A 57,671-nucleotide genomic window follows, 5' to 3' on the forward strand; every position below is an offset into this window, starting at 1 on the left:
CTTATAATCTTACGGTCACACAGAATGCCCGCTATCTCCGTTTTTACGGAAAAACACGGTCAACAAATTATGGCCATTCCTTCTACGAAATGGGCGTAAGTAAAAAATAATCTGCTGCTTTTTATTAAAGATATTAGACGGGGATGCCCAATAAGTTTACACCCTATTGTCATTCCGAACTTGATTCGGAATCTATAGAACTAGATGTGGTGTAGATGCTGAAACACATATTCGTAGCAGGTGCGTGCGAATATGGCGTAGCAGGTGCGTGCGAATGTGGCGTAGCGTTCAGTATGAGTCATTGCCGTGCTCGACACGGCAATCTCATGTATTGTAATTAAATTGATTTTCGGGTCGTGCCCGAAAATGACATTTTTTGAACTTTTTGGTCATCCCCGTCTTTTTTTTTTATTATTTATAAATAATCTACTTTTTAGAAAATTCATCTTATTTTTTTATTGAAAATTCAATGTGACAATATTCCTAGTAAAATGTTTTTGCGTTCCTGGCTTTTCATCTTACAAGGGGGAAATTATGAAAAAAAGTATTGCTGCATTTATGCGTAATGTATTTTTGCTTCTGTCCGGTGCACTTGCAGCGGGCTCTTGTTTTGTGTCCTGTTCTGAGGAAAACAGCGGTCCGTTAAAGGTAAGTGTTTCTCAGATTATTCTGACAGACATCGACGGAAACAATGAACAGACAGACGTGGAATACGGAGATTTTCTGCAGCTTCAGGCAACAGTACTTCCTGAAAATGCGACTGACAAATCTATCGTATGGTCAAGTGATAATGAAGATCTGGTTTCTGTAGACGAAACCGGAAAAGTTACTGTTGCAGATTTTTCTGAAGATGATGAACTTCCGGAAGAGACAAGTTCCGTAATTACTGCAACTGCTGCAGACGGTTCTGAAGTTTTTGCCGCAATAACCGTAAATGCTGTTGAAAAAGTAAAACATGTAGAATCCGTAAAAATTACCAGTAAGTACGGAGACTGTATTTTAAAGGATGAGGACTCTGTGCTGACAGTAACGGTTCTTCCTGAAGATGCTGACATTAAAGATTTTGATATTGTATCTTCAGACGAAAGCGTTCTTTCTGTAGTTGAAACTGAAACAGATGGAAAAACTGTTTATAGTGTTCTTGGAAAAGGAAAGGGGAATGCTTCTGTAAAAGTTACTGCAAGGGACCGCTTCAGAAGTGAACATAAAGCTGCTGAGTATCCGTTTACTGTTCTCGGAGAAAAAATTGACGTTGAATCCGTAAGCTTAAAGTCAGATGATCTCGTGGTTTCTGAAGAATCAGAAGAGGGGACTGTTAATGTAGTTTTCACAGAATCGGCTGCAGCTCTTACCCTTGTAAAGGTTCCGTCTGATGCAACTCTTGCCCGGGAAAACGGAACAGTTTATTCAATTGTTTCTGGTGAAGACCTTGCTTCCATCGATGAAGACGGTGTTGTAACTTTCGGAGAAAATGCAGGAGAGGTAACGGTAAAAGTTGTTGCTTCTGATCGTTCAGATAATTCTGTAGAAGCTCTTTATACCTTTACCGTAAGAAAACCTGTTGAAGAAATAATTCTTTCAGCTCCAGAAAGCGCTTCCTTTGATGAAGATGTTCTTCTCCTTGCAAGAGATGATGATCCGGAAACAGAAAGTGATGAAAGTAAAATCCTGCTGTCAGCTTTAGTTAATCCGGAAGATGCAACTGTAAAAAATATCATCTGGACTTCTTCTGATGAAGAAACTGCTGAAGTTGCTTCTGACGGTACTGTAACTGCAAAAAAGGCTGGTGAAGTCGTAATTACTGCAAATGCTACTGACGGAAGTAAAGTAACTGCTGCTCAGAATATTAAGATATTTATTCCTGTAACAGCTGTCAGTGTCAGTGCTGATAAAACCGAAAGTGATGTAAATACAGTCATTACTCTTACTTCTGCCGTTGAACCTTTTGATGCTGATCCAAAAGTATTGTGGGAAGTTGTTTCAGGTCCTGCAGAAATTGACCAGAACGGTAAAGTACAGCTTGGTGATGTATCAGGTGATGTAATCGTAAAGATTACTTCTGTTTACAATGAAGCAAAGACTGCACAGATAACTCTCCGTGCCATGCCTGATAAAACTGAACTTAAAGCAGAAATCGAAGAAGCAGAAAAAATCATAAAGAGATCTGTTTACTCGAATGAAGCAAAAACTGTCTTCAGAGCAGCAATTGATACTTCTATTGAAGAAGTTGAAGACAAATATGACAGTGAGGCCGATGTTGAGAATGCCCGTTCAGCTCTTGCTGCTGCAAAAAAAGAAATCGTAGAAAACGGAATTGAAAAGTGGGATGTTTCCGTTGCAAAAGGTTTTGAAGGCGGAGACCAGAGTGAAGTAAGAATTTTCTGGAGTGATGACAACTGGGCATTGACTCCTGAAAGTATTGTTGCTGAAGGAACAAACAAGTATACAAGTTTTGTAATTACAACAGGTGAGGTTTCCGTAACTGCAGGCAACTGGTGGCCGTCACAGCCTTCTGTAAACGGAAAGACTTTGATTACACAGCCTGCTTTTGACAGGGATACATCCCTTACAGTCGGCACTCATGTCCTTACATTCACTCTTGCAAAGGGTGAGGATGATTACTTTGTAACCGTTCCATTCACTCTTGCTGTTGATGAACCGGATGCTGCCGCAGAAACAGGTGAAATTGAAATAGCTCTTATCGATCCGCGCATTAAAGCCCGTGCTCAGGTACAGAAGATTATTGATGCAGCTGCAGTTGTTGCAGATAATGCTAAACCGTCTAAGTATGAAGAAGGTGCAATTGATGAGTTTAAGGCTGCCATAAAAACCGCTGAAGATTCTCTTGCCCTTCTTGCAGGTGATGACGCTACACTGGAAGCAATAAAAACTGTAGGAGAAAATCTTGCTGAAGCTGAAGCAGAATTCAATGCAAAGAAAGTAATAGGACAGTGGGATGTAGAAATCCTTCGCCGTACCAATGACCAGACTACAGTTACTGTAAAATGGGTTGATGATGCATGGAAGCTTCATGCCAGCCGTGATGGAGATGTAATCAATACTTCTTTCGTTCATGAAGAAGGAACAAATGCATGTACGGCATTTGTAATTGACGAAACTGTTTCTCATGTATTCTGGCCGGATGCAGCAGCTGACTTTGTTACCGGAGATAAATATGTTTCTGTAAAACCTGCATTCCGTGAACCAGCGCTCTTTAACGCAAATCATACTCTTACATTCACAGTACTTGCAGATGACGGAAATGAATATGACGTTACAGTAACCTTTGCCTTTGCCGGTAAAAGCAATACTGATGAAAGCCAGGCTATCGTAGATGATGTTGTTATCAGAAAGGCAGATAAGACAGAAAAACTCAAGGCTAAACTTGCAAAAGAAATTTCTGCTGCTCAGACTCTTTATGAAGACTCAGATGCCGCAGATTTTGCAGATGGAGCTTACGGGGAATTTGCAGCAGCAATCGCAGATGCTTCATCTGTTTTGGAAAATGCCACGACAGAAGATGAAGTGAAGACTGCAATGGAAGTGCTTTCTGCCGCAGTTGCAGCTTTCCGCAGTTCAGAAAAAATTGACAACTGGAAGTTTGAATACCGCCAGCATGATAATGACCAGTATACCCTTATTGTTTCATGGGCAAGTGCTGAATGGGCAATTGATCTTAATTCAGTATCAAATGGTAATGCAACCTTTGTTACGGACGGAGATAAAGCAAGTCATACTTACTGGCCTGCAGATCAGAACAAGGTAGAATCAAACCGGGTAATCTTCAATCCTGCCAATAATCAGGTTGCAGGCGAAAATGCCCTTGGTGAGCATACCCTGACTTTTGATCTTAAACCTCTTGGAAGCGACACTATTTATGACGTTACACTCAGGTACAGACTTGATGCTAATAATTCCTATGTTACGATTCTTGAAAAGAGTGTAACTGCAAGAGAATAGAAAAATTGATTTAATAATATTTTTTACCATAGTGCCTGAATATCCGTAATGCTGATGCCACACCTCCAGTTTCAGTTTTGCGGTAATGTTCAGGCATTTTTTTTTTAATCAGAGATTGACAGGTTCATGATAATAATGTTACTATAAATAGAAACATAGGAGAGTATATGTCTTTTTCTGATAATGGATTTTTCGGACAGTTCGGTGGAAAGTATGTTGCTGAAGTACTCAGACGGCCGCTTGATGAACTTGAAATTGCTTTTAAGGAAGCCATGGCAGATCCTTCATTTCTTGAGGAACTGCAGCAGATTCAACGTGATTATATAGGAAGGGAAACCCCTCTTTTACATGCAGAGACGGCTTCAAAAATTTTAGGCGGTGCCCAGATTTACATAAAGCTGGAGGGACTTGCAAATACCGGAGCACATAAAATTAACAATGCCATAGGTCAGTGTCTTCTTGCAAAACGCATGGGAAAGAAACGCATTATTGCAGAGACTGGTGCCGGGCAGCATGGAGTTGCTACAGCCGCAGCCTGTGCTAAACTGGGGCTGGATTGCACGGTCTACATGGGAGAAGTTGATGTCAGGCGTCAGCAGCCTAATGTTGCGGCAATGGAACTGTACGGAGCAAAAGTTCATTCTGTTACTTCCGGCAGCAGGACATTAAAAGATGCTGTAAACGAAGCGATGCGTGATTGGGCTGCAAATCCTGATACTACCCATTATGTTCTTGGAAGCGCCCTTGGACCTGCACCGTTTCCGGATATCGTCAGGGAATTCCAGAGTGTAATCGGAAAAGAAGTTAAGAGGCAGGCGGAAGAACGGCATCTTGATGTAGAAGCACTTATTGCCTGTGTGGGCGGCGGATCCAATTCAATAGGTTTTTTCTCACCGTTTATAGATGAACCTGGTCCCCGCCTTATAGGTGTAGAAGCCGGAGGAATTGGTCCCGGTATCGGTGAAAATGCAAGCCGCATGACAGGAAATGCAAGCCGGGATGGAATTCTTCAGGGATATAAAAGCCGTTTTCTTATTGATGAAGACGGACAGGCACTTTCAACCCGTTCCATAAGTGCAGGTCTTGATTATTGCGGTATTGGTCCGCAGCTTGCTGCCCTCGGAAAATCAGGACGGGTTGAATTTACATCTGCTCTGGATAAAGAAGCACTGGAAGCTGTAAAGTTTTTTGCAAAAAATGAGGGAGTTCTTTTTGCCCTCGAAAGCGCTCATGCAGGAGCAGAAGCTATTAAGCTTGCACCAACCCTTTCTCCTGAAAAAGCAATAATTGTAAATATGAGCGGAAGGGGAGATAAGGATGTCTTTATTACCAGTCCCGTATTCAGGCCTGAAAAGTGGCTGGATTTCCTTCATGCAGAAATAGAACGGCTTGAATCAGATAAAGACATTCATGAAGCAAAAATAATGGAATAGGGGAATAAAATGGAACAGAAAATAAATCTTATGAGTCATCTTGTTGCAGGTTATCCGACTGATGAACTTGCATTTACAGCTGCAAAGGCTCTTGTTGACGGAGGTGCTGCAATTTTAGAGATACAGCTTCCGTTTTCAGATCCAAGTGCTGACGGTCCTGCAATTCAGGGTGCCTGTAATGAAGTGTTAAAGCGCGGTTACCGTACTAAGGACGGTCTGGCATTTATAAAAAGAATTCATGAAGCTTTTCCTCAGGTTTCCATATATCTCATGAGTTACGGCAGTCTGGTTTATACTCCAGGAATAAAAAATTTCTGTTCAAGAGCAGCGAGTTCCGGTGTAAACGGCATGATTATACCTGATCTTCCTTTTGATTATGATGAAGGGCTTACAGCTGCCTGTAAAGAAAACGGAATGGTGAATATTCCTGTAGCAGCGCCTTCAATGTCCCCTCAGCGTCTGGAAAAACTTGCGGGGGCCGGTTTTCCTTATGTATATGCAGCCCTGCGTACTGGAATTACAGGAACAGATACCAGAATCAGTGAAGAAACTATTTCTTTTATAGAAAAACTGCGGAAGGGTGGAAGCAGAATTTACGGAGGGTTTGGTATTTCCAGCGGAAAACAGTCTGCTGCACTTTCAGGTCATGTAGAAGCTGTTGTTGCCGGAAGTGTTTTTGTAAGGCTCATAACGGAAAATGCCTCCAGTGAAGAAGCTCTGTATCAGGCTGTAAAGAATAAAGCACTGGAACTTACTGGATGCAATAAATAAAAACAAAAGAAGGGTATAAAAAAAACTGCCTTACGGAATGTTCTTCTGTAAGGCAGTTTTTTTGTTTAGCGTGCGTATTCAATAATACGGGTTTCACGAATCATCGTAATTCTTATTCTTCCAGGATAGCGCAGGTCTGTTTCAATCTGTTTTGCAATCTGTTTTGCAAGATCTTTAACCTGATTATCAGGAATTTTTTCATTATTGACGAGAATGCGGAGTTCACGTCCGGCCTGAATGGCATAAGCCTGTTCAACACCTTCAAATTTCTTTGCCGTTTCTTCCAGATTCTCAAGTCTCTTTACGTAATTATCAACGGTTTCACGTCGTGCACCCGGGCGAGCCGCACTGATAGCATCTGCAATCTGAACGATTACGGCTTCTATCGTCTGTGCTTCAACGTCATTGTGGTGTGCTGCGATTGCATTAACAACCTTAGGATCTTCACCCATTTTGCGGGCCATTTCTGCACCGACTTCGGCATGGTTCTGGTCACTGTCGTTTTCAGCTCCCTTACCGATATCGTGAAGAAGTGCTGCCCTTTTTGCAAGTTCCCTGTTTGCACCTACTTCAGCAGCAAGGAGGCTGGCCAGTTCTGCAACTTCCTTTGAATGGGTAAGTACGTTCTGTCCATAACTTGTCCTGAAGTAAAGGCGTCCGATAGCTTTCAGACCGTCCTGGTTCATGTTGTGGATGCCAAGGTCAAAGAGGGCTTTTTCACCTTCTTCGTAAATCTTCTGCTGTATCTCTCTTGTTACCTTCTGTACGATTTCTTCGATGCGTGCAGGGTGGATGCGTCCGTCGGTAATGAGGCGTTCCAGTGCAACTCTGGCGATTTCCTTGCGTACAGGATCAAAACAGCTGATTACGACAGCTTCCGGAGTATCGTCAATTATGATGTCTACGCCTGTAAGTGTTTCAAGAGTCCTGATGTTGCGTCCTTCACGTCCGATAATGCGGCCTTTCATTTCGTCGCTTGGAAGTGAAACTGTAGTAACTGTAAGGTCTCCCGTAGTTTCAGTGGCAATACGCTGAATGGCTGTTATAAGGATCTCCTGAGCCTTTTTTTCTGCCGTAAGCTGGGCTTCCTGATCAATTTTGTTAAGAAGTGCCTGTGCATCATGGCGGGCATCATTTTCAAGGTTCTTGATGATGAGAGCCTTTGCTTCTTCTGCGGTAAGTCCTGAAATGCGTTCAAGTTCCGAGCGGAGTTTTTCTTCCTCTGCCTTCATTACTGCTTCACGCTTGTCCATTTCTGCAGCGCGCTGGGCAGCCTCACGGTCACGCTTTTCAAAATCCTGGCTTTTCTGGTCAAGAAGTTCTTCTTTTTTGTTTACACGAGCTTCAAAACGCTGTAACTCTGCACGGCGTTCCCTGTTCTCCCGTTCCTGCTGGTTTCGGTCCTGAATGAGCTGTTCTCTAGCCTGAAGGAGAATCTCTTTTTTCTGAGCTTCTGCTTCTTTTATTGCATCCTGCTTCACGCGAACAGCTTTCTGTTCAGAAGCTGTAAGCTGAAATCTGGCGTATATCCAGCGTAAAATCCATCCAAGTACAAGTCCGGCAACAGGGAGAATTACTGTCATTGCATAACGCATATTTATTCTCCTTAGTCACGTTAATTTTTAAATTCAATTAGAATGTATACTAATAGAAGAAATTGATATTGTCAAATGAAAAGAATTTCAGTATTTTGTCGGATAACGGTTTCATACAGCGTGCCGGTTTTTTAGAAATTCAGAAAAAGTGCATTAAAATTATGGACATGTCGGAAAAAAAAGAGGAGCTTGTAAACAGGTTCCTTCGGACTTTTACTCACTATTTTACTCTAAAAGATATGGTTCGGATTTTTATTTCTCTCGGTGTCCGTGCCAGACCTCAGGAAGTCCGTGAATTCCTTGAATCCAGTCCTTATGTCTTTGCTCTTGAAAAGGACATGTTCATAACGAGGGCAGGTGCCTTTACGGGACGGCTGTTCAGTATAAAGCCGACGTCAAAAGAAATTGACCGGAAGATTGTCATTATAGGGGACAGGTGCGTTCCTTTCCTTAACCGGGAAATCGCTCCCTGCGGAATAAGTTTTTTCTGCAACGGAAAGCGTCTTCAATTAAAGACAGCGGAATTTGACAGCCAGACTGTACTCCGCTTTCACAGTCTTTTCGGAGAAGAGTATGCTCCCCAGTATATAGCTGCAGATCCTGCCAACGGAGGAATTGATTTTGCTTCCATTGAAATGGAAATGCCTCAGAAACTCCGTGTAACAGGTTTTGATATTTCGCCTCTCCTGGAACAGTCAGGATTTGAAAAGGGAGACAGGCTTGTCTGCTGCGTTACGGACTGGGACAGGTGCTGCGTAAATGTTATGGTTCAGCATGAGGAAAGTCCTTTTGCTGATGACGGTGCATCAGATGACAGGATAAAGTGGTATGCAGATCTGGAAAAGTTCCTTCTTGAAAGTTTTGACAGGCACGGACCTCTGGACAGCATGGAGTCGCAGCTGGAAGCGGTGTTTTTTGAGCATACTGATGAACTGTGCGTTCTGAACTGCGGTTCCATTACTGAGTACATAGAACGTCATGCAAAGAATGTTGCCGTTGAATATTTTGGCGTAGAAACCAGACTGTGGCGTAAGGGGGAAGATGTTCCTGCCGTAGGGCCGTGGAATAAGGGAGATTTTTCTGATTCACAGAAGTTTCAGTCCCACAGAAATTCTTTCTGGTCTACTCCGGATTTTATTTTTGATCAGTACATTCTGGATATGTTTTTCAGAAGGGAAAAGGACTGCTCCCTCATAATTCCGAGAATGTATCCTTCCGATAAATACCTGAACGAAGGTTACAGGGAAGAACTGTTGTTGCTATTGGAATCCCGAAGTGCTATACTTGCCGAGGAGTACAACTGGTTTGCTGACAGGACTGCGGGAGAATTACGGCAGAAAGCGCTGGAACTTTATACCAGAGTTTCTGAACTTGTATTTAAAATAGATTCCTTTGTTACCGGGCTTGAAAAATTTCCTCAGCAGGAACTTGTCATACTTTCCCAGCTGTACAGTCATGTTACGCATCTTCTTCAGGTTATTGCAGATAATCCTGATATAGAAAATGACGTAGAAGACTACCTTCTTTCCGTTGACGGCATGAGCTGGAATTTTGAGGAAGTCCGCGGTGTTCTTGAAGAAGCTGTGGAGAGAAGCCTGCATGACGGTTTTAAGGTAATAAAAGGGGTGAAATAATTTATGGTTAGCAGTGCAGATGTCGCCATGCTTATCAGGCGCGGCGGTGTAATTAAGAATGTGGAAGGTGAGACCTTAAAAGACGTTTATGATTATGTAGCGGCCCGTGCAAAACTGCCGGAAGGCGTGACTGCTGAAGTTTTTTCCGAGGAACTGTACATGAGGGAACAGGTACTCAGTACTGCCGTAGGAAATTCAATTGCAATTCCACATCCAAGACGTACTCTTTTTAAAGATCCTGAAGATGAAAGAATCATAGTCTGCTACCTTAAGCAGCCTATGGATATGCATGCACCGGATTCATTCAGCGTGCATACTATGTTTATCGTTCTTTCCAGTTCGGCTCAGTCTCATCTGGGAGTACTTTCTTCTCTTGCAAAGATTTTCAGGAATAAAGATTTTGTACGCCTTCTGTCTATGCAGCCTGATGCTGAGCAGCTTATCAGAAAGATAAGTACTCTTGGACTTTCGTGATTTTATAAGTCAGGATATTTTATTCTTTAGGGAACCTCCGGTGAATTGATTTTACTGAGGTGCTTCTTAAAACGAAATTAAATAATTTTTCATAAGGAGATTTTTATGAACACAAAAGCTATTGAAGCAACAGCGCTTTCAATCAGAAGCCTTTCCATGGATGCCATTCAGAAGGCAAATTCCGGTCATCCGGGACTTCCTCTTGGTGCAGCAGAACTTGCAGCTGTCCTCTATGGAGAAATCATGAAGCACAATCCTGCTGACTCAAAGTGGGTTGACCGTGACCGTTTTGTACTTTCTGCAGGACATGGTTCAATGCTTTTGTACAGCATCCTTCATCTTGCCGGATATAAAATCAGCATGGATGATATTAAGAATTTCCGTCAGGTTGGTTCTATTTGTGCCGGACATCCGGAAGTTGGTCTTACAGACGGTGTAGAAGCTACTTCCGGACCACTGGGACAGGGTATTGCTCTTTCTGTAGGTATGGCAATTGCAGAATCAATGCTTGCTGCACGTTTTAATACTCCTGCACATAAGATTGTAGATCATTATACATATACTCTTGTGGGAGAAGGTTGTCTTGAGGAAGGTGTTTCTTCTGAAGCCTGCTCTCTTGCCGGTACCCTTAAACTTGGAAAACTTATCGCTTTCTATGATGAAAACAAGATTTCAATTGACGGATGTACAGACATTACGTTTACTGATGATATTGAAAAACGCTATCTTTCTTACGGATGGCAGGTTCTCCGCGGAAGTATGTACAACATTGGAGAAATCGCTGATCTTGTACGTATTGCAAAGGCAGAAGAAAACAAGCCTACTCTTATTATCCTTAAATCAGTAATCGGAAAGGGTGCTCCTAAAGAAGGTACGGCTGATGTTCACGGAGCTCCTCTTGGAGCAGAAGGCTGTGCAGAGGCTAAGAGAAATCTCGGTCTGCCGGAAAATGAACAGTTCTATGTAGTTCCTGGCGTATACGAATACTTTGAAGAAAAACGTAAGGAAGCTGCCGCTGCAGAAGCAGAATGGAAGGCTGAATTTGATGCGTGGGCAAAGGAAAATCCTGAACTTGCAAAGAAATGGGATGCTTACTGGAACGCTCAGCAGACTGCAGAAGTAGCTGCTCCTTCTTATAAGGCTGGTGATAAACTTGCAACCCGTGATGCTTCCGGAAAGAGCCTTAACTGCATGGCAGACCGCTATGAATGGCTTGTAGGTGGTTCCGCAGATCTTCAGGGACCTAACAAGACTAAACTTAAGAATGATGACGGAACATATTCCGCACAGAATCGTAAGGGACGTACTATTGAATATGGTATCCGTGAATTTGCAATGAGCCAGGTTATGAGCGGAATCAACCTTCATGGAGGACTCCGTGCTTTCGGTGCAACCTTCCTTGTATTCAGTGATTATCTTCGCGGTTCATTAAGGGTTGCTGCCCTCAGTAATATTCCGAACATCTACATCTTTACTCATGATTCTATTTATGTAGGTGAAGACGGTCCAACTCATCAGCCTACTGAAACTTATGCTGCTCTCCGCTGTATTCCAAATGTTCAGTTCCTTCGTCCTGGTGATGCAGAAGAAAGCCAGCTTGCATGGGAAATGGCTATGGAAAGCAAGGATCACCCTGTAGCAATGGCATTTACCCGCCAGGCAATTACAGTTTATGAAAAGGCTGATAAAGACTGGCGCAATACTGCACGTAAAGGTGCATATGTTGTACAGGACGGCGGTTCGTCACCGGATATTACTGTTGTTGCAACCGGATCTGAAGTTGAAATGTCCCTTAATGCAGCAAAACTTGTTCCTGGAAAATCTATCCGCGTTGTTTCTGTTATCGATAAGAATCTTTTCGAAAGTCAGAGTGAAGACTTCCAGAAGAGCATCATCGGTAATCCGAAGCGCGTTGTTGTTGCAGAAGCCGGTTCCAGAATGGGCTGGGAAGGATATGCAAAGAAAGCAGACCTGTTTACTATTGACCGTTTCGGAGAGTCTGGTCCTGCTGCAAAAGTTGCGGAAGATCTTGGCTTTACATCAGAAAAACTTGCTGAACTGCTTAAAAAATAGGCAGATTGTAAGATAAAAGAAACAGAGGCCTGTACGGAATGTGTTTTTTTCGTACAGGCCTTTTTTTTAACTGAGGTTGTCTGACATTTTTATCAGAAGCCGCATCAGTTCTGTTTTTTCAATGTCTGAGAAATCTTTCCAGCAGGCGTTCAGAAGTTCTTTAGAGACTTCCCCCGTAAAATTCCTGTATTCCATTCCTTTTTCCGTAAGGGATATAAGTTTTATCCTGCTGTCTTCAGGATCCGGTTCTGTTTTTACCAGGCCTTCCTGAATGAGTTTTTTTATAAGGCTTGTAGTCGTTGATTTAGTCCGGTTTATTTTTTCAGCCAGGGCTCCCATGGTTTGAGGCTTTCCGTCAGAGAGGATGAACAGTATGAATCCGTGGGAAGAAACAAAACTTCCCTTTAGGGACAGTCTGCTGTTTGTAAATTCTGCGCTCTGTGTATGTATGCGTGATATTAGGCTGAGAACTTGATTCGTTAAGTATTTCATAAATCAACACTATAGCATTTAAGTTATGTTGACGGCAAATAATAAAATCAGTAAATTTCCACTATGTTCAAGTTTTTTTTAGTTAAGAATTTTGTAGATGTATGGGAAAACATTTTTCATGTAATACTTCTGAACATTTTCATGATGATTGTTTTTTTTGGTCTTGCTACCCTCTGGTTTGTTCAGGGATTTTTTTCAGCCGGAGCTGTCGTATCCTTCATCATTTACTTTGTTTTTCTTGTCCTGCTGTCAGGACTGGGGTGTACGGTGCTTTTTGCAGAAGGTAAGAATGCTGCTGCAGCCGCAAGGGCAGAAGGTGTGTCCTTCAGGCGTTTTTTCAAGGCTCTTCCGGGAACTGCTATTCCGGGGCTTGAAGCCGGATTTGTATTCTCAGTAATTTTTCTTGTTGCCAGATACAGTCTTCCTTATTATGTCCGTTCTTTTGCTCAAAGCGGAAATTTCGTACTGCTTCTTCTAGCTGCTTTTGTGTTCTGGTTCCTTGTAGTGACGGTTTTAAGCGTTCAGTATCTTATTCCGGTAATGAATCTTTTAGGGAACGGATTTTTTAAGAGTCTAAAAAAATGCTACATCATATTTTTTGACAATACGCTTTTTTCCATAGGACTTACGCTTCTGAACGCAGTCAGTGTCCTTCTTTCCGTAGTAACTTTTGGTCTTGCTCCGGGATTCTGCGGAATAATTTTTAACGTTACGAATGCACTGAAAATCAGGCTTTACAAATATGACTGGCTGGAAGTAAATCCGGATCTTACGGCCAGGGAACGAAAAGATGTTCCGTGGACTGAACTGCTTGTAAAGGAAAAGGAAATGCTGGGTCCTCATCCTATAAAAAATGCACTTATGCCGTGGAAGCAGATATAGTATTCAGGCAGCGGTTTCTGTACTTTTCAATAAAGACAGTTTGTGATAATATCACACGTATTTAATTCAGGAGAATAATAAAATGGCAAACGAAAAAGATACTCACGCATGTACATTGGATAAAATCATTTCCCTCTGCAAAAGAAGGGGTTTTGTTTATCAGGCATCAGAAATTTACGGCGGACAGGCAGGAGCATGGGATTATGGTCCTCTCGGTGTAGATTTTAAGCGCAACATTCAGAACGCATGGTGGAAATATATGACACAGCTTCATGATGACGTTGTGGGACTGGATTCTGCAATTTTCCAGCATCATACTACATGGAAGGCTTCCGGTCACGTAGATCACTTTTCTGATCCTATGGTTGACTGTCTTGAATGTAATGCCCGCCACCGTGCAGACAAACTTATTGAAGACTGGTGTGCTTCTCATGATTTTAAGACTGATAAACCTGTTGATACTATGACTCATGAAGAAATGAAGTCATTTATTGACGCAAACATTAACTGTCCTACCTGTGGAAGTACAAACCGTAAGTATACTGCCGTACGTGAATTCAACCTTATGTTCAAGACATATCAGGGCCCTATAGCTGATGAATCTCATTTGATTTACCTTCGTCCTGAAACCTGTCAGGGTATTTTTACTGATTTTAAGAGCATCGTTCAGTCTAACCGCATGAAGATTCCATTCGGTGTTGCACAGGTTGGTAAGTCATTCCGTAATGAAATTATCTTTAAAAACTTTATTTTCCGTACCTGTGAATTTGAACAGATGGAAATGGAATATTTCTGTAAGCCGGGAACAGAAGATGAAACTTTTGCCCGCTGGAGGGAAGACCGCTGGAATTTCTACCTTAAGTACGGTATTGCAGAAAAGAATCTTAAGTGGCATCACCATGATAAGCTTGCTCATTATGCTAAAGATGCATATGACATTACATATAACTTCCCGATTGGTTTTGAAGAAGTAGAAGGCATTCACAGCCGTACAGACTTTGATCTTTCCCAGCATATGGAATACTCAAAGAAAGACATGAATTACATCGATCAGGAAGATGGTAACAAACGCTACATTCCTTATGTAGTAGAAACATCAGCCGGACTTAACCGTAACTTCCTCATGTTCCTTTGTGAAGCTTATGAAGAACAGAATGTCGGTACTGACGGAAAAGATGATTATCGTACAGTGCTTCATCTTGATCCTCGCCTTGCTCCTATAACTGTTGCCGTTCTTCCTCTTATGAAGAAAGACGGACTTGCAGAGAAAGCTAAGGAAATTCAGCACCTTCTTAAGGAAGATTTTGTTACAGATTATGATGTTTCAGGAACTGTAGGTAAGAGATACCGCCGTCAGGATGAAGTAGGAACTCCGTATTGCGTTACTGTTGATTATGACACGATTAACGAAAAGAATGAGGACGGATCTGTAAATCCTAATTATAATACTGTTACTGTTCGCTTCCGTGACAGCATGGAGCAGGAAAGAGTTTCTCTTGATGATCTTGTAGCTTTCATTCAGAAAGCAATCAAGAATTATAAACCTGTTCAGAGATAAAAAAAAGGATTGGGGAGTCCGGTTTTTATCGGGCTGCCTGTCCGGAATATGACTAACCTGGAGATTTGAATAATGGAATTCGTTACTCTTGGAAAGACAAATCTTTTGGTGAGCCGTACGGCCTTCGGAGCCATGAGTCTTGACTGTGATGAAATACAGTCTTCTCCTGATCCTGAAGAAATGGTCTGTGCTTTGGTGCATCAGTCTTATACGGAAGGAATTAATTTTTTTGACGTAGCGAGATCAAAGCCTCTGTGTGAGCAGCGGCTTGCCCGTGCCCTTCACGGAATTCGTGGCAATGTTTTTCTTGCAACAAAAACTTCTTCCCTTGATGCTGATGGAATCCAGAGAGATATTGATTTGAGTCTTGATGCCCTGGAGAGTGACAGAATAGATTTGTATCAGATAGAAAGTGATTCAGGTGTACCTGGTGTTGATTCTTCTGATGACGGCTATAAAAAGCTTCTGTCCCTTAAGGAGCAGGGAATTGTATCTCATATAGGGCTTGCGACAACCAGTCACCAGACTGCCTTGACAGCCGTTAAAAGCGGCTTGTACGAGACCGTGCAGTTTCCGTTTAACATTCTTACAGAAGATTCTGTTGCAGGAATAGTCAGGGAATGCGAGCGTAATGATGTGGGATGTATAGCAATGCAGCCTCTTAACGGCGGTGTTTTGAGTAACATTCCCCTTGCATTCGGTTTTCTTCATCAGTATGAAAATGTTGTTCCTGTATGGGGCGTTCATACTCAGAATGAACTTGATCAGCTGCTATACTTTAATGCTCATCCCCCTGTTGTTGATGAACAGTTTCTGTCTGAGGTAGAGAAGATCAGGAATTTTTTTAATTAAGGTTTGGTTTTTATTCAGCTCCGGTACTGTACATCTGGTATCCGGAGCTTATTTTTTCATTGCGGCAAGGAAATCTTCAGTTTCTTTTTTATTCATTGCCCGGACGATTTTAATTCCTGAGTCGCTTGTCTGAATTTTTCCTTCAGGTGAGTCATCCCCTGCAATCTGAACGACTGGATTTTTTGGATCAGTAGGATTTGTGTCTACGACCTGTGCGATTTTTCCGTTAGAAAGATATACATATGAGCCTATAGGGAATATTGAAAGTGTGACAAGCAGTGCTTTCAGAACGATAGGGTCATATGCACTGTTTTCATTTTTAAGAAGTTCAACCATGGCTGCATAAGTGTTGCGTTCGTCTTTATAGCTTCTTGGAGCCGTAATTGCTTCAAAAGAACATGCAACGGAAATGATCTTTGAGTAAAGTGAAATTTTATCACCTGTAATATGACGCGGATAACCGGATCCGTTTTCTCTTTCGTGATGTTCAAGAGCTGCAAGCTGTATACTCAGCGGAAAGTTTGCTTCTTTGAGAATGTTGTAGCTGATGATCGGATGGGTATTCATCTGAGCCTTTTCGCTGGCTGTAAGTTTATGATCCTTGAGATAATACTGAGGAGGAATTCTGATCTGTCCGATTTCATGAAGGATTGTTGCCGTTGCAAGTTCAACAAGTTTTTCTTCAGGCATGTTGAGCCTTATGGAAATTGCTGTAGCAATAACTGCTGAGCGTATGGAGTGACTGATGATCATGTTTTTTACATAACTTTCTTCACTTGGCGAAACCCTGAGTACGCTCTGCTGGTTCTGCCGTATAAATTTTACGAACTTTCCGACGGTTTCAGTAATTTCCCTTATGTTAAGTTTTTTATGAGTAGCATAGTGCATGTAAATCCAGTGAATGTAGGACATATACTGATTGTATACATTTCTTACAGCTTCTATTTTGTTTTCTTTTTCATTTTCTGCAGCAATAGTCAGTTCTGCCAGTTTTGTCTTTATTGCAGTGAGGGCAGGGTTTTCTTCTTCATCGATAAAATCTGAGGTTATGTCAGAAGTTTCCATGGAAATTTCTGAGCTGCGTTCTTTTGTTTCAGGAACAGTTTTTTCTTGAGGCTTATCATTAAAGATGGAAACATTGCCTTCCTCTACCTGTTCAACTTCAGTAAACTGCCATTCCTTTAGGGCAGCAATAAGTTCCTGAGTCATCGGACACGGCGGCATGCATACCAGAAAGAGAGAGTCAAGTTTAATTTTGGTTTTGTAATTGTAGTCAGGTTTTAATGAATCTATCTGAAGATTTTCCATACAGCACCTCACTCTTCATTATCGGCAGGAAAGCTTTTGAACTTTAATCTGAGGAGTCTTTTTAAAACAAAGAAAAGGCCTGAGGAAAACTTCCTCCAGGCCTCTTCGTATGGAGATCTGAAATACATGATGCACGGGCGTCTGGATGTCGTAATGACCGTCCGTACCGCATGGTCAGTCAATTCTCAGTGTGACTGCTATCACAGTACTCTTTTATTATCGGGATGAGTAAAAAAAACATAAGCATTTTTTTAAGGAAATGTATCTTTTTTTGTAAACTTTTTTTAACAGTCTTTAAGCTGGCTGAGATAAGCCCTGCAGGCTTTCAGAATGCATTCATAGACAATTCCGGAATATTCAAACTGTCGGATGTTTTTATCCTCTGACAGATTCGTGCACAGGCTGTCCAGCTGTTCTTTTGTCGGAAATACAAGTGCAGCTGCATTTTTTGCGGAAGATGTGAGTATTTTTCTGTCAATGCCGTCAAGTTTCATAAAAACAGAAGACAGGTTGAGCTGTTTATGCTTTTTCAGCGTTGTAACTGCATTTCTGCACAGGGAATAGCCTTCTTCTGCTGTCTGAATGAGAAAATCAAGGTTTTCTGTAAAGCTTTCAAGTACTGTATCAAAAGCCGGAGTATTGTTTTCTTTAAGCTGCCGTTTTATCGAAAGATTCTGGGCAGTTGCTTTGATGTAAAATTCTGAGCGTTTTGTTCCCAGGTCTTCAAGCTTAAGGAATTCTTCGATTGAGAAAGGGGTAATTCCGTTTATTGCAAGGCTTTCTTTAGTAAGTGAATATGTTTTCTGTCCTGAATTTTCGGCATTTTTACAGGAGGCTTCAAACCAGGAAGAAAAAATACTCATCCGTAAATCCGTGAGAATTTCTTTCTGATCGTAATTTACGGCTTTTTTAAGAGGTGCACTCATTATGTAATTTGCACTGAATGTTTCAGCCGGAGTCATTCTGTCTGAAGTTACGTGGGCTTTCTCTTCAAACTGAGAACCTTTTATATGTGTCTGCTTACCGGGAAACCCCAGATCAAGGGCAGCCATGAAGATCTGTTTAGCCCCGCAGTATCTTGCAAAATCCCAGGCAACGGTTGCAACGCTTCCGCCTGCTCCAAGCCTGCCTTTTTCTCCCAGAAGGTTTTCAAAATATTTTCCCATGGGAAAATTTGATGAACACAGTATTGTTTCTTTACAGTTGAATCTAAGCACGGAAGGGTAGACCGCACTTTCTGCAATGAGAATTGATTCAGGTGCAGAAAGAAATTCTAAATGAAGCGCGCAGATATACTGAGGATCAACCAGAACAACAAAGTCCGGCTGGATATCATTGGCCAGAAGTGCATGGAGTGCCGTGTCGACGCATACAATAATGCTTTTTTTCTTTATTTCCTTCAGGTATGGAATAAGCGTTTCAAGACTTGGACCTGCTGCAATTACAGTAAAGGGAAGGTTTCCTGCTGTCTGGTGAAATTTATTCACTCCGTCCAGGGTAAAACTGTATCTGAGGTTTTTGCAGCTGTTCTTAAGCCAGAGGGATGAAAATTTTTCCAGAGTTTTTGTGTTTACCTTTTCCCGCTCGGCAGTTTTTTTTACAGACTGAATTATTGTGGCGTACCATTCACGATTTTTCTGGATAAGATTTGGAAATGCAAATATTTTTATTTTAGAGGCCGGGTAGTTTTTAATTACTGAAGAAGCGTTTTCTGTATCTTCTGTGAGGACTATGGCAAGCTTTTTATGGGTAAAGAGTTTTTCAAGATTTCTTGATTTCAGGGCTGAAAAAAAAGTTCCCTGATCTTTTTCTACAATAATTATGTTTGCGTCAGGATGTTTTTCTGCAAATACTTCAGGAGCGTAAAGAAGTCCGCAGCCTAAAAAAAGCGCCGTTTCATGAAGGTCTTCATCAAAATCTTCCGTCAGTTTTTCTGCTTCTGAAGACGGATTGTATCTGGAGTGAAGCCACAGTCCGTTTTCACAGGCAGTTAGTTCACCGTTTTTTGCAGGAGAGAGAACTGTAGTTTCAGAAGGTTTTCTGTCCGTAATCTCATATAGTGCAGGAAATCTCTGTCTGAAAAATTCAAGATTAGTGTTCAAGATAGAGTTCAATGGTCATGTCCTTTGTTACCGGGCTTCCTGCAGGAGGATTCTGTCTTACGACCCATCCTTCCCCGTGTATTTCAAATTTGATGGTTCCTGATTTCAGCAGAGAAAGAAGGTCTCGCTTTGGTCTTCCTGTAAAATCCGGAACTGATGCTTCAACCTGTATCGGACTGGAGCCTTCTATAGTGACGTAGCCGGAATGCTCAAAGGAAGGTGCCTGGTCTCTGTCCATGCCGAGATAGTCTATTATTTCATCAGCTGCCTGTGCGATTACAGGAGCAACGATACGTCCTGCGTAGGTTTCTCCTTTTGGCTTTTCTATGACGATGTAGAGAACTATTTCAGGATTTTCTACCGGAAAAACAGCTATGCAGTTAGGAATAAAGTCCGTCGTGCTGTATTTTCCTGTTGAAAGGTCTGTCATCTGGGCTGTCCCTGTCTTTACGCCTATGGAAATGTCTTTCAGGGAGGCTTTTGTTCCCGTACCGCTTCTGGCTGTGGTTTCCATGCATTCGAGGATATATCTGGCAGTTGATTCACTTATTACCCGTTCTCCGGGAGCCGTTTCGTGGGTATAGGTGGTTGTTCCTTCTGCATCCGTTATTCTGTGGATGAAAGTAAGGGGAACCTTGATGCCTCTGTTTGCTATGACGGTAGCTGCCTGAACGACCTGGAGTGCGCTTACGGAAACTTCCTGTCCTATTGAGATGGTTGGCTTTGATCTTCCTGACCAGAGCCGGTCATTCTGATCCTTGAGTATTCCTTTTGTTTCAGACGGCAGTTCGACACCGGTTTTTTCTCCGAATCCGAACTTATGCAGGTATTTCAGGAAGGTGTCTGTATTTATTGTCTCACTCATCTGCGCCAGGGCATCGTTACAGGAGTATTTCAGGGCATCTTTTGCAGTAACATATCCGTGGCTGGAAAGGCATTTGATTGAGATTCTTTCTCCTCCTGAGGTTTTTCTTGAATAGATTCCGTCACATTTGAAACTGTCATCAGGGGTTATTGATCCGTTTTCAAGAAATGCTGCTACTGAAAATATTTTGAAAACACTGCCCGGTTCATAAACTGTTACTGCAGGTCTGTCGATTCTGTATTCCGCAGGGTATGAGGTATAGTCATTCAGGTTTGCAGAAGGAAGGCTTATGTATGACAGAATTTCTCCCGTTCTGGCGTAAGAAGCAATGAGCATTACGCTTTCGGCCTGATGTTCATTCATTGCCTGCGCTGCAATCTGTTCAAGCTTATACTGAAGGGAAGAGTCTATGGTCAGGTATACGTTCTGGGTTGAACGCAGCTTTTCTTCGTCTGTACCCTCAGTTTTTCCGTCTGTCTCTTTATTTGAGGACAGCAGTGCGTTCTGGCTGAGCTCTATTCCTGAGAGCCCGTTTCCTTCCGTTCCCATGTAGCCTATAAGCTGGCTTGCCAGTGCATTTTCAGGATAGATGCGTCCGGGAACCTTGTCCATTCTCCAGAAACTTCTGTAGTTTTTTTCTGCAAACATGTCCGTAAGGGCATTGTGTTCATCCTGTGTAATGCGTTTTTTCAGTACGGTGGAAGGACTTTCTTTAGTATTTTCTATTTTTTCAACAGCTGCCTTTTCGTCGATGTCAATTATTGCTGCTATATCTTTTACAAACTGTTCCGGTGAAGGTACGTTCTTTGAAGTTACTGAAAGCGTGTAAAATGTAGTCTGGACTGCAAGAGGCTTTCCGTTTCTGTCTACGATTGAACCGCGGGCATGGTTCTTTTCTGCGGTCCGTTCCGTAACCGGAACTTTTTTCATGAATGACAGGTGAGCGAAACTCCATATTGTGTATCCCGTAAAAAGTACGAATGCCGAAAGTACGGTAATGAAGCGCTTTTTGTGAAAAAATCCGTTTACCTGCATAAAACTCTGCCTAAAACGTTGTTTACCGGAACGAAACCGTAGTTTCTTGAGTCACTGGAAATTGCGAAGTTGTCTCCCAGTGCAAAAACTGTATTTTCCGGAACCGACGTATTGTTTTTTAGATTTTCGTATTGCTGTTTCGACAGCGGTACAGTAAGTCCGTTTACCTTTAGATTATAGCCCGAATCATAGGAATATTCCAGCGTATCACCGGCTGTGGCCACACATCTTTTTATTATCATGCGGTTATTGTACATGTAAACGATGATGTCATTCCTTTCTGGTCGTGACCAGTTGAAAAGGGTTCTGTCTGAAAACGGGATTACAAGTCCGTAGGATATTTTGTTTACTGTTATCGTTGAACCTGAATGAATCGCAGGTTCCATTGAAATTCCGGAGATTTTATAGAATTCAATTACAAAAAGCTTGAGTATTATTGCTGCTGCCAGGGTTATTATCAGTATTTTTATGATGAAGTTTAATATGATTTCTTTTTTCATAGACTGTCTTTCGGTTAATAATTCTAATATGTAAAAATATTTGTGTCGATAATGAATATATGGAAATATTTAACTGTTCGTCACAAATGTCATTTTCAAAATCTTATTCAGGAAGAAACAGAATTGCCCGTTCTTTCAGCCGTACTGCATCATTCCCTGTCAGACTGAATTTTGCAAATATAAAGGGCTCTGCTGCTGCATTCTTAAAAAAGCTCCGCATGGAAACAACTTCTGTCTGTGCGGCTGCCCTGCGTTCTGCCGGTTCTGCAGTGGTACGCTATGCTCCTTCATACTGGTGGATTCCCCTTTGTGCCGCAGCAACTGTTGCTCTTCCGGTATGCATAAGCAGTTATCTTGAAAAAAAGGCTGAGACTGCACTTCCTGTGGAATTTCTTGCTCCGGACATGGAGCGTATTGACCGTATGATGAGTGAATTTGCCGACAGTTCATATTTTGATAATGAAGGAAATATTTTTGATGCCGACGGTATTTCTTCCGTTCAGACGGCAGCCGTAAGGGATCATGTTACTTATCAGACTTATACTGTAAAAAGCGGAGAATCGGTAAGTTCCATAAGCCGTAAATTCGGACTTTCAAATATTTCTACACTCATTGCAGTAAATGGAATTACAAACGTACGTTCCCTGCGGGCAGGGCAGAAGCTTAAAGTTCCTTCATCAGACGGACTTATTCACACGGTACAGAAGGGAGAAACTCTTGCCGGTCTTTCGGTAAAATATTCAGTTACAGTGGAAGATATTCTTGATGTTAATGAACTTGAATCAGAAGTTCTCAGTGTAGGGGAAAGTCTTTTTATTCCGGGTGCAAAGCTTGACAGCGTTACTCTTCAGAGGGCAATGGGAGAACTTTTTACAAAACCTATCCGTGCATCATGGCGCCTTACATCAAGATTCGGGCTGCGTCCGGATCCTTTTACCGGGGTTAAGTCCCGCCATTCCGGAATTGATATGGCATGTCCTACCGGAACTGCGATTTATTCTGCCCTCAGCGGAAAGGTAAGCTTTACCGGTTATTCAAGCATTTACGGAAACTATGTAATCATCAATCATTACGACGGATATCAGACTCTTTACGGACATATGAGCAAGATCAGCTGTAAAAAAGGTCAGAGCGTAACACAGGACACTAAGATTGGTCTTGTAGGTAATACCGGCTATTCTACTGGTCCTCACCTGCATTTCAGTGTCTATAAAAACGGAAAGCTTATTGACCCTCTTACACTTATAAAATAAGGTGAATGTATGAAGAAGGTATTTTTTTCGGCTGCTGTTTTCATCAGTTCGCTTTTAGCTTATGGAGAGGCGTCTTTTTCAGGACTTGATCTTAATCAGAAAGACTCCCTTCTGTTTACCGTACATCAGAAGGTGCCGGGAGCAAGTGAGTATGATTCTCTTTTTACTGTAAATCTTGGTGAGGAAAAGATTTCCGGTGCTCCTGAACTGCTGACCTGCTTTCCGGAAAAAATGGAACTTCTTAATCAGAATGCCACCCTTCAGCTTAGAAACAGATACGGAACAGCCTGGTATTCTTTTGCCGATGATTCCCTTTCCTGGAAAACTGAAAGTGACCGCATTCCGGTGGAATATACGAAAATTGGTGCCGTAAGTCCAAGTCCGGATGGAAAATGGCTCTGTTATGTAAACCAGACAAAGAATGCGCAGGGACAGCTTGTGCTTGTTGAGATAATGAGCGGAAAGTCCCATATTCTTGTTGATGAAAATCCCTTCAGGTATGATAGTGTCAACGTAAAGTGGGCTCCTGACAGTAAAGCCCTCCTGTATGAAAAAAACGGAGCTGTATATTTTATAACCCCTTCTTCTGCCTTTAAGAATGTAAATCTTCCTGAAGAGTACCGTAAAATCGGGGATGGATATATTTCAAGCGTACAGTGGACGGGAAGTTCCTCCCTTTTGTATGTAAGCGGAGATATAATTTACAGTATTCGTGAAAATGAACTGTATACCAGAGGCCTGTATTCTTCCTTTGTTGGAAACGGAACTATTGCGGGGCGTCTTCCTCAGGCTTTTAATCCTGCCTCAGATGAATTTTTCTGCGATGAAGATGGAAGACAGCTTGTCGTTATTACAGGCGGAAACTTTGTAAGTTATTATTCTGTCGGATCAGCAGGCTATGATTATGTTACCAGCCGCGGAATTTACCCTCTTACGGGAATAAAAGGTTCACCTCTCGGATTTAAAGTGCTGTGGACTTCAGAGAGAAAACCCGTGCTGTGGATCGGAATGCTTTCTTTCAGTACAGGCAGGCGTACTGCAGCATTTTACTCCCTTTACGGAAAAAACGGCCGGATGGAACTTCTTCTGGATGTTCCGGAATCAACTGCTCCTGTTATATCTCCGGACGGAAAGCATGTGGCCTTTGCAGGAAACGATTCCGCTTTTGTCTATGATCTTACGGAGTGGAAGCTCTGCGGAAAAATCTCAGGCGAAAAAATCCTTTCGATTCTTTGGCTCACGAATTCGACTGTTGTAGCAGGCGGAGTGGAGACGGTTTCCCTTTATACAATGGATTATAAAACTCTTGCTTCTTCAAGTCAGGTACTGTTTCTTTCTTCTTCCGGAAGTCCTTTCTGGAATGGAACTGAAATATGTTCTGAACTGTCGTCGAAAAAAACTTATTCCTGGAACCCTGAAAAAAAATCCTGGGTTCAAAGATCTTCACCGTCAGGCCGCGCATTACCTTCTGAAAAAAATTCCCGGTACAGGGTATTCTTAGGTTCTTCCCAGAACAGGAATTTTACAAATTCCATTTATGTAAGGTCTCTGGCAGGAAAAGTCATTACCTATCCTGTTTTTGCTCAGACTGAGGTTCCCGTTAAAGAAAGGAAAATAAAAAAAGTTGCCCTTGTATTTGATGCAATGGAAAACGGTGAGGGTGTCGCAAGAATCCTCAGTGTATTAAACGAGTTTTCCATGAAGGGAACTTTTTTCTTTGACGGAGAGTTTATACGCAGGTATCCGGTAGAAACAAAACAGATTGTTGCTTCCGGAAGTGAATGTGCTTCAATTTTTTACAGTAGTGCGGATCTTTTGTCATCAAATTTTATAATCGATGCAGATTTTATAAAGCGCGGTCTTGCCCGTAATGAAGACGAATTCTTTCAGGTAACGGGAAAGGAACTTTCGCTTTTGTGGCATGCACCTTATTACAGTTCCAGCGACCTTATGAAAAAGGCGGCTGCTGAAGCCGGCTATACTTATGTAGAAGCATATTCCGGAATCAGGGACAGCGTTTCTTTTGAGGATGCAGCTGCTGATTCTAAAATAAAATATATGAGTTCGTCCCAGCTTATCGATGCCATTGCAGAAAATTTGTATGACGGAATGATTATCAGTGTCAGTGTCGGTAAGTCCAGTGGCAGCAGAAAAGATTATCTTTATGAAAATATTGATCTTCTCATTTCTGCCATACTTGATTCAGGCTGTCAGATTGTTGATGTTTCTGAACTTGTAAAATAAAGTTTATCTGGCCCGTCTCAGTGACCATACGACAATTTTGTCTGCAAGAAGGGACGGTCCGGATTTTTTTGTTGTAGTTCTGTCACATACAAGATCTACGGTTCTTAATGCCGTTCCGTCAGCATAGAAAATGATTTTTCCTAAAGACTGTCCGGCTGTAACTTCTTCAGAAACAAAATCAGGCTTTATAATCTTATACTGCATTTTTTTTCCTGTATTTTTAGGAACTGTAAAACTTAAGTTCTCTGCAGGAATAAGATTAAAAGCTTCTTCCCTGCAGCATGGATTAGAAATCGTATAGATAAAATCCTGTTCAGGTGTATAAGTTTCAAAATTGTCAAAGCCATAATTTATAAGTTTTGTACCGTCTATAGAGCGGTAATAGTTTCCTTCCAGAGTGCTGTGGCCGGGCCCCCTCATTATTACTGCAAGAAAACGCTGGCCGTTCCGTTCTGCCGTAAGAGAAAGGTTGTAGCCGCTTTCGTCAATATAGCCGGTTTTAAGTCCGTCACAGCCTTCCAGTTCATCTAAGAGTTTATTTGTGTTGCTGATTGTGTATCCGTTATAGACAAGCTGTTTTTGAGAGTGAAATTCTTTCAGGCTGAAAGGAAAGCTTTTTATGTACCACAGTGCAAAATCCGTAAATTCGTATGGTGTCGTCAGATTTTCTGCACTGTAGCCTGAACTTTCGACAAAATATGTTGTCTTGAGGTTAAGAGACTGTATGAGCTCATTCATTCTTTTTACAAAGTTTTCCATGCTTCCGGAAACGTAGTTTGCAACTGCTATTGAAGCATCGTTTCCGCTTGCAACGGCAAGTCCAGAAAGAAGGGTTTTAAGGTTGACTCTGTCGCCTTCGTTAAGTCCCATGCGTGATGCATCATACGGAAGGTTTTTACTCCAGCTTTCAGGGGGTAGGGGAACGGTATCATTCATTGAGATGTTTTTATTTTTTATTTCTTCAAAAACAACGGCCATTTCTACAAGTTTAGTCATTGATGCAGGAGGAATCACTTCATCCGGATTTTTTTCATAAATTATGTTTCCTGTTGCCGCATCTACTACAACTGCACTTGCGGAATTAATTTCAAAATTATAGCCTGTTTTGTATGGAAGCCTGTGAAGCCGTTTCTGACGTTCAGGATAAAGTCCGTCCAGTGTTTCTTCAAGAGCAGAAGTTTCTTTTTCTGTAAGTGATTTTATTTCAGGGTTAAGAATGGAAGATCTCCGTACTTCAAACATTATGCTCAGAAGTATGATTACCAGTGCCGAAGAAGATGCCGCTGCGATTACTTTTGTTTTTTTATTCATGTAAGCTCCGTTTTTAAGCTCTTGATGCCCTGTTTCTCAGAATAAGGTCTGCAATTGTTATTGCTGACATAGCTTCTATTACGGGAATGATTCTCGGACAGAGGCATACGTCGTGTCTTCCTTCTATAATTATGCTGCAGTTTTCTCCGTTTACATCTATCGTTTCCTGCTCAAGAAAAATACTTGGTACCGGTTTTACTGCGGCGCGGAAAATAATGTCATTGCCGTTGGTTACTCCTGCAAGAATTCCTCCTGCATTGTTTGTTTTAAATACAGGTCCGCTTCTCATCTGGTCGTTGTTTGTTTTTCCGTCTGAATCGGCACTTTCAAATCCTGCTCCGAATTCGATTCCCTTTACTGCACCGATTGAAAGAACAGCATGAGCAAGCATTGCATCCGCTTTATCAAATACCGGTTCTCCAAGCCCCGTTCCGGCTCCTTTTATTACGCATTCAACTATTCCGCCGCAGGAGTTTTTGTTCATCCTGTATTCTTCAACGGCTGCAAGCATTTTTTCTGCAGCTTTTTTATCAGGACACCGCATAAGGTTTCTGTCTATTTCGGTGAAGTCGGTTTCTTCAGCCAGAATTCCCGCAGCTTTTCTTGTATATGCTGTTACAGAGATTCCGTATTGAGCAAGAAACATTTTTGCAAAGGCTCCTGCTGCAACTCTTGCACAGGTTTCCCGTCCGCTTGTCCGTCCGCCGCCTCTGTAATCCCTTATTCCGTATTTTTCAAAATAGGTATAGTCGCCGTGTCCCGGTCTGAAAACATCCTTTATATTGGAATAGTCTTTTGAATGCTGGTTTTCATTTCTTATAAGGATTGCAACAGGAGTTCCGGTTGTCATGCCTTCAAATACTCCGCTGAGAATTTCTGCCCTGTCAGATTCTTTTCTTGCAGTTACGGCTGCACTTTTTGCACCAGGCTTTCTTCTGTCCATTTCTGACTGAAGGAATTCTTCATTGACTTTTATTCCGGCCGGACATCCGTCAATTATACATCCCAGCCCGGAACCGTGGCTTTCTCCGAATGTTGTTACCCTGAATGCATCTCCGAAACTGTTCCCTGCCATGATTTCCACCTTTTTTTGTTTAATTAAGTGTTATTCTATCTTTATGTTGAATGAATGTCGAGTTTCTTTATGTAAGTTTGTTTCTACATAGAGAATTCAATTGATTAAATCCCTTTAAATCACTAATATTGACTCGATTTATTTTGCAAGGAGACTGTCATGGCATTAATACATGGTGCATATACTGCAATGATAACACCGATGCTTTCAAACGGTGACGTAGACTATGAAGGTTTTAGAAAAAACGTAATATTTCAGCTGGAGCAGGGTATCGACGGACTTCTTCCTCTCGGTACGAGCGGAGAAACACCGACTCTTGATGAAGATGAAGAAGAAAAGCTTCTTGAAATCATATTTCCGGTTGTTAAAGAATATAATGCAAAAAATAATCGTGACGTAAAGATTATGGTTGGTGCAGGCAGCAACAATACAAGAGATGCCGTACGCTACTGTGAACGTGCTAAAAAGTTCGGCGCAGATTTTGCACTTGTTGTTACTCCTTATTACAACAAACCTAGTGATGAAGGTATTTTCCGTCATTTTGAGGCTGTTTCGAAAGTAGGAATTCCGATTGTAGTTTATAACATTCAGGGCCGTACCGGAAAAAATATTTCTACTGCACTTCTTCAGCGCATCGTTGAACTTCCGAATATTGCCGGTGTTAAGGAAGCCAGCGGAAACATCAGCCAGATGATGGAAGTAATTGAAAAGATAAAACTTTCAAAACCTGATTTTGCCGTTATGAGCGGAGATGACGGTCTTACTCTTCCTCTTATGGCAGCCGGTGGAGACGGAGTAATTTCTGTAGTTACAAATATGATTCCTGGCCTTATGGGTCAGCTTGTTCATGACTGTGAGAACGGAAAATTTGCAGAGGCAAGGGAACTTCATTACCGCCTGCAGCCTTTCTTCCGGGCAGCATTTGTAGACGGAAATCCTACCTGCATAAAGTATGCAATGAACGTTAAGGGACTTCCGGCAGGAAGTGTACGTCTTCCGCTTGCAGAACCTGTGGATTCAGCAAAAAAAATCATTGAAGATGCAATAAAAGCCTGCAGGCTCTAACAGCTCTGCATGTACCTGATAGGAGAAGAATTATGGAAAAAATAAGTGTTGGTGTTCTTGGTGCAACTGGTATGGTTGGTCAGCGCTATATAAAACTTCTGGAGAATCATCCGTGGTTTAAAGTAACTTATGTCGCTGCCTCACCGCGCAGTGCCGGAAAACTTTATAAGGATGTTGTATCTTCAAAATGGCTTATTGGGGAAGAAATTCCTGCTGATGTTGCAAACCTTACTATTCAGGATGCAAACGATGCAAAACTTGCTGTAGGAAAGTGTAAGTTTGTATTCTCTGCTCTTGAGATGGGCAAGGATGAAATAAAGGCTCTTGAAGAAGCTTATGCTGCAGAGGGAATCCCTGTAGTTTCAAATGCAAGTGCTAACCGCTGGACAGAAGACGTGCCTATGCTTGTTCCTGAAATTAACTATTCTCATCTTGATATTATTAAGAAGCAGCAGGAACATCACGGATGGAAAAAAGGATTTATTGCCGTAAAGCCTAACTGTTCCCTCCAGACTTACATGATGCCTCTTCATGCTCTTATTCAGGCTGGTTATCCTGTTAAGCGCATGATCGTAACTACTCTTCAGGCAACAAGTGGAGCCGGATATCCTGGAGTTCCTTCTTTTGACATGATTGATAATATCGTTCCGTTTATCGGCGGCGAGGAAGAAAAGACAGAAAAAGAATGTCTTAAGATTCTTGGTAAAGTTGATGGAGACAAAATTGCAAATGCAGCTCTTCCTCTTGTAAGCTCAACCTGTACCCGTGTTCCTGTAATTGACGGACATACAGCCTGCGTTTCTCTTGAATTTGATCTTCCGGAAGATAAAAAACCTTCTCTTGAAGAAATTGAAAAAATCTGGACTTCATATAAATCTGTGCCGCAGGAACTTGAACTTCCTAGTGCTCCTGTACATCCGATTGTTGTACGTCATGAAGAAAATCGTCCTCAGCCTAGGCGTGACCGCGAAACAGAAAAAGGCATGGCATGTGTAATCGGCCGTCTGCGCAAATGTGCTGTATTTGACGTTAAGTTTGTTGCACTGAGCCATAATACAAAGCGTGGTGCTGCAATGGGCGGTATTCTTAATGCGGAACTTCTTAAATCAAAGGGCTTTTTTGACAATCTCTAGGTTGCAGAATTGAACTTGAATAAAAAGTAAATTAGGAGTATAAAGAGATTATGATTAAATTGAACCTTCTACTATCCCTAGATTCTCACTGTGATTGCTCAGGCACTAGGTTTTAGTATTGTTCAATATCATATTTGATTTGTAAACAAAGGGACCTGTTGCTTAGGCGGCAGGTCTTTTTTTATTGTAAAAGGGAGTGTAATGATATGAGCGGAATGAATCCAAACGGAAAATACGGTTCTTTTGTTGATCTTGATTTTACAGAAAGAACATGGCCTTCAAAGAGAATAACAAAAGCCCCTCTCTGGTGTTCTGTTGACCTCAGGGACGGTAATCAGGCTCTTGTAAATCCAATGGGAATTGATACAAAGCTTGCATTCTTTGATCTTCTGGTAAAAATCGGTTTTAAGGAAATTGAAGTAGGATTTCCTGCTGCCAGTGATACTGAATATGATTTCTGCCGCCGCCTCATAGAAGAAAATCACATACCTGACGATGTAACGATTCAGGTTTTATGTCAGGCAAGGGAAAAACTTGTTAAAAAGACAGTGGAAGCTCTTAAGGGCTGTAAGCAGGCAATTTTTCATATTTATAATTCAACATCTCCTGCTCAGCGTAAGTATACCTTCGGAAAATCAAAGGAAGAAATTAAGCAGATTGCAGTAGAAGGGGTCCGCTGTATAAAAAGCTGTCTTTCTGAAGAAGACCGTAAAAAGATTCGCATTGAGTATTCTCCGGAAAGTTTTTCAATGACTGAAATTGACTATGCAATTGAAGTTTGCGAGGCTGTAAAGGCAGAGTGGGATCTTCTTCCCGGTGAAAAAATAATCATGAATCTTCCTACAACCGTTGAGTGCTATACTCCGAATGTTTATGCAGACAGAATTGAATATTTTGCAAAGCATATTTCAGACCGTGAGAATGTAATTATTTCAACCCACTGTCATAATGACAGGGGAACCGGTGTTGCTTCAGCAGAACTTGCCCTTCTTGCAGGCGCTGACAGAACTGAAGGCTGTCTTTTCGGAAACGGAGAACGTACCGGAAACCTTGATATAGTTAATGTTGCCCTTAATATGTTTTCTGAGGGAATTGATCCTGAACTTGATTTTACAAATCTTCCTGAAATTGCAGAACTGTATAACCGCTTTACCGGAATGGAAATTAATCCGAGAAGCCCGTGGGCGGGAGAACTTGTATTTACGGCATTCAGCGGTTCTCATCAGGATGCCATCAGAAAAGGAATGGCTGCCAGAACAAAGATGGATAAAAATGCTCTTTGGGATGTTCCTTACCTTCTTATTGATCCTCATGATATCGGACGTCAGTATGAAGGAATAATCCGTATCAACAGTCAGAGCGGAAAGGGTGGAGCTGCCTATATTCTTGAAGAAAAATATGGACTTATTCTTCCTAAGGCCATGCATCCTGCTTTGGGAGACATTATCAAGACTGCTGCTGATAAAGCTCAGCGTGAACTTCAGACAGAAGAAATTTACAATCTCTTCGTTAAACAGTGGCTTGATGCAAAGGGAAATCTCTCTATTGTAGACCTTTCTGAAACTCATCTCGAAGGAAGCGGAACTTCCGGAGAAACTACCATGTGCCGCGGCGTAGTAACCTGGAAGGGAGAAAAGTTTACTATCGGTGAAAAAGGAAACGGACCTCTTGATGCCTTTTCTTCAGCATTAAAGTCAACTCCTGCTCCAGCCTTCAGTATTACTGCATTCCATGAACACAGTGTCGGAACCGGAAACGATACCAGTGCCGTTGCTTATGTTCAGATTACCTGTGAAGACGGACAGCAGTATTGGGGTGCCGGAAAATCCACCAGTGTCGGAAGGGCTGGTATTGATGCTGTTGTAAGCGCCCTTAACCAGATAAGATAAGTTTTATAACAGAAAATTATCCAGGCAGAGGCTTTGCAGAATGTAACCCTGATTGTCATCCGGTGTTTGTTTTATTGACTATTGCAAGGGCAATAAACACGCAGTTTTGGGGGCTGTGTTCTGACTTAAAGATTGTACTTATCAATCAGCCCCTTTTTTCTGCATCCTCCTCTCCTTTTGACCTCCGCAGCATCCGTTGGATATGCGGGGGTTTTTCTTTTTAAATCCCCGTACTTTTAAAAAAAATAAAATATTTTATAAAAAAAATCAAAAATCCTATTGACCATTTTTATGTTAATGTATATATTATCCTCACGTTCAACGAACGGATGGGCTATTAGCTCAGGTGGTAGAGCACCGCCCTTTTAAGGCGGCTGTCTGCAGTTCGAGTCTGCAATAGCTCACATTAAGCATCGGAAGTAATTCCGGTGCTTTTTTTTTACCCCGGATAGTACTGTCTTTTAATATTCAGCCGGCATTGTTCTTTATGTTAAAAGCAGTTATAATCCCAGGAGAAATTAAGATTAACTGTTATATATGAGGTTTTTATGGAAAAAGAAGTAAGGGTTCGCTATGCTCCGTCTCCAACCGGGCTTCAGCATATCGGCGGCGTAAGAACTGCGCTTTTTAATTATCTTTATGCACGTTCACAGGGTGGAAAATTTATTCTCCGTCTTGAAGATACAGACCGTACCCGTTATGACGAGAAGTATGTACAGAACCTGTATGATACTATGGCATGGCTTGGAATTGACTGGGATGAAGGCGGTTCAAAAGGGGGTGAATATGGCCCTTATGTTCAGAGTGAGCGTTTTGAGCTTTACAAGGAATATGCACAGAAACTTGTAGAGAAGGGTGAGGCCTATTACTGTTTCTGTGACGCAGAACGTCTCGAAAGAATCAGAAAAATACAGACAGAAAACAAGCTTCCACCTGGATATGACCGCAACTGCCGTCATCTTACTCCTGAGGAAATCAAGGCTAATCTTGATGCAGGAAAACCTTACGTAATAAGACTTAAGGTTCCTCTTGAGGGAGAAACAAAATTTACTGATCATCTTCTTGGTGACATCGTCTGGAAAAATGAAGATATTTCTCCAGATCCTGTTCTGCTTAAGTCAGACGGATTTCCTACATATCATCTTGCAAATATTGTAGATGACCATATGATGAAAATTACTCATGTAATGCGTGCTCAGGAATGGATTCCTTCAACACCTCTTCATGTTCAGATGTACCGTTCATTTGGCTGGGAACATCCGGAATTCTGCCATCTTCCGATGGTAAACGGTTCTGACGGTAAGAAGCTTTCAAAACGTCACGGATCAACATCCCTTAATGAATTCCGCGCAAGAGGCTATCTTCCACAGGCAATCGTTAATTATGTAGCTCTTCTCGGCTGTTCTTATGATGATGGTGTTGATATGTATACTCTTGAAGAGCTTGGAAAGAAGTTTAAGCTTGAACATCTTAATAAGGCTCCTGCAGTTTTTGATTACAAAAAGCTTGAGTGGTATAACGGTCAGTATATCCGTGCACTTACTGATGAAGAACTTTATAAGTGGACACTGCCTTTTATTACCGGAACAGGAGACGCATGTCTTGAAATTAATCCTGAAAATCCTCAGCCGAAACCAAAAGTTGGTCCGGAATATTCTGGAGTAGCTATGGGAGATGATGGAGAACCGGTTTGTGTAGATTCTTCAATGAATATGTCATCGGCAGATGTAAAGGCTGCATTGATGAAGCTTATGCCTCTCATTAAAGAACGCCTTCATTTCCTTACGGATGCTGCAGAAATGGTTCACTTCCTTTTTACAGAACCGGCAGTTCCTCCTAAGGCTGACATCATTCCTAAAAAGATTGATGAGGCAAAGACAAAAGAAGTTCTTGAAAATGCAATTGAATTCGTAAAACAGCTTCCTTCTCTTGATCATGAAGCCAGCGAAGCTCTCGCAAAAAGCTATGCGGAAAAACTTGGAATAAAGCTGGGAGATTTCATGATGCCTATACGCATGGCTGTAACAGGAAGTCGTGTTTCTCCACCTCTTATGGGATCGATTCTTATACTTGGTGTTGAGAAATCTGTAGAAAGAATCCGCAGGACTCTTGCAGAGTTTTAATTGAACTGAACTGGAAAAATGGCCGTTGTTTCCTGCATGGAAAGGGCGGTCTTTTTTTGCTTTTTAGAAAAATACATTGAGGTGCATGCCATTATGAGTGACAACGATGTAAATTCCACAATTAAAGAAATCTGCTCGCTGCTTGCCGAAATTAAGGATGAAACACTTATCTTTGATTTTTTCGGCTGTCTGTTTACTAAGGCAGAACTTAAAGATTTTTCGAACCGCTGGAATCTTGTAAAGGAACTTGATGCCGGAACTACTCAGCGCGAAATTGCAAAAAAATTCAGTATGTCATTGTGCAATATTACCAGAGGTTCCCGTGAAATGAAAAAGGAAGACTCTGCTTTTACGAAAGTTCTTTCTATCCTGAAAAACCGGGAAAAGGCTGATCAGTAAACATATATTTCTTTTTTTATAGTCATTGCGGGAATTTGAGTTTGTTTTATGATGACTGTATCTGATTGAATATGAATATCCGGTAGAGTATCCTTCTGTTTCTGGATGCTTTACCGGATATTTTTTTTATTGAGGGGGTAGTACAAACCCTCAAAACGGCGAAGTCAAGGCTTTAAGCGTTAGCGTGCCTTGACTCGACGTATTTGTTTTTATTTACGATTCTTGTTTCTGTTTTGCCGGTTGCAATTTCAATATAGCGTACGAATAATGAAACTTTATTGTCTTCATTCAGGTTGTTCCATATTCTTTCTGTTAATTCATCGATGTTTCCCTTGAGTTCAACTTTTTCCGGTTCTCCGCTGAAGCTTGGAAGTGGATTTCCGTTCTGCATGTATGTGTGAATGTAACGGCCTGTTCCTGCGGCAGGGTTTTCGTAGGCAAAGGTAAAGCGGTTTGTTCCGTTTTCATCTCCGTCATCACTTTTCAAAATTGAAAGGGTAATATCGTATTTTGAGTTTTCAACATGGAGTGCTGCAGAAATACGCGGGGTAAAATTAGGAGCGTCAGGTTCAAATTTCCTTGAGCGAAGGGACTGTTCAAATGTAAGTCCTTTTTTAAGTCCGTCCCATGCTGTGTCAGTCTGGTCTCCGTTGGTAACTACTGTAATTCCAGGAAGAACTTTTACAGGAGAGTAGATTATAAGGCTTGGATCTGTGAGCTTTGAAGGATCGAAGGCCTGTGTTTTTATACCGTCACCTTCTTCAACAAAAACTCTGTTTCTGCTGTTTTCGCTTCTTCCCATAATCCAGTAGGCAGCAACGGCATATTTACCGTCTTCTGATTTTCCTGCAATAATTCCTCTTCCCGGATATTCATTTTGAGAAAGAGTTGATGCAAGGTCTTTTTTTTCCATTTTGTTCTCCTTTATAAAGCTCCGGCGGCATTCATACGTTTTCAAATGTTTTTGATTGCGTCTTCCGGCAGTTTTTCCGGATTATATCATAGTTGTTGGCGTTTTTCTATTATTCGGGGTATAATAATTGTATGGCAGATACAACAGTAGTTAACGCAAGTCCCCTGGGCCAGCATCTTGAAAGGATTGCAGAAAGCCAGCAGGTTTCGTATTTGGTATTCAACAAGAAACGCATAACCCTTGTTGCAAAGATTACAATCGGCAGAGAAACGGACAATACCATTGTCATTGACAATAAACTTGCCAGCCGTCATCACTGTATGATTCAGAAAATACGTGATGCTTATTTCCTGAAAGATGAAAACTCAACAAACGGAACATTTCTGAATGGAAGACGCATTCCTCCTGATAAGTATGTACGTTTGAATCCCGGTGATAAGATTACAGTGGGATCTTCTAACCTTATAATGGGCTGATTTTTTTTGATGAATCAAAACAGTTTATTAAAAAAAATTGAGGATTATGTCTCTCTTGATAAACTTCCTGATGACCGGACTGCTATGGAAGAACTGGATGAGGCGGTTTCTGTTTTAGAAAACGAAACTGCTTTTTACCGGCCTGTAAAGCGGAACGGAAAATGCGGAGCCCTTCTGGATTTTACGAAAAATACTCTTCCTGTAATTCTTGTTCCTGATCTTCACGGACGGAAAGATTTTCTTCTTAATCTGCTGAAACTGGATGTTTCCTCATTAAAAAAAACAGGAGCCTTTGACGGTACTGCATTCAGTTCAGCCGGCTGTCGTGTGGCAGATCTTCTTGCAGAAAAAGAAATAATAGTTGTATGCGTTGGTGACGGCATTCATTCAGAAAAGCGCGGAAGAATGAGGTGGATGCAGGCTTATGAAGACTGGAAATGCAGCGCTGCGGCAGGTCCGTCGATGCAGGAAGAAATGAAAGAAAATATTGCCACCATGCGTGCCGTTATGGAACTAAAAAAAATCTTTCCTGAAAACTTTCATTTTCTTAAGGGAAATCACGAAAACATTCTTAATTCATCAGAAAACGGAAATCTTCCCTTTTACAAATATGCAAACGAAGGCCAGATGACCTGTGATTTCATACGGCAGGTGTATGGTGATGCAGTTTTATATCTGATCAGCCTTTGGGAAAAAAATCTTCCGCTGTGCTGTGCTTTTAAGGATTTTTGTGTTTCTCATGCAGAGCCCGGAAAATTCTATACCAGAAAAAAAATAATAGAAGGCAGCGGAGAAGTGGTGCATTCCTTTACCTGGACGGATAATGATGCAGCTGATGAGGGATGCGTTCAGAAACTCTTTAAGGAACTTACGGGACTTGATAAAGAAAAAGCCCTCTGGTTTGGAGGACACAGACCTGTAAGAGATAAATTTTATTTAAGGCAGAACGGTTCTTATGTTCAGTTTCATAATCCTGAAAAAATGAACGTTGCTGTTGTGGGCAGGGCTAGTGACTTTGATCCTGAAAAAAGTATAATCAGTGTGATTTAAAACTAAAGAGGTAAAAATGGCTGTTGTTCCGGAAGTGATTGGAAAATATAAGATACTGTCTGTTGTTGCAGTAGGAGGAATGGGTACTGTTTACAGGGCCCTGCATCCTTCCCTGAAGAGAACTGTAATCATAAAGAAACTTATGCTGAAAGCAGGCGGACAGTCCATCAGGGAACGGTTTAAGCGTGAGGCGCAGATTCTTCTTGATCTTTCTTCTCCTTATGTAGTCCGTATGTTTGATTATTTTACGGAAGGAAGGTCTGATTATATCGTTCTGGAGTTTGTTGACGGAATGTCTCTGGATAAACTCATCGAGAGGCAGGTTTCTCTTCCGGCAGAATTATCTCTTCTTATTTTTCTTGATGCCTGTTACGGATTGAAACATGCACATTCAAAGGGAATAATCCACAGGGATATAAAGCCAGGTAATATTCTTATTTCAAGACATGGTGAGGTAAAACTTGCTGACTTTGGAATCGCTTCGGCAGAAAAAGAAAGTGATGTTTCAGAAAATAAAATTCAGGAAAAAGCAGCAGAAAAAACTGTTTCCGATTCAAAGAAAATTTCAGACAGCATAACCCGTTCCGGTTCAACTCTCGGCACTCCGGCTTATATGAGCCCTGAACAGATTGCAGATTCAAGTAAGGTAGATCAGAGGGCTGACATTTATTCCATGGGGGTCATGCTCTATGAAATGGTTACGGGAACAAAACCTTATCCCGGTGAAATGACCAGAAAGAATATAAGCCGCATAAAAAAAGGGGAGTATGTTCCTCCAAAAAAACTTGATCCGAAGCTTCCTTCTGTTGTCTGTTCCCTCATAAAAAAAATGATGCAGCCAAGGGCTGAAAGAAGGTTTAAGAATATTGATGCAGTCATAAAAAAAATCAGGGCTTATCTTTCCCGATATGATACTCATGCACTCAGGGTTCAGCTTGCCCAGTCGGTAATTTCATCAAAAGCCCTTTCCTATGAAGTCATGAAGCCAAAGCGGCGATGGTTTTCTTTTGTATTTACATGTGTCCTTACTTTTATATTGATTGCAGCTTCCATTCGTTTTGCCTGGAACGAGGGCTATATTCATAAAACGCTTTTAAGCCGGTGGTATTCTCCTGTTACTTTAAGCCTTAAACTGCCTTCAACTGCCAGTGCTGATGCCGACCTTCAGTCCAGGGCATTCTTTTTTGTAGATGACAATGACCATATTCCGGAGGTAAAAAACACAAGACGCATCTTTACTGCAGATGAAAAATCTTCTGGCGCTGCCCTGTACTGCAGTACGAAACCAGTGTATTTGAAACCGGGAAAATACAGGGTTAAGATTGCATCTGGACCTTATGTGTGCTGGAAAAATATAAACGTCACCGGAGATGCCCTTAATGTTTCCGTGGATTTTTCCCGCGGCAATGCAGTCAGAAAGATAAACCTTCATACGTCGGCCTGTGATGTGGAGAGCGGACAGGATATTTCTTCCGGAACCCGTTTTCTGATTCTGTATGGAAATTCCTACGTTGATCTTGATACTGTTAATCCTTCTCATTTTGTCACCAGTAATGTATATAAGTTTAAGGCTGTTCATAAAGATTATGAGGATGAGTATTTCAGTCTCAGACTTGACTGGTATCAGGATGAACTTTTCATTAATGCCGGGATGAAAAAAAAGAAATGACTTCGGTTTTACTTACAAAAGAGTCTCAGGTGTCCGTCTGGAAATACTTGTCGTCAATTCTTGAGAAGGACGGGCTTTCTGTAAAGATAATGACGGATCATGAGGAATTTTATTCTTACGTAGAAGCACATCAATTCAATGAGATTGATTTTGTTCTCGTTGATATGTCTTCCGTTCAGCTTGATTCTTTTAATCCGTACAGTCTTTTTCTTGATGAAGGAATACTGATTCCTGTCGTGGTATACAATGATCCTTTTCCGCAGTGTGACCGGAGGGCATTTTACTGGGCTTTGAAAAACGAAGAATATTTTAATCCTATTTTTACGGTTTCAAAACTCGCAAAGTACAGTACAATCTGGATCCGCCTGCAGAATCTGCTGGAAAGTCCTGAAATAAATCCTTACATCAGCTGCATATGCCGTGAGAAAGAGTTTTCCCCTGAGGGAAACGTCAGCAGTTTCGAGGATTTTTTGAGGAAAAATCATTTGGGCGGTCTGAAGGAAAAACTTATCAGTTATCTTTATGACAGAAAAAACAGAAAGGCTGCAGTTTCAGAAATCTGTATGTATCTATGGAATGAAGACAGTCAGAAAACGCGAAGGCATTTGTGTACGCTGGTTCATGAACTAAGGAATTTTTTGAAAAATAAAAACGTAACTTTCCTGCAGCTCCTTCGGGTTTCAAAAGAAACTTACATGCTTTCTGTAATTTCTGCCGGATAATAAAAAAGGGGATGACCAGTAAGTTCAAAAACTGTCATTTTCGGGCTGTCAACAACTTTTTATAAGTGTCATTTTCGGGCCCGACCCGAAAATCCCTCTGCACGAGATTGCCGCATCAAGTGCGGCAATGACAGGCTGTCGAGCACGGCAATGACTCATACTTATTGGACAGCCCCCGCAGGTTAAATTTTTTATTTACCTGATGTTCGCTTTTATGAATTCAAGCTTCAGGTCTTTAAGTTTTTCCGTTATAGAAACCTTATAGATGTGAGGATTCAGGATTCTTTTGTATGAAGGATCAAGAGTTTCTATTTCCTTCATCATGACTTCACGGCTTTTTTTCAACTGTACTGAATCGTCCAGTCTTTCTTTTGTTCTCTGTCCGTCTTTAAGTCTGAGTGAAAGCATCGGTTTTACGGAAGCTGCCTTGAAGGTAAACTGTCTGTAGTCAATCATGGTGTGGTAGAAACGGTATTCTTTTTCAGGTTCGATGGTTTCATTTTCCAGCCCCAGAATGTCTGCCCTTGCCATGGAGTTTTCATCATAAAGTCTCCAGACGTTCTTTATGCCCGGATTTGTAGTTTTTGCAGGATTGTCTGAGAATTTCATTGCAGGAACCATTTCATTTTTTACTGCATCATGACGGGCTGCCAGTTTATATACACCGGTAAAGCTTGCTTCGTTGCCCCCTGTGACCATATGTGTGCCGACACCCCAGCTTGCTATTGGTGCATTTTGCTGTACGAGGGTTTCTATGATTTCTTCCGTCAGTTCATTTGAAACGGAAATAAATGCCTGCGGAAAGCCCGCCTTGTCAAGTTCCTTGCGGACCTGCTGGGTAAGGTATGAAATATCCCCGGAATCAAGTCTGACTCCGAAGTTGTATCCCTGTTCAACAAGTTTTGCACCAGCCTTTATGGCGTTCTTGATTCCGCTTTTTAAGGTGTCGTATGTATCAATAAGGAATACTGTTTTTTCAGGATAAATTTTTGCATAGGCTTCAAAAGCTTCCAGTTCACTTGGAAAACTCATTATCCATGAATGAGCCATTGTTCCCATTACCGGTATGCCGTATATTTTTCCTGCAAGGGTGTTGCTTGTTCCTGCAGCACCTCCAATGTAGGCAGCCCTGGTTGCGCTCATTGCACCGTCCGGTCCCTGAGCACGCCTGAGTCCAAATTCCATTATGCTGCCTTTTTTGCTGGCGAGCCACACTCTGGCGGTTTTTGTGGCAATAAGGCTTTGAAAATTTATATGGTTGAGTACTAAACCTTCCAGAATCTGGGCTTCAATAAGGTTAGCATGAATGCGGACAAGAGGTTCCTGAGGAAAAATAACGGAACCTTCTTCAAATGACCATAAGTCTCCTGAGAATTTAAAGTCTCTGAGGTAGTCAAGAAATCCTTCTTCAAAAATTTTCTGACTTCTAAGATAATCTATGTCTTCGTCTGAAAATCTGAATTCCGTAATTACGTCAAGAAGAGTTTCTATTCCGGCAAAAATGCTGAAGCCTCCGTTAAACGGATTTCTTCTGAAAAACATATCAAACACAACTTTATGGTTCATGTTCTGTTTCCAGTATCCCTGAGCCATAGTCAGTTCATAAAAATCTGTAAAAAGTGCGCTTGTGATTCTGTACTGCTGATTCATAAATCGTCCTTCTGCTAAAACAAAATTATATCAATTGCTTGGTCTTTTGCAATATTTGAAAGTAAACCATGCGCCTGCATAGCGTCCGATAAATCTGCTGGCTGCTGCTTTAAATTTCCACTTGAAGGCAAACATGGAGTAAAGTTTTCCCTTCCTGGATGCCTTTACTGCATGACGTACGGTTTTGACAGGATCTTTTCCGTGAAGAACTTCTTTTCTTGCACCTCTGGATGCTACATCTGCAAATTCCGTGCTTACGGGACCGGGACAGAGAGCCGTAACGCTTATTCCTCTGTGTTTCAGCTCAGCCCTTAGCGCAACACTGAAACTCAGGACGAATGCTTTTGAAGCTCCGTATACCGCAAAGTTTCCCAGAGGAAGGAATGAAGCAAGACTTGCGGTATTAATTATTCTGCTTCCTTTTTTCATATATGGAAGTGCAAATCCTGTAATTCCTGTCAGGGAAGTGCAGTTGAGTTCAATCATGTCCATTTCCCGTTCTGTGTCGGTATCTGCAAATTCTCCGTAGGTTCCGAAGCCGGCATTATTTACAAGAACTTTTATGCAGATGCCTCCTTCTTTTTCGTGAATTTTGTTTTCTTCTTCCAGCAGGGCTTTTATTTCAAAAGCTCCTTTTTTTCCGCTTATATCCAGGGCAACAGGTTTTACTTTTACGCCTGAGTGCTTAAGTTCTATTTCTTTTTTTAGAGCTTCAAGCCTGTCGTTTCTTCTTGCAACGAGCCACAGTTCATCCGGCTGTTCATCCGCAAGTTCTGCTGCGAAACAGGTCCCCATTCCGCTGGATGCACCGGTTACTATTATTATTTCTTTCATACAGGTTAAATTATAGCATTAAAACTTTTTTTATTATATATCATGCTTTTGCCGGTACTTTTTTTAATATTTAAATTTAATATGTTATCTGATAATCTACAGGACATGAGCTTTTGTTTAAGAAAAGGGATGATTGTTTTAATTGCAGCTTTTATTTTAACCGGAATCCCCTGTTATCCGGCAGATTCATTTTCAAAGGAAGAGCAGGAAGAGGCTGCCCTCAGTTATGTCAGGAATATGTCTCCTGAGGATGCTGCAAGCCAGCTGTTCCTTGTAAATATAGAAGGCAGTACTGTCTTTAATGCTGTAGAGTCATATGCAGATATATATCCGGAACTGGAGTCAGAAAAGGAAAAACTTTCTGACAGGGTTCTCGTTCCCGGGGGCTGTCTGTTTTTTTCATATAATATTGGTGAAAATGCCGTTCAGGTAATGCACTACATTGAGTCAATAAAAAAAGTTTATGATGATTCAGGATTACCTTTTCCTATTATTGCGGTAGATCAGGAAGGAGGCGTTGTAAACAGGCTGCGTTCTGTTACAAGTCCGTTACCTTCAAGCCAGAAGACTGCGTCAGTTCTTTCACCTTCGGAGGCGGAACGGCTGTATTTTTTTCAGGCGGAACAGATGAAGGCTCTCGGCTTTACAATGAATCTTTCTCCCGTGGCAGAACCGCTGGTGGAGGAGAACAGGGATTTTCTTCTTACAAGAAGTTTCGGTTCTCCTGCTAAAACAGTGGCTTATTGCATTGCACAGATAAATGCTTTTGAGGCTTCAGGAATCTGTACTGTCGTAAAGCATTTTCCTGGTAACACGAATACAGATCCTCATACAGGGCTTCCGGAAATAACAGTGCCTGAATCTGAGTTTTACAGGGTTTACCTGAAACCGTTTGAATTCATTCTTACTGTCAGTCCCGGTGCAGTTCTTATGTCACATGCCAGGGTTGCTTTTTCAGAAGTAAATGAGCCTGCAGCCTTGAGCAGCTACTGGATAAATGAAAAATTAAAAAACGAATATCTTTATGATGGTCTTGTAATAAGCGATGATATTTTTATGGCGGCTTTGAGCAGAAACGGTTTTCCTCCGGAAACTGCCGCTGTAAAAGCTGTAGAAGCCGGTACTGACATAATAATGCTCAGTGAAAAACGCTTTGCATCTGCATTGAGAGTGCTTCTGGATAAAGCTGCTTCGGATGAATCTTTCAGAAACCGTCTTGAAAAATCAGAACAGAGGGTAATCCTTTCTAAAATTCATTATGGTATTCTGGAATGTTACAGAAATGAAGATGGAAAAGTCTGCGTCCGAAATAAAAAAGATGAAATGCCTGAACGTAAAAGACTTGATGTGTTCCTTGAATCTTATGAATCGGGAATGAATTTTTATCGGAAGAATTTCTAGAGGAAAGCAGTTTATGAAACAGAAAGATTCTGAAAAAAAACTTACTGGTGCCCGGGGATTTGATGAGTATTACAAGGCTCTTTATGGAGAAAGGTGGCCTGTATTGAAAGAAGCTCTTTTCAGAGAAAATATTTATGTGGAATTATCCTGGAACAGAGAATCATATTTTATGGATCCGGGAAGCATAGTTGCCGCAATGTGCCTGCCGGTGGATGGGGCAGAGAAACTTCTTGATTTGTGTGCTGCCCCCGGCGGTAAAACTCTTGTCCTTGCAGGAATAAAAAATAAGGAATGCAGCCTCAAGTCAAATGAAAGGTCTGCTCCAAGAAAAGCCCGGCTTGATAAAGTTGTAGAGTCCGTATTGCCTGAAGAGGTTTTGCCTGCCGTTGTTACCAGTCATAGTGACGGTGCGCTCTGGTGTAAAAGAGAAAGTGAAGCCTATGATTCGATACTTCTGGATGCACCCTGTTCCAGCGAGCGTCATGTTCTTGCGGATTCAAAATATCTGAATGACTGGTCTCCTTCAAGAATCCGCACTCTTTCAATGGAACAGTGGTCCCTTATGTCTTCAGCCTGGCGTCTGTTAAGGAAAGAGGGTTTTCTTTTGTATGGTACCTGTGCCCTGAGCCGGGACGAAAATGACGGAGTAGTAGCAAAATTACTGAAAAAATTTGATGACGGGGAGGTTTGTTCTCTGGAATACATTTCCGGTATTTTTGCACGTAATGTTTCTGTTTTTTCTGGAACTATGAAATCGGAACTCTCTGAAAATGTTTCTGAATACTTAAAGAAAATATTTTCGCTTGCGGTTAAGACTGAATATGGTTTTCATATACGTCCTGACTGTGCAGAAGGTGCAGGTCCGCTTTATTTTTCCCTTATAAAAAAAATAAACAAAAATTAAAAAAATAAGAAAAATCTATTGACAGTTTTTTATTAAACTTATATATTACATGCACATTGCATTCCCCGATTGTGTAATGGTAGCACTTCAGATTCTGGTTCTGACTGTGGGGGTTCGAATCCTCCTTGGGGAACTAAAAGGGGACTGTCCAAAAGTTTTAGAAGACGGCTTCTGGCTTTTGGACAGTCCCTTTTTTATGCCGGCTGTTAAGCTGGTCCCTTCGTCTATCGGTTTAGGACGAGAGATTCTCAATCTCTAAAGACGGGTTCGACTCCCGTAGGGACCGTTTTTTTATTTGTATGTTCAGAATATCTTTTTTCAACACTTTTTAACTTCCTTATGTCTTTTTGTAAAACCTGACAAACGTTACTTTACAAAATATTTTGTTTTTTTTACGATAGGTAATCTATGGCACCAGATAATTCAATGTCCGGATTCGACAGAATGGTTTCCTCTATGTCTGATGACGAAAGAAAGGATATGCTTGATAAAGTAAGCAGGTCTTCAAAAGAAGAGAATGAGGATGTTATTTCAGTGCTGCCTGCTGATGACCCTAATTTTCGTGAGAGCCTGTCAGTCAGACTGCAGCAGGAATCTTTTTTAAGACGTCTCTGGATAAAAATAAAAGCTGCGCTTTTTAATATACGGCAGGAAGATATTTATAATACTTCTCTCATCACCCGTCTTGCTCATGATGTTGAGCATACGTATCCCGGGCTTATTTCCCATCACCGCAGTGTCCTTACATTGGGAACGTACGAAAAACTTTACATGCTTCGTAAAGTACAGGAATTTTTCATGCCATATGTGGAAAGTTATGAAAGTAATCCAGGACTTTATTATTATTATTTAAGTACTATTGTAATTCCTGATATTGCAGAGGAAATACAGAAGGATGTTGATCCATATAAGTTTCCCTTTACGAAAAATCTGACTTCAGAAACAAGAGTTCAGCTTATAAAGAAAATGGAAGATGCCCTTGATAATCTTCCTGAATCTAAAAGGACCATGATGTACATGTGCGTGCGGTCCATTGAGTGGCTGACGGCATTTAACAGAATGCACGTGGATTCACTTATAAAAAATTTTACGCCTTCAAAAGAGTGTCTTTATAATATTGCCAGGTCAGACTTTGCGTCCATTGCGAAAATAATGAGTGTTGTAAACCTTCCTGCAAACGAAGCTCTGGTTGCTTTGTTTTCCTTTTATTATAACACTACTGCTGAGAATCCTAATAAAGGAGATGAGGAGCAGCTGGTAAGTGAGTTTATAAACGGAGCCCAGCTTCATATTGAAGAAATCCGCTCTTTCTCAGGCGGTGTTCCCGTAAAGGATCTTGCACGTATTGTATTTGATAATTCCCTGTATGATTCAAAACCTTTTGGCGGGGGAGAAGACTGGTTTGTAAAATTCAAGAGTCAGTGGAGGACTAATTTTGATATCCGGTGGAATCAGTGGCTTTTTGATTACAAGAAATACAGGATGCAGATAAAGATAAAGACTTATTTTGATTATGATGGAATTCCTCTTTTACCTGTACGTCCCTGGAAAAAACTGTGGACCGGATATACTTTCCGTTATGAAATGTCCATGGGATTTATCTGGATGTTTTTTGATTCGATAATCAGAGCTCATGAACCGGTTTTGAAGACAGTCATGCTTGAGGGAGATTTTATTATAAAAGAAAATACAATTGAATTTGCTGACGATTTCAGGACGATTCAGAACATGCGTAATGATTTTGCCGTATTTAATGCATCCTTAGCCGAAAATGGAGATATTGGTTCTGTGCTTGCAGGACTTGGCCATAATCCTGAGCGTGCTTCTTCTTCCCGTGAAAGTTTTGATGCAGTTATGTCTGATGTGGATGAAAGTTCACAGAATTTTATAGAAAAGGCAGGCAAATGGTTCCGTTCTGTAAAAAGTATTCTTGGTGCGGTTGTAAACGGTTCTGAAAGCCAGTATTACGGCGGTCTTTCAAACTGGTCAAAGATCGGCGGAAGGCAGAATAAGGAATTTAAAGAGAATCTTTCTCTTGTTTATACTGTTGTTGATCATGCCTATGACGTGCTTACTGAAGCTGAGTCCCTTGATTCTTCTGCAATGTAACGGGATTATATGTTTATATGAAAAGCGGCAGTGTTTTATATGGACAGTTTACAGAAAATAATGATTCTCCGGTGTGGGGTATGACTCTCAGAAATGCAGGGTCCATGCGTTTCAGATGGAATGAAGTTAATGAGAACCGTCAGTCATTTCTTTCTGAACTTTGCGGAAGGGACAGAAAAATCGCACAGGTTGAACTGTATCATTCAAAAGAAGTTGTGTTTGTTAATGAAGCTTCTGAGTGTGACGGGATTAAGGCAGACGGTATTCTTACTTCTAACCGCTCTATAATTCCCGTTGTCACCGTTGCAGACTGCATGCCCATATATATGTATGATCCGGTTTCAGGTGTAGCGGGAATGCTGCATTCCGGCTGGAAAGGAACAGGTATTGTTGAAAATGCCCTTTCTCTTGCTGCAGAAAAATGCGGTTCAAAGCCGGAAAACTTCAGGATTGTTCTTGGACCTCATATTCATGACTGCTGTTATAATGTAGATGAACAGAGGGCTTCTTATTTTGCTGATAATTTCACCCCGGACTGTATAAAAATTATTTCTCCCGGACAGTATGCCCTTTCTCTTGCTGCGGCAAACATTGCCGTCTTAAAGCGCTGCGGTGTTCCGGATAGAAATATCTGCATCCGTCCTGAATGTACCTGCTGTAATGATAAGTTCGGTTCTTTCAGAAGGGAAACAGCCCCCTTTGCCAGTTTACCTCCGGAAGAAAAAGCCGGAAAATTTACTGTCCAGGCTGCTTTCATTAAATTTTAAAATCTTAAAAGGCTTTTTTTATAGTATTTTTATGCATTTTGCTTGCATATTTATAAACTAATTACTATATTGGATGTATAAATTTTCATTTTATTGTGAGGGTTTTCTATGGCAACGAAAAAGACTGAGGCTGCTGCAAAACCTGCTAAGGCAGAAAAGACTGTAAAGGCAGCAAAAAAAGCAAAGAAAGACAAGGTAGTCCTTGCTTATTCCGGTGGACTTGATACTACGGTAATTATTCCATGGCTCAAGGAAAATTATGATTACGATGTTATTGCTGTCTGCATTGATGTAGGACAGGGTGATGACTGGAAGTCAATTAAAAAGCGTGCCCTCAAGACAGGTGCATCTGCCTGCTATGTAGTAGATGCCCGTCAGGAATATATTGAAGAATACATATGGCCAGCCCTTAAGGCAAATGCTGTTTATGAAGATGAATATCTTCTTGGTACTTCAACAGCAAGACCTCTTATCGGAAAAATTCTCGTTGAATATGCACGCCAGGAAAAGGCTGTTGCAATCTGTCATGGAGCAACAGGAAAAGGAAATGACCAGGTTCGTTTTGAACTTGCAATTAAAGCTTTTGCACCTGACCTTAAGGTTATTGCAGCATGGCGTGATGATAAATGGAACATGGACAGCCGTGAAGCAGAAATAAAGTATCTTGAAGACCGCGGACTTGAAGTTCCTATGAAGAAAGACCAGTCTTATTCCCGTGACGAAAATATATGGCACTTAAGCCATGAAGGTCTTGAACTTGAAAAGACTGAAAATGAACCGAATTATAAACATATGCTCAAGAATACCGTTGTTCCTGAAGAAGCAAAGGAAGGCGGAGAGTATGTAAAGATTGAATTTGATAAGGGTATTCCTGTTGCCGTAAACGGTAAGAAAATGAACGGTCTTCAGATTATGACTGAACTCAACAAGATCGGCGGCCGCAATGGAGTAGGACTTGTTGATATCTGTGAAAACCGCTGTGTAGGAATGAAGAGCCGCGGTGTATACGAAACACCGGGTGGAGCAATCCTTTATGCTGCACACAGAATGATGGAGCATATCTGTCTTGACCGTGATACATATCATTATAAGCAGCAGCTTTCCATCAAAGTTGCAGAACTTATTTACGACGGTAAATGGTTTACAACCCTTTTTGACAGCTGTATGGCATTTGTAGACAAGACTGAAGAAACTGTAACAGGATGGGTTCAGCTTAAGCTTTATAAGGGTTCTATCCGCGGTGCAGGAAGTCATTCTCCTTACAGCCTCTATAATGAATCAATTGCAAGCTTTACGACTGGAGAACTTTACAACCACAAAGACGCAGAAGGCTTCATAACCCTCTTCGGACTCCCGTTGAAAGTAAGAGCCATGATGGAGCAGTCCACAGGCACTGGACAGGCAGTAGTAAAATCTAAGAAATTAAAGAAGAGACCTACTGAGTAAAAAAACTCTTTAACGAAACAGGGTGCGATATATTGAGCACCCGTCGCCTGTGGACCCCGAACGCCCCTGCATAAGGTAAAGAAGAGACCTGCTGAGATTGAGCTGAGAAAGTTCATTTTCAGCAGGTCTTTTTTTTTCATGGAAATTAACCGTTTTATGCACTATACTTTTTCCTATGACAAAGAAAAATGCACGCTCTTCAGGAATCCTCCTTCACATAACAAGCCTTCCGTCAAAAGAAGGTATCGGTACGCTGGGAAAAAATGCCTTTTCATTCTGTGACTGGTTAAAAAAATCAGGACAGTCTCTCTGGCAGGTACTTCCTTTAGGACCTACCGGTTACGGCGATTCTCCTTATGCAAGTTTTTCTACCTTTGCCGGAAATCCCCTTTTAATAGATATTGCAGATCTTGTCAGACGGGGCTGGGCAAAAAAGGCAGATACGGCGGTTCCTGATTATATAAAACCTTCAGGAAAAATTGATTATGGTGCCGTGGTGTGGTGGAAACTGCCTGTCCTCTATAAATGTGCAGCTTTTTTTCTTACTTCCGCACAAGATGAAGATAAAAAACTTTTTGAAACTTTCAAAAAGAAAAACCGTTACTGGCTTGATGATTTTGCTCTGTATACATCAATAAAAAAACATTATGACGCTGAAGCTTCAGAAAAAAAAGTCGAAGGTGCAGCTTCCCGATGGAATGAATTCTGGCCGAGAGAACTGGCCCGTCATGATGAAAGTGCCTTAAATGAATGGACTGCAGGGCATCGTGAAGAACTTGAACAGATAAAAGTCATTCAGTTCTTTTTCTTTTCACAGTGGAATTCCCTTAAAAAATATGCCGGGGAGAATGGAATAAGAATAATAGGAGACATTCCTATTTTTGTTGCCGCTGACAGTGCTGATTTATGGGCAAATAAAAAGTTTTTTCAGATAAATCAGAAAACTCTGGCATTGAAAGCTCAGGCCGGCGTTCCTCCTGATTATTTTTCTTCTACGGGACAGTTATGGGGTAATCCTCTTTATGACTGGAAATCTCTCAGGGAAGACGGATATTCCTGGTGGGTAAAGCGCATTGAGCATATGATGAAACTTACGGATATTGTCCGCATTGATCATTTCCGTGGATTTGAAGCTTACTGGAAAGTCGGAGCAGGAGAAAAAACTGCAGTAAACGGAAAATGGATGAAGGGGCCTGGAAAGGAGCTTTTTGACGTTATAAAAAAGAAGTGCCCCCGTGCAGAAATTATTGCAGAAGATCTTGGCCTCATTACAAAAAAAGTTGCAAGGTTAAGGGATGACTGCGGATTTCCGGGAATGAAAATCCTTCAGTTTGCATTTAATGACCAGCCCTGGACGGAAGAAAGTGCAGAAAATCTGTATCTCCCTGAAAATTTTGAAACAGATAACTGCGTTGTTTATACTGGAACCCATGATAATAATACGACTGTCGGAGCTTTGAAGGAAAATCCTCCCCTGTACAGACAGAATATTGCTTCATATCTGGGATTGGATCCTTCTCTTTCTGAGGAACAGATATGTTCTGCCCTGATAGAATGCGCGATGAAATCCCGTGCCAGATACTGTATAATTCCCTTGCAGGATGTGCTGAATGTTTCTTCGGATGGAAGAATGAATGTTCCTTCAGCTTCAGGCGGCAACTGGGCGTGGAAACTTGATGAATTACCTGATCTTTCTGCTGCAAAAAGACTGGCTGCCCTTGTTAAGGAATATGACAGGATTAATTCTTTATAATACGTCGAGTTAAGGCACGCGTACGCTTAAAGCCTTGACTTCGCCGTTTTTAGGGTTTGTAGTAAACCCTAAATAAAATAATTATTCTGAAAACCTTTTCAGAATAATTATTTTGTGCCATTTTATCAGTATTGTGATATAATGTAAGACCTTTCCCAAAATAACTGTGGAAAGAATTATTATAAAAGGAGTATAAAAATTGAGTACACACATTAACGCACCAGAGGGAGCTATTGCAGATTCAGTTCTTCTCCCGGGAGATCCTTTAAGGGCAAAATTTATTGCAGAAAATTTTTTAACGGATGCAAAATGCTATAATGAAGTCCGTGGAATGTACGGTTTTACAGGAACCTACAAGGGTAAGAAGGTTTCTGTTCAGGGCACCGGTATGGGGCAGCCGTCTCTTTCTATTTATGTAAATGAACTTTTCCAGTTTTATGGAGTTCAGAAGGCTATTCGTGTAGGTACTTGCGGCGCCGTAAGAAAAGACATTGCCCTTCGTGAAGTTATTCTTGCACAGGGTGCCTGTTCTGATTCAGGACTTAACACCATGAGGTTTAACGGACTTCATTATGCTCCGATTGCAGATTTTGACCTGCTTAAGAATGCTTATGAAGCCAGCGTTGCAAAAGGACTTAAAACAAATGTAGGTAATATTGTTTCCAGCGATATGTTCTATGATCCAAAATCAAACTGGAAGCTGTGGGCAGAATATGGTGCAATGGGTGTAGAAATGGAAGCTGCCGAGCTTTATACACTTGCTGCAAAGTTTAACAGAAAGGCTCTTGCCGTTCTTACTGTAAGTGATCATATTCTTCTTGGCGGCGAGACAACTGCAGAAGAAAGACAGACAACATTTACAAATATGATAGAAATCGCTCTCGAAGCAATAACAAAATAAACGGGAAGAGTCATGAAACCAACGCTTTTAGTGCTTGCAGCCGGAATGGGAAGCCGTTATGGCGGAGTTAAACAGATTGATGCCGTAGGTAAAAACAATGAATGTCTTCTTGATTATGCAGCTTACGATGCCCAGCGGTGCGGTTTTGGAAAAGTTGTATTCGTAATCAGAAAAGATATTGAAAAGGATTTCCGTGAACGTCTTTTTGACCGTGTAGCCAGAAATTTTGATGCGGAATATGTTTTTCAGTCAAAAGATTCTCTTCTGAATGATGAGGAACTTTCCAGATGTGCTGAACGTACGAAGCCGTGGGGAACGGTACACGCAGTGCTGTGCGCTCAGGATGCGGTAAAGACACCTTTTGCTGTAATAAACAGTGATGATTATTACGGAAAGGAAGCTTTTAAAACTCTTGCAGGACATCTTTCGTCTATAAAATCAGATTCAACGGAACATGCAATGGTCGGTTATGTACTCGGCAATACCATGAGCCGCAGCGGATCTGTAAGCCGCGGTGTCTGTACCGTAAAAGACGGTTTCCTGGATTCTATTGTAGAGAATACTAAAATATCCTACAAAGGAGACGGCATTGTAAGTGAAATTGACGGAAAGGAAATTCCTCTTACCGGTAAAGAATGGGTCAGCATGAATCTTTTTGGCTTTTCCCTTAAGGCATTTGAAGAATTCAATGTTTATTGGGATGAATTCAAAAAGACTTCACTGGGAGAGGCAAAGAAAGAAGCCCTGCTTCCTGTTGCAGCCAGTGATATTGTCAGGCATGGTCATGGTACCGTAAAGTTTTATACTTCACCTGAAAAGTGGTTCGGAATGACTTATCCTGAAGACCGCCAGATAGTCCGTGATGAAATCGCAGAAAAGATAAAGTGCGGTTATTATCCGTCAGTACTCTGGCAGAAGTAAAAATATAATTGAGGGGAATCTGTATGCTTAAACTTGAGGCTATAAAATCCGAAAAAATATGGGGATACGAACTTTGGTTTGCATCTACGCATCCTAATGGATGTCAGGAAGATTTTAAATCTTTTGCCGGCGGAGATTATCCGCTTCTCGGAAAAATAATTCAGGCTGATGACAGTCTGAGTATACAGGTTCATCCTGATGATGAAAAAGCGGCTCTTTATGAAAACTGTCGTGGAAAAACTGAGTGCTGGTATGTTCTGGATGCACAGCCGGATGCTCGTCTTATTTATGGACTGAAGAAAGATTATCCTCCGGAAGAGCTTAAGTTTGCCATTAAAGGCGGCACTCTTGAATCTTACCTTAATTATGTTCCTGTAAAAAAGGGAGATTTCATTTTCATTCCTTCTGGTACGGTTCATGCAATCGGAAAAGGGATGAGGCTTCTTGAAATCCAGCAGTCCAGTGATGTTACCTACAGGCTTTATGATTTTAACAGGGGACGCGAATGTCATGTAGAAAAAGGCATTGCCTGCATTAAGAATGACGGTCTTTTGCCTCCGGGCCCTTTTGCCGGGTCTTTCCGCTGTCCTTACTTCTTACTGGAAAAGCTTTGCGTGTCAGGTTCGTATGATATAAGGTCATGCGGAAAGAATACTTCTCCTTCAGATGTAATGCTGTGCTTTATTCTTGACGGACAGGGAAGTGTAAACGGGGTTTCTTTTGCTGCTGAAGATGCCTTTGCTTTTTCTCCGGAAGAAGACCTTCATTTTGAGGGTGACTTTACGTTCATGAAAATTACCTGTCTTGCAGAATGAATTAATCGCGTAAAAATTTGTCTTTTTGCCATATTTTCAGTATATTGAAAGTATGAGTAAAAAAGATAAGTTAACAGATAACGAAGACTTAAGTATAAGTGATTCAACGACTTTAATGCCACAGGAAATGAATCTCCCGGATAAGCTCTGCCTGCTTCCGTTGGGAGGAATTCCTATTTTTCCGGGAATTTTTACTCCTTTTATGGTAAACAGCAATGATGATATAAAAACTATAGAAGAAGCTTACAAGGGGGATGGCTATGTAGGATTTGTACTTCTTAAAGAAGATAAGAAGAATCCTTCTGCAGCGGACCTTTACAAGGTTGGTACGGCTGCACGGATAATAAAAAAGACAAATCTTCCGGATGGTGCCGTTAATCTTTTTGTATCAACTATTATCAGGTTCAGAATAAAGAAAATTCTTTCTTCAGAAAGTCCGATGGTTGCTGCCGTTGAGTACCTTCCTGATACAGGTGAAAACTCTTTTGAAGTAAAAGCCCTTACAAGAGCCCTTATAAGTGAAATGCGTGAAATTGGTGAGGCTAATGCCCTCGTCAGCGAAGAAATGCGCATGAATCTGAATAATATAAATCATCCGGGTAAAATTGCAGATTTCATTACCTCTATTCTTAATATCGAGAAAACAGAACAGCAGAAGATTCTTGAAACTGTTGATGTCAGAAAGAGAATGGAAAAGGTTCTGGTGTTTATAAAGAAAGAACAGGAAATTCTCCGGGTTCAGAAAAAGATTCAGACAGAGCTTAATGAAAAAATAGAAAAAAATCAGCGGGAATATTTTCTCCGGGAAGAAATGAAGAGTATTCAGGAAGAGCTTGGAGTTGGCAATTCCCATGCCGGTGAATACCAGAAGTTCAAGTCAAAGATTGATTCCTTTAAGTTTGAGGGAGAAATAAAAGAAACTCTGGATAGTGAACTTGATAAATTCCAGATGATGGATTCTCATGATCCTGATTACAATAATATTCGTTCTTATCTTGAACTTGTATGTTCCCTTCCGTGGAATGATGAACCGGTGGAAGATTATAATATCGAAAACGCAGAAAAAATTCTTGAAAAAGATCATTACGGACTTGAAGATGTAAAGAAAAGGATTCTTGAATATCTTGCCGTACGTAAGTTAAAGAATGACGGTAAGGGTGCAGTACTTATTCTTTGTGGTCCTCCTGGAGTTGGCAAGACAAGTGTTGGTCGTTCCATTGCCAATTGTATGAATAAGCCGTTTTATCGTTTCAGTGTTGGTGGTGAGCATGACCAGGCAAAAATAAAGGGATTTCTCCGGACATATATTGGAGCTCAGCCTGGACAGATAATTGAAGGATTAAAACTTTCAAAAACAAAGGCTCCGGTTTTCATGATTGATGAAGTTGATAAAATGAATGCTTCAAATCAGGGAGATCCGAGTGCCGCTCTTCTGGAAGTTCTTGATCCGGAACAGAATGTTACGTTCAGAGACACTTACCTCGGTTTGCCGTTTGATTTAAGCAGCGTATTCTTCATACTTACTGCAAATACTCTTGATACTATTCCTCAGCCTTTACTTGACCGTGCAGAAATAATAGAACTTTCCGGGTATATCGATCAGGAAAAAACTGAGATTGCAAAGAAGTATCTTCTTCCTAAAATTCTTGTAAAAGACGGATTTGCAAAGAATCAGGTTAAGTTTACGAAGGAAGCATATTCTTTAATTGCAAGGGAATATGCAAGGGAAGCCGGTGTCCGTAATTATGAGAAATGTATGGATAAAATTCTCCGTAAGATTGTTCTTGAACAGAGTCAGAAGTTTAAGGATTCAAAAAAATCCCTGAAGGAAAACCTGGCAGGAAATACTTTTATTATCGGAGAGCCTGAAGTAAGAAAGTATTTAGGTAAAAGTGTATTTGATGAAAGTCAGATAAAGAAAGCTGATATACCGGGTACTGCAATAGGACTTGCCTGGACAAGTATGGGCGGGGACACTCTTCTTCTTGAGAGCATTGCATACAGATCAGAAAAAGGCGGACTTCAGCTTACGGGACAGATGGGTGACGTAATGAAAGAAAGTGCCCAGATTGCCCTTAACTGGTCAAAGCAGTATGCCATTGCTAAAGGAATAAAAGACAGTTCCTGGTTTGAGGAAAATACGATTCATCTTCACATACCGGAGGGAGCAACTCCAAAAGACGGCCCTAGTGCAGGCATAACGATGGCTACGACTTTTATTTCTTTAATGAAAGGAAAGAAAATTAAGCCGAATCTTGCAATGACTGGAGAACTTTCACTTACCGGACAGGTTTTACCAATAGGCGGGCTTCGTGAAAAAACAGTTGCTGCAAAACGCAATCATATAAAAACAATCCTGATTCCTAAAGCAAATGAAAGGGATCTTGATGAAATCCCTGCACATGTAAAGAACGGTATTCGTTTTATTCCTGTAAGCAGGGTAGAAGAAGTAATAGATTTTGTATTCTAAATAAAAAAAATCCCCGGTTTTGACCGCAGACAGCCAGCTGCTGTATGGTTCAAAACCGGGGTTTTATTTTTTTGTTTATTTTTTTATTTTCCTGTGTTGAGGAAGTTCTGTGTAAAGTAGCGGTCAGGAATTTTTGTTGTTGTATCAACATTCTTTATTTCAAGAGTTGTAGAGTGTCCTGTCTGTACGTTTTCCATTTTATCATCCATTGGAATATAGAAATCGCCAACCTTTTCAATTCTTGAAACTGTAAGTTTTTTTACAAGCTTGTTGTTTTTGTCATAAAGTTCAGTGTAAACAGGGTAGTATATTTTCTCAGCTTCATCTACGTGATAAATCCATGCCTTCCTGTAACTGTACTGACTTGATTTCTTGTCTTTTGGAGTCATGATTACAACGTCACAGTTTTTGTAGCCGTTTTTGTCTTCTGTAGTAATGTATTCATGATAGTCTTCATCAAATTCACGGGTAGAAAGATCATCGTATGTTGCATCAGTTCCCATAAAGGATTTTGAACCTTCACTTGCATTTACACGGCGGGTGCTTTTGAGTGAAGGAAGATAGATGAATTTATCATCGTCTGCATTTTCTTTTTCAATCTGAAGAAAGCGGGTATCCTTTACGCTTGCAGGAGAAAGGAACATCATAACAACAGAAGACTGTCCGTCTTTGTCGCGGCCATATTCTCTTACGGCACGTGTTTCTTTTTTTCCGTTTTTATCTGTAAGAGTCATTATGACGTTCGAAGTAGAAAAATCTGGTTTCTTAAAATCACGTACGATGCGCATGATTTCATCACCTTTTTCGTTGCTTTTTCCAGTTCCCTGTGCAAATGTCATGGAACCGGCTGCAAGAAGTGCAAGTGTCAGAACTGTAATTTTAGATGTCATTTTCATATTTGTTCTCCTTATAAAAGTTTTATTTGTTCAGACGGAACATACTGTTCCGTCTGATGTATACGTTTATATAATTAAACCTTTAAACCTGATTACTGTTACATTTATGCAACGGTTTATTCAGATTTTTTTTCTGCAGGTCTGATGAATTTCGGATCAAGCAGATTAAGTATTCCAGGAATGATTGTCATTGCAAGGAAGCTTGATGTAAACATTACCAGTGCAACAAGTACACCGATGTAACGGAGTACCACAAACTTTGAAAGACAGAGTACGAGGAATCCGAATCCTACGGCGAGGGCGTTTGTAACAATACCGTGACCGCTTTTTGTAAATGTCTGCTTTGTTACGTATTCAATGTCATCAGATTTTGACCTTTCTTCCTTGTATGTAGAGAGGAAGTGAATTGTGTAGTCAATTCCTACTCCGACTGCAAGGGAAGCGATGATGCTTGTTACAAGGTCAAGGTTGATTCCTGCAAATCCCATTATCATGTAGTTGAGGAGAATTGCAAATGCAAGTGGAATTGCTCCGAGAAGTCCTGCCCATCCAGATTTAAAGGAGATTGTAATGATGATGAATACTGAGATCAGTGAAAGTGCAAGTGAAGAAATCTGACTTTCAACAATCATGTCTGTCATAACAACTTCCATATCTGAAGAACCTGTTGATTCAAGTGTATATCCTTCAGGGAAGTGTTTTGCAGCATATTCTTTTGCATCATTGATTACTGATTCAACGGCATCTGTTGTATGAACGCGAAGCTGACAGGTTATGCGCATAATCTGAGGCTGTGAAGTGCTGTCAATGAAACGGCTGATGGATGCAGAACCGCTGAGTATTGAATCAAGATAATTTGCAACGATTCCTGAAAGTGCTTCTCTTGTATCCTGCGGATATTTTTCAGGATCATATGGAATTTCATAATATGCAGTTCCGTTAAAGTTTGTGTCTTTCATGAGAATGTCGACAATTCCTTCAACAGTTGCGTATTTTCCTCCTGCCTCAATATAGGCATGGTTGAATTTTTCAAGAAGTTCCTGTGTTGTAAGTGTAGATGCAAGTTTTTCCCTGTATGCTTCACCGGCTTCATCTTCCTGGGCTTCAGGTGCATTCCATACCTGGTTTACGCGTTTGATGAACGTCGGAAGTGCTACGATTTTTCCGATACCCTTGTGTTTTGCAAGAAGGTAGGCATTCATGTCATCTACGGCTTTAAGTATTTCCGGGTTAGTAATGCTTGTTGAGGCTGTTACAGGGGCTGCTTCTTCTTCGATTGCCGCATCAAAGTCGAAGTCATCAAAATTGAAATCTTCTTCTGAAGTATCAGCGTCAAAATTAAAGTCATCAAAGTTAAATTCTTCTTCAGCAGTTTCATCGGATGTATTTTCAGTTTCAGCGGAAGCTTCATAGTTACGTGCGTCCGGAGAAATAACGTTAAAGAAGATACTGTTTGTTCCGGCAAAACGTTCGTCGATGTAATCAATGTCTTTTCTGAACTGGCAGTCTTCAGGGAAGTAGTTTATAAGTGCTGTATCAATCTTAAGGAGTCTGAATCCTGTAATGCTGAATACTATAATTGCTGCACTTGTAATTATAAGACGGATTTTTGTTCCGCAGAAGAAACGGTAAATGAGGTATAAGGTATTTCCGCTTGCTTCGTCAACAGATTTTCCGCCTCTTCTTGCAAGCTGATATTCAATTTTTGCACGAACTTTTGCAGCACGTTTTCTTACTTTCTCGGAAAGTGAATTTTCATTTTTCTGTCCGATTTTTCTGTAGTCTTTTACAAGAAGAATTGCCGGAATGAAAGTTACTGAAAGTAAGAGGGAAATTCCGACACCTACAGCTGTAAATATTGCAAAGCTGTGAAGAGGTTCAATAGGACTTGTTACAAGAGAAATGAAACCTACTACTGTTGTAATTCCTGCAAGGATAACAGCTTTCC

The 57,671-nt window shown here is 41.1% G+C and carries 44 protein-coding genes and 3 tRNA genes (2 of these 47 cut by a window edge); 34 read left to right on the forward strand and 13 right to left on the reverse strand.

The annotated features are described in order from the left end of the window. The 4 genes from HNP77_RS10515 to trpA all read left to right on the forward strand — a co-directional run. Positions 1 to 110 carry the 3' portion of a glycosyl hydrolase gene (locus HNP77_RS10515; RefSeq protein WP_184653136.1) on the forward strand. Its footprint begins 1,534 nt before the window's first position, so the window shows 110 of its 1,644 coding nt (coding positions 1,535-1,644); its start codon lies off the left edge, out of view; its stop codon occupies positions 108 to 110. A gap of 424 nt (positions 111 to 534) precedes the next feature. After that, on the forward strand, positions 535 to 3,960 hold the full coding sequence (locus tag HNP77_RS10520; protein ID WP_184653137.1) for an Ig-like domain-containing protein: 3,426 nt from the start codon (positions 535 to 537) through the stop codon (positions 3,958 to 3,960). Positions 3,961 to 4,127: 167 nt separating this feature from the next. Further along, entirely contained in the window at positions 4,128 to 5,393 is a 1,266-nt protein-coding gene (gene trpB, locus HNP77_RS10525) for a tryptophan synthase subunit beta (RefSeq protein ID WP_184653138.1), read from the forward strand. 9 nt (positions 5,394 to 5,402) lie between these two features. Then, positions 5,403 to 6,164, forward strand: a complete 762-nt coding sequence (gene trpA / locus HNP77_RS10530; protein WP_184653139.1) for a tryptophan synthase subunit alpha — start codon at positions 5,403 to 5,405, stop codon at positions 6,162 to 6,164. A 65-nt stretch (positions 6,165 to 6,229) separates the two neighbouring features. Here trpA and rny read toward each other — a convergent pair whose 3' ends face one another. Next, positions 6,230 to 7,759 carry a ribonuclease Y gene (rny, locus tag HNP77_RS10535; protein ID WP_184653140.1) on the reverse strand — a complete coding sequence of 510 codons (1,530 nt, stop codon included), beginning with the start codon at positions 7,757 to 7,759 and terminating at the stop codon, positions 6,230 to 6,232. A 167-nt stretch (positions 7,760 to 7,926) separates the two neighbouring features. On the opposite strand from rny, the gene HNP77_RS10540 reads away from it, so the two are divergent. The 3 genes from HNP77_RS10540 (at position 7,927) to tkt (ending at position 11,940) form a co-directional block, all read left to right on the forward strand. Then, positions 7,927 to 9,393 carry a hypothetical protein gene (locus HNP77_RS10540; protein ID WP_184653141.1) on the forward strand — a complete coding sequence of 489 codons (1,467 nt, stop codon included), beginning with the start codon at positions 7,927 to 7,929 and terminating at the stop codon, positions 9,391 to 9,393. A gap of 3 nt (positions 9,394 to 9,396) precedes the next feature. Next, positions 9,397 to 9,867 (forward strand): PTS sugar transporter subunit IIA, encoded by a 471-nt coding sequence (locus HNP77_RS10545; RefSeq protein WP_184653142.1) that lies wholly within the window; start codon positions 9,397 to 9,399, stop codon positions 9,865 to 9,867. Positions 9,868 to 9,972: 105 nt separating this feature from the next. Then, positions 9,973 to 11,940 carry a transketolase gene (gene tkt, locus HNP77_RS10550; RefSeq protein ID WP_184653143.1) on the forward strand — a complete coding sequence of 656 codons (1,968 nt, stop codon included), beginning with the start codon at positions 9,973 to 9,975 and terminating at the stop codon, positions 11,938 to 11,940. A 66-nt stretch (positions 11,941 to 12,006) separates the two neighbouring features. Here tkt and HNP77_RS10555 read toward each other — a convergent pair whose 3' ends face one another. Further along, on the reverse strand, positions 12,007 to 12,432 hold the full coding sequence (locus tag HNP77_RS10555; RefSeq protein ID WP_184653144.1) for a MarR family winged helix-turn-helix transcriptional regulator: 426 nt from the start codon (positions 12,430 to 12,432) through the stop codon (positions 12,007 to 12,009). 63 nt (positions 12,433 to 12,495) lie between these two features. On the opposite strand from HNP77_RS10555, the gene HNP77_RS10560 reads away from it, so the two are divergent. From HNP77_RS10560 to HNP77_RS10570, 3 genes are all read left to right on the forward strand, one after another. Beyond that, on the forward strand, positions 12,496 to 13,314 hold the full coding sequence (locus HNP77_RS10560; RefSeq protein ID WP_184653145.1) for a hypothetical protein: 819 nt from the start codon (positions 12,496 to 12,498) through the stop codon (positions 13,312 to 13,314). An 82-nt stretch (positions 13,315 to 13,396) separates the two neighbouring features. Next, positions 13,397 to 14,872 carry a glycine--tRNA ligase gene (locus HNP77_RS10565; RefSeq protein ID WP_184653146.1) on the forward strand — a complete coding sequence of 492 codons (1,476 nt, stop codon included), beginning with the start codon at positions 13,397 to 13,399 and terminating at the stop codon, positions 14,870 to 14,872. Positions 14,873 to 14,944: 72 nt separating this feature from the next. Continuing rightward, positions 14,945 to 15,724 carry an aldo/keto reductase gene (locus tag HNP77_RS10570; protein WP_184653147.1) on the forward strand — a complete coding sequence of 260 codons (780 nt, stop codon included), beginning with the start codon at positions 14,945 to 14,947 and terminating at the stop codon, positions 15,722 to 15,724. Positions 15,725 to 15,772: 48 nt separating this feature from the next. Here HNP77_RS10570 and HNP77_RS10575 read toward each other — a convergent pair whose 3' ends face one another. The 4 genes from HNP77_RS10575 to lepB all read right to left on the reverse strand — a co-directional run bounded on the left by HNP77_RS10575 (position 15,773) and on the right by lepB (position 21,534). Further along, entirely contained in the window at positions 15,773 to 17,032 is a 1,260-nt protein-coding gene (locus HNP77_RS10575; RefSeq protein ID WP_184653148.1) for an HD-GYP domain-containing protein, read from the reverse strand. Between the two features lie 284 nt (positions 17,033 to 17,316). Continuing rightward, the gene (locus HNP77_RS10580) at positions 17,317 to 19,146 is read right to left on the reverse strand and encodes a motility associated factor glycosyltransferase family protein (protein ID WP_184653149.1); all 1,830 of its coding nucleotides are present in this window, start codon (positions 19,144 to 19,146) and stop codon (positions 17,317 to 17,319) included. Continuing rightward, entirely contained in the window at positions 19,124 to 21,034 is a 1,911-nt protein-coding gene (locus HNP77_RS10585; protein WP_184653150.1) for a penicillin-binding protein, read from the reverse strand. The genes HNP77_RS10580 and HNP77_RS10585 overlap by 23 nt, the downstream gene beginning before the upstream one ends. Continuing rightward, the gene (gene lepB / locus HNP77_RS10590; protein ID WP_184653151.1) at positions 21,025 to 21,534 is read right to left on the reverse strand and encodes a signal peptidase I; all 510 of its coding nucleotides are present in this window, start codon (positions 21,532 to 21,534) and stop codon (positions 21,025 to 21,027) included. Before lepB ends, HNP77_RS10585 begins: the two co-directional genes overlap by 10 nt. Positions 21,535 to 21,593: 59 nt before the next feature. Between lepB and HNP77_RS10595 the strand changes: the two genes are divergently transcribed. Next, entirely contained in the window at positions 21,594 to 22,787 is a 1,194-nt protein-coding gene (locus tag HNP77_RS10595) for a peptidoglycan DD-metalloendopeptidase family protein (protein WP_184653152.1), read from the forward strand. A 9-nt stretch (positions 22,788 to 22,796) separates the two neighbouring features. Beyond that, a complete protein-coding gene (locus tag HNP77_RS10600) occupies positions 22,797 to 25,031 on the forward strand; it encodes a polysaccharide deacetylase family protein (protein WP_184653153.1) in 2,235 nt (744 codons plus the stop codon). Positions 25,032 to 25,034: 3 nt separating this feature from the next. Here HNP77_RS10600 and HNP77_RS10605 read toward each other — a convergent pair whose 3' ends face one another. Both HNP77_RS10605 and aroC read right to left on the reverse strand, forming a co-directional pair. Continuing rightward, positions 25,035 to 26,342 (reverse strand): D-alanyl-D-alanine carboxypeptidase family protein, encoded by a 1,308-nt coding sequence (locus HNP77_RS10605; RefSeq protein WP_184653154.1) that lies wholly within the window; start codon positions 26,340 to 26,342, stop codon positions 25,035 to 25,037. A 13-nt stretch (positions 26,343 to 26,355) separates the two neighbouring features. Next, positions 26,356 to 27,417, reverse strand: coding sequence for a chorismate synthase (aroC, locus tag HNP77_RS10610; RefSeq protein ID WP_184653155.1), 1,062 nt, complete (start codon positions 27,415 to 27,417; stop codon positions 26,356 to 26,358). 159 nt (positions 27,418 to 27,576) lie between these two features. Here aroC and dapA point away from each other — a divergent pair, with 159 nt between their 5' ends. The 6 genes from dapA to HNP77_RS10640 all read left to right on the forward strand — a co-directional run bounded on the left by dapA (position 27,577) and on the right by HNP77_RS10640 (position 34,026). Next, positions 27,577 to 28,482, forward strand: a complete 906-nt coding sequence (gene dapA / locus HNP77_RS10615; RefSeq protein ID WP_184653156.1) for a 4-hydroxy-tetrahydrodipicolinate synthase — start codon at positions 27,577 to 27,579, stop codon at positions 28,480 to 28,482. 32 nt (positions 28,483 to 28,514) lie between these two features. Beyond that, positions 28,515 to 29,615, forward strand: a complete 1,101-nt coding sequence (gene asd, locus HNP77_RS10620) for an aspartate-semialdehyde dehydrogenase (RefSeq protein WP_184653157.1) — start codon at positions 28,515 to 28,517, stop codon at positions 29,613 to 29,615. A 206-nt stretch (positions 29,616 to 29,821) separates the two neighbouring features. Continuing rightward, complete coding sequence (locus HNP77_RS10625; protein WP_184653158.1) at positions 29,822 to 31,504, forward strand: 2-isopropylmalate synthase; 1,683 nt, start codon at positions 29,822 to 29,824, stop codon at positions 31,502 to 31,504. A gap of 331 nt (positions 31,505 to 31,835) precedes the next feature. Continuing rightward, a tRNA-Lys gene (locus HNP77_RS10630) sits at positions 31,836 to 31,908 on the forward strand. A gap of 144 nt (positions 31,909 to 32,052) precedes the next feature. Continuing rightward, complete coding sequence (gene gltX / locus HNP77_RS10635; protein WP_184653159.1) at positions 32,053 to 33,627, forward strand: glutamate--tRNA ligase; 1,575 nt, start codon at positions 32,053 to 32,055, stop codon at positions 33,625 to 33,627. Between the two features lie 93 nt (positions 33,628 to 33,720). Then, a complete protein-coding gene (locus HNP77_RS10640; RefSeq protein ID WP_184653160.1) occupies positions 33,721 to 34,026 on the forward strand; it encodes a Trp family transcriptional regulator in 306 nt (101 codons plus the stop codon). Positions 34,027 to 34,198: 172 nt separating this feature from the next. Here the strand turns inward: HNP77_RS10640 and HNP77_RS10645 are convergent, their stop codons facing one another. Continuing rightward, positions 34,199 to 34,939, reverse strand: coding sequence for an IMP cyclohydrolase (locus HNP77_RS10645; RefSeq protein ID WP_184653161.1), 741 nt, complete (start codon positions 34,937 to 34,939; stop codon positions 34,199 to 34,201). A gap of 131 nt (positions 34,940 to 35,070) precedes the next feature. Between HNP77_RS10645 and HNP77_RS10650 the strand changes: the two genes are divergently transcribed. From HNP77_RS10650 to HNP77_RS10665, 4 genes are read left to right on the forward strand one after another with little or no spacing between them, the layout of a single operon-like run. After that, the gene (locus HNP77_RS10650; protein ID WP_184653162.1) at positions 35,071 to 35,415 is read left to right on the forward strand and encodes an FHA domain-containing protein; all 345 of its coding nucleotides are present in this window, start codon (positions 35,071 to 35,073) and stop codon (positions 35,413 to 35,415) included. A 9-nt stretch (positions 35,416 to 35,424) separates the two neighbouring features. Then, a complete protein-coding gene (locus HNP77_RS10655) occupies positions 35,425 to 36,465 on the forward strand; it encodes a metallophosphoesterase (protein ID WP_246428928.1) in 1,041 nt (346 codons plus the stop codon). A gap of 16 nt (positions 36,466 to 36,481) precedes the next feature. Further along, positions 36,482 to 38,134 (forward strand): serine/threonine protein kinase, encoded by a 1,653-nt coding sequence (locus HNP77_RS10660; RefSeq protein WP_184653165.1) that lies wholly within the window; start codon positions 36,482 to 36,484, stop codon positions 38,132 to 38,134. After that, positions 38,131 to 38,856: a hypothetical protein gene (locus tag HNP77_RS10665; protein WP_184653167.1), complete on the forward strand. Its 726-nt coding sequence runs from the start codon at positions 38,131 to 38,133 to the stop codon at positions 38,854 to 38,856. Before HNP77_RS10660 ends, HNP77_RS10665 begins: the two co-directional genes overlap by 4 nt. A gap of 195 nt (positions 38,857 to 39,051) precedes the next feature. Here HNP77_RS10665 and HNP77_RS10670 read toward each other — a convergent pair whose 3' ends face one another. Beyond that, entirely contained in the window at positions 39,052 to 40,506 is a 1,455-nt protein-coding gene (locus HNP77_RS10670; protein ID WP_184653169.1) for a nicotinate phosphoribosyltransferase, read from the reverse strand. Between the two features lie 30 nt (positions 40,507 to 40,536). Beyond that, a complete protein-coding gene (locus HNP77_RS10675; RefSeq protein WP_184653171.1) occupies positions 40,537 to 41,340 on the reverse strand; it encodes an SDR family NAD(P)-dependent oxidoreductase in 804 nt (267 codons plus the stop codon). A gap of 129 nt (positions 41,341 to 41,469) precedes the next feature. On the opposite strand from HNP77_RS10675, the gene HNP77_RS10680 reads away from it, so the two are divergent. From HNP77_RS10680 to lon, 12 genes are all read left to right on the forward strand, one after another. Beyond that, a complete protein-coding gene (locus HNP77_RS10680) occupies positions 41,470 to 42,741 on the forward strand; it encodes a glycoside hydrolase family 3 N-terminal domain-containing protein (protein WP_184653173.1) in 1,272 nt (423 codons plus the stop codon). A 13-nt stretch (positions 42,742 to 42,754) separates the two neighbouring features. Further along, complete coding sequence (locus HNP77_RS10685; RefSeq protein WP_184653175.1) at positions 42,755 to 43,645, forward strand: RsmB/NOP family class I SAM-dependent RNA methyltransferase; 891 nt, start codon at positions 42,755 to 42,757, stop codon at positions 43,643 to 43,645. Positions 43,646 to 43,707: 62 nt separating this feature from the next. After that, positions 43,708 to 43,778, forward strand: a tRNA-Gln gene (locus HNP77_RS10690). Between the two features lie 80 nt (positions 43,779 to 43,858). Continuing rightward, positions 43,859 to 43,931, forward strand: a tRNA-Glu gene (locus HNP77_RS10695). 122 nt (positions 43,932 to 44,053) lie between these two features. Then, the gene (locus HNP77_RS10700) at positions 44,054 to 45,754 is read left to right on the forward strand and encodes a DUF5312 family protein (RefSeq protein ID WP_184653177.1); all 1,701 of its coding nucleotides are present in this window, start codon (positions 44,054 to 44,056) and stop codon (positions 45,752 to 45,754) included. A 17-nt stretch (positions 45,755 to 45,771) separates the two neighbouring features. Next, positions 45,772 to 46,521, forward strand: a complete 750-nt coding sequence (locus HNP77_RS10705; protein WP_184653180.1) for a purine nucleoside phosphorylase YfiH/LACC1 family protein — start codon at positions 45,772 to 45,774, stop codon at positions 46,519 to 46,521. Positions 46,522 to 46,629: 108 nt separating this feature from the next. Next, positions 46,630 to 47,967: an argininosuccinate synthase gene (locus HNP77_RS10710; RefSeq protein ID WP_184653182.1), complete on the forward strand. Its 1,338-nt coding sequence runs from the start codon at positions 46,630 to 46,632 to the stop codon at positions 47,965 to 47,967. A gap of 175 nt (positions 47,968 to 48,142) precedes the next feature. Next, a complete protein-coding gene (gene malQ / locus HNP77_RS10715; RefSeq protein ID WP_184653184.1) occupies positions 48,143 to 49,720 on the forward strand; it encodes a 4-alpha-glucanotransferase in 1,578 nt (525 codons plus the stop codon). A 199-nt stretch (positions 49,721 to 49,919) separates the two neighbouring features. Beyond that, positions 49,920 to 50,621 (forward strand): purine-nucleoside phosphorylase, encoded by a 702-nt coding sequence (gene deoD / locus HNP77_RS10720; protein WP_184653186.1) that lies wholly within the window; start codon positions 49,920 to 49,922, stop codon positions 50,619 to 50,621. Between the two features lie 12 nt (positions 50,622 to 50,633). Next, a complete protein-coding gene (locus HNP77_RS10725) occupies positions 50,634 to 51,542 on the forward strand; it encodes a nucleotidyltransferase family protein (protein ID WP_184653188.1) in 909 nt (302 codons plus the stop codon). Positions 51,543 to 51,565: 23 nt separating this feature from the next. After that, positions 51,566 to 52,357, forward strand: a complete 792-nt coding sequence (locus HNP77_RS10730) for a type I phosphomannose isomerase catalytic subunit (protein ID WP_184653189.1) — start codon at positions 51,566 to 51,568, stop codon at positions 52,355 to 52,357. A 94-nt stretch (positions 52,358 to 52,451) separates the two neighbouring features. Next, entirely contained in the window at positions 52,452 to 54,827 is a 2,376-nt protein-coding gene (lon, locus tag HNP77_RS10735; protein WP_184653244.1) for an endopeptidase La, read from the forward strand. An 83-nt stretch (positions 54,828 to 54,910) separates the two neighbouring features. Here lon and HNP77_RS10740 read toward each other — a convergent pair whose 3' ends face one another. Then, positions 54,911 to 55,723 carry an outer membrane lipoprotein-sorting protein gene (locus HNP77_RS10740; RefSeq protein WP_246428921.1) on the reverse strand — a complete coding sequence of 271 codons (813 nt, stop codon included), beginning with the start codon at positions 55,721 to 55,723 and terminating at the stop codon, positions 54,911 to 54,913. A 116-nt stretch (positions 55,724 to 55,839) separates the two neighbouring features. Continuing rightward, positions 55,840 to 57,671: the 3' portion of an efflux RND transporter permease subunit gene (locus tag HNP77_RS10745; RefSeq protein WP_246428922.1), read on the reverse strand. 1,255 nt of this gene lie beyond the right edge of the window; 1,832 of the gene's 3,087 nt are visible here — the last part of the coding sequence; its start codon lies off the right edge, out of view; its stop codon occupies positions 55,840 to 55,842.

The sequence above is a fragment of the Treponema rectale genome (assembly GCF_014202035.1).
GTDB classification, from domain to species: domain Bacteria; phylum Spirochaetota; class Spirochaetia; order Treponematales; family Treponemataceae; genus Treponema_D; species Treponema_D rectale.

Bases quoted from the DNA above. Each gene is read 5' to 3' on its own strand.
- HNP77_RS10520 (WP_184653137.1), top strand. From the start codon at position 535: ATGAAAAAAAGTATTGCTGCATTTATGCGTAATGTATTTTTGCTTCTG.
- trpB (WP_184653138.1), top strand. From the start codon at position 4,128: ATGTCTTTTTCTGATAATGGATTTTTCGGACAGTTCGGTGGAAAGTAT.
- trpA (WP_184653139.1), top strand. From the start codon at position 5,403: ATGGAACAGAAAATAAATCTTATGAGTCATCTTGTTGCAGGTTATCCG.
- rny (WP_184653140.1), bottom strand. From the start codon at position 7,759: ATGCGTTATGCAATGACAGTAATTCTCCCTGTTGCCGGACTTGTACTT.
- HNP77_RS10540 (WP_184653141.1), top strand. From the start codon at position 7,927: ATGTCGGAAAAAAAAGAGGAGCTTGTAAACAGGTTCCTTCGGACTTTT.
- HNP77_RS10545 (WP_184653142.1), top strand. From the start codon at position 9,397: ATGGTTAGCAGTGCAGATGTCGCCATGCTTATCAGGCGCGGCGGTGTA.
- tkt (WP_184653143.1), top strand. From the start codon at position 9,973: ATGAACACAAAAGCTATTGAAGCAACAGCGCTTTCAATCAGAAGCCTT.
- HNP77_RS10555 (WP_184653144.1), bottom strand. From the start codon at position 12,432: ATGAAATACTTAACGAATCAAGTTCTCAGCCTAATATCACGCATACAT.
- HNP77_RS10560 (WP_184653145.1), top strand. From the start codon at position 12,496: ATGTTCAAGTTTTTTTTAGTTAAGAATTTTGTAGATGTATGGGAAAAC.
- HNP77_RS10565 (WP_184653146.1), top strand. From the start codon at position 13,397: ATGGCAAACGAAAAAGATACTCACGCATGTACATTGGATAAAATCATT.
- HNP77_RS10570 (WP_184653147.1), top strand. From the start codon at position 14,945: ATGGAATTCGTTACTCTTGGAAAGACAAATCTTTTGGTGAGCCGTACG.
- HNP77_RS10575 (WP_184653148.1), bottom strand. From the start codon at position 17,032: ATGGAAAATCTTCAGATAGATTCATTAAAACCTGACTACAATTACAAA.
- HNP77_RS10585 (WP_184653150.1), bottom strand. From the start codon at position 21,034: ATGCAGGTAAACGGATTTTTTCACAAAAAGCGCTTCATTACCGTACTT.
- lepB (WP_184653151.1), bottom strand. From the start codon at position 21,534: ATGAAAAAAGAAATCATATTAAACTTCATCATAAAAATACTGATAATA.
- HNP77_RS10595 (WP_184653152.1), top strand. From the start codon at position 21,594: ATGGAAATATTTAACTGTTCGTCACAAATGTCATTTTCAAAATCTTAT.
- HNP77_RS10600 (WP_184653153.1), top strand. From the start codon at position 22,797: ATGAAGAAGGTATTTTTTTCGGCTGCTGTTTTCATCAGTTCGCTTTTA.
- HNP77_RS10605 (WP_184653154.1), bottom strand. From the start codon at position 26,342: ATGAATAAAAAAACAAAAGTAATCGCAGCGGCATCTTCTTCGGCACTG.
- aroC (WP_184653155.1), bottom strand. From the start codon at position 27,417: ATGGCAGGGAACAGTTTCGGAGATGCATTCAGGGTAACAACATTCGGA.
- dapA (WP_184653156.1), top strand. From the start codon at position 27,577: ATGGCATTAATACATGGTGCATATACTGCAATGATAACACCGATGCTT.
- asd (WP_184653157.1), top strand. From the start codon at position 28,515: ATGGAAAAAATAAGTGTTGGTGTTCTTGGTGCAACTGGTATGGTTGGT.
- HNP77_RS10625 (WP_184653158.1), top strand. From the start codon at position 29,822: ATGAGCGGAATGAATCCAAACGGAAAATACGGTTCTTTTGTTGATCTT.
- gltX (WP_184653159.1), top strand. From the start codon at position 32,053: ATGGAAAAAGAAGTAAGGGTTCGCTATGCTCCGTCTCCAACCGGGCTT.
- HNP77_RS10640 (WP_184653160.1), top strand. From the start codon at position 33,721: ATGAGTGACAACGATGTAAATTCCACAATTAAAGAAATCTGCTCGCTG.
- HNP77_RS10645 (WP_184653161.1), bottom strand. From the start codon at position 34,939: ATGGAAAAAAAAGACCTTGCATCAACTCTTTCTCAAAATGAATATCCG.
- HNP77_RS10650 (WP_184653162.1), top strand. From the start codon at position 35,071: ATGGCAGATACAACAGTAGTTAACGCAAGTCCCCTGGGCCAGCATCTT.
- HNP77_RS10655 (WP_246428928.1), top strand. From the start codon at position 35,425: ATGAATCAAAACAGTTTATTAAAAAAAATTGAGGATTATGTCTCTCTT.
- HNP77_RS10660 (WP_184653165.1), top strand. From the start codon at position 36,482: ATGGCTGTTGTTCCGGAAGTGATTGGAAAATATAAGATACTGTCTGTT.
- HNP77_RS10665 (WP_184653167.1), top strand. From the start codon at position 38,131: ATGACTTCGGTTTTACTTACAAAAGAGTCTCAGGTGTCCGTCTGGAAA.
- HNP77_RS10670 (WP_184653169.1), bottom strand. From the start codon at position 40,506: ATGAATCAGCAGTACAGAATCACAAGCGCACTTTTTACAGATTTTTAT.
- HNP77_RS10675 (WP_184653171.1), bottom strand. From the start codon at position 41,340: ATGAAAGAAATAATAATAGTAACCGGTGCATCCAGCGGAATGGGGACC.
- HNP77_RS10680 (WP_184653173.1), top strand. From the start codon at position 41,470: ATGATTGTTTTAATTGCAGCTTTTATTTTAACCGGAATCCCCTGTTAT.
- HNP77_RS10685 (WP_184653175.1), top strand. From the start codon at position 42,755: ATGAAACAGAAAGATTCTGAAAAAAAACTTACTGGTGCCCGGGGATTT.
- HNP77_RS10700 (WP_184653177.1), top strand. From the start codon at position 44,054: ATGGCACCAGATAATTCAATGTCCGGATTCGACAGAATGGTTTCCTCT.
- HNP77_RS10705 (WP_184653180.1), top strand. From the start codon at position 45,772: ATGAAAAGCGGCAGTGTTTTATATGGACAGTTTACAGAAAATAATGAT.
- HNP77_RS10710 (WP_184653182.1), top strand. From the start codon at position 46,630: ATGGCAACGAAAAAGACTGAGGCTGCTGCAAAACCTGCTAAGGCAGAA.
- malQ (WP_184653184.1), top strand. From the start codon at position 48,143: ATGACAAAGAAAAATGCACGCTCTTCAGGAATCCTCCTTCACATAACA.
- HNP77_RS10725 (WP_184653188.1), top strand. From the start codon at position 50,634: ATGAAACCAACGCTTTTAGTGCTTGCAGCCGGAATGGGAAGCCGTTAT.
- HNP77_RS10730 (WP_184653189.1), top strand. From the start codon at position 51,566: ATGCTTAAACTTGAGGCTATAAAATCCGAAAAAATATGGGGATACGAA.
- HNP77_RS10740 (WP_246428921.1), bottom strand. From the start codon at position 55,723: ATGAAAATGACATCTAAAATTACAGTTCTGACACTTGCACTTCTTGCA.